Origin of the sequence: Phragmitibacter flavus (assembly GCF_005780165.1) — a bacterium.
In the GTDB taxonomy this organism is placed as follows: domain Bacteria; phylum Verrucomicrobiota; class Verrucomicrobiia; order Verrucomicrobiales; family Verrucomicrobiaceae; genus Phragmitibacter; species Phragmitibacter flavus.
In genome coordinates this window covers 1-46708 of sequence record NZ_VAUV01000029.1, presented here as the reverse complement: position 1 = coordinate 46708, position 46708 = coordinate 1, and the positions used below count along the sequence as shown (strand labels likewise).

Annotated in this window: 25 protein-coding genes; 5 read left to right on the top strand and 20 right to left on the bottom strand. The window is 59.9% G+C overall.

Annotated features, from left to right (window positions below; translation table 11 throughout):
- Together FEM03_RS23690 and FEM03_RS23685 are read right to left on the bottom strand one after the other, a co-directional pair.
- A partial coding sequence (locus FEM03_RS23690; RefSeq protein WP_138088847.1) for a beta strand repeat-containing protein occupies positions 1-5288 on the bottom strand: 5288 nt, incomplete at its 3' end.
- A gap of 84 nt (positions 5289-5372) precedes the next feature.
- Positions 5373-11450 (bottom strand): beta strand repeat-containing protein, encoded by a 6078-nt coding sequence (locus FEM03_RS23685; protein WP_138088845.1) that lies wholly within the window; start codon positions 11448-11450, stop codon positions 5373-5375.
- A 210-nt stretch (positions 11451-11660) separates the two neighbouring features.
- Between FEM03_RS23685 and FEM03_RS23680 the strand changes: the two genes are divergently transcribed.
- From FEM03_RS23680 to FEM03_RS23670, 3 genes are all read left to right on the top strand, one after another.
- Complete coding sequence (locus FEM03_RS23680) at positions 11661-12593, top strand: SGNH/GDSL hydrolase family protein (protein ID WP_138088843.1); 933 nt, start codon at positions 11661-11663, stop codon at positions 12591-12593.
- 59 nt (positions 12594-12652) lie between these two features.
- Complete coding sequence (locus FEM03_RS23675) at positions 12653-16075, top strand: PVC-type heme-binding CxxCH protein (RefSeq protein ID WP_138088841.1); 3423 nt, start codon at positions 12653-12655, stop codon at positions 16073-16075.
- A gap of 200 nt (positions 16076-16275) precedes the next feature.
- Positions 16276-16977, top strand: coding sequence for an outer membrane protein (locus tag FEM03_RS23670; protein ID WP_138088839.1), 702 nt, complete (start codon positions 16276-16278; stop codon positions 16975-16977).
- Between the two features lie 213 nt (positions 16978-17190).
- Here the strand turns inward: FEM03_RS23670 and FEM03_RS23665 are convergent, their stop codons facing one another.
- The 4 genes from FEM03_RS23665 to FEM03_RS23650 form a co-directional block, all read right to left on the bottom strand.
- On the bottom strand, positions 17191-18507 hold the full coding sequence (locus FEM03_RS23665) for a UDP-glucose dehydrogenase family protein (RefSeq protein ID WP_138088837.1): 1317 nt from the start codon (positions 18505-18507) through the stop codon (positions 17191-17193).
- 175 nt (positions 18508-18682) lie between these two features.
- Positions 18683-21157 carry an LptA/OstA family protein gene (locus tag FEM03_RS23660; protein WP_138088835.1) on the bottom strand — a complete coding sequence of 825 codons (2475 nt, stop codon included), beginning with the start codon at positions 21155-21157 and terminating at the stop codon, positions 18683-18685.
- A gap of 149 nt (positions 21158-21306) precedes the next feature.
- Positions 21307-21975, bottom strand: coding sequence for an endonuclease III (nth, locus tag FEM03_RS23655; RefSeq protein ID WP_138088834.1), 669 nt, complete (start codon positions 21973-21975; stop codon positions 21307-21309).
- Positions 21976-21995: 20 nt separating this feature from the next.
- Positions 21996-22478 (bottom strand): 3D domain-containing protein, encoded by a 483-nt coding sequence (locus FEM03_RS23650; protein ID WP_138088832.1) that lies wholly within the window; start codon positions 22476-22478, stop codon positions 21996-21998.
- Between the two features lie 112 nt (positions 22479-22590).
- Between FEM03_RS23650 and FEM03_RS23645 the strand changes: the two genes are divergently transcribed.
- Together FEM03_RS23645 and FEM03_RS23640 are read left to right on the top strand one after the other, a co-directional pair.
- Positions 22591-23475 (top strand): uracil-DNA glycosylase, encoded by an 885-nt coding sequence (locus FEM03_RS23645; protein ID WP_138088831.1) that lies wholly within the window; start codon positions 22591-22593, stop codon positions 23473-23475.
- 136 nt (positions 23476-23611) lie between these two features.
- Positions 23612-25678, top strand: coding sequence for a sodium-translocating pyrophosphatase (locus FEM03_RS23640; RefSeq protein WP_138088829.1), 2067 nt, complete (start codon positions 23612-23614; stop codon positions 25676-25678).
- On the opposite strand, the gene FEM03_RS23635 is transcribed toward FEM03_RS23640, so the two are convergent.
- From FEM03_RS23635 to FEM03_RS23570, 14 genes are all read right to left on the bottom strand, one after another.
- Positions 25675-27066 carry a tetratricopeptide repeat protein gene (locus FEM03_RS23635; RefSeq protein ID WP_240772892.1) on the bottom strand — a complete coding sequence of 464 codons (1392 nt, stop codon included), beginning with the start codon at positions 27064-27066 and terminating at the stop codon, positions 25675-25677. The two genes, FEM03_RS23640 and FEM03_RS23635, sit on opposite strands and share 4 nt — an antisense overlap.
- A gap of 259 nt (positions 27067-27325) precedes the next feature.
- On the bottom strand, positions 27326-28585 hold the full coding sequence (locus FEM03_RS25445; RefSeq protein ID WP_138088826.1) for a polysaccharide pyruvyl transferase family protein: 1260 nt from the start codon (positions 28583-28585) through the stop codon (positions 27326-27328).
- 34 nt (positions 28586-28619) lie between these two features.
- Positions 28620-29525 carry a LamG domain-containing protein gene (locus FEM03_RS23625; RefSeq protein ID WP_138088825.1) on the bottom strand — a complete coding sequence of 302 codons (906 nt, stop codon included), beginning with the start codon at positions 29523-29525 and terminating at the stop codon, positions 28620-28622.
- Positions 29526-29599: 74 nt separating this feature from the next.
- A complete protein-coding gene (locus tag FEM03_RS23620) occupies positions 29600-31600 on the bottom strand; it encodes an FAD-dependent oxidoreductase (protein WP_240772889.1) in 2001 nt (666 codons plus the stop codon).
- A 218-nt stretch (positions 31601-31818) separates the two neighbouring features.
- Positions 31819-32064: an addiction module protein gene (locus tag FEM03_RS23615; protein ID WP_138088824.1), complete on the bottom strand. Its 246-nt coding sequence runs from the start codon at positions 32062-32064 to the stop codon at positions 31819-31821.
- Positions 32065-32259: 195 nt separating this feature from the next.
- On the bottom strand, positions 32260-35955 hold the full coding sequence (locus tag FEM03_RS23610) for a DUF1553 domain-containing protein (RefSeq protein WP_138088823.1): 3696 nt from the start codon (positions 35953-35955) through the stop codon (positions 32260-32262).
- A 50-nt stretch (positions 35956-36005) separates the two neighbouring features.
- Complete coding sequence (locus tag FEM03_RS23605; protein ID WP_138088822.1) at positions 36006-36839, bottom strand: LamG domain-containing protein; 834 nt, start codon at positions 36837-36839, stop codon at positions 36006-36008.
- 96 nt (positions 36840-36935) lie between these two features.
- On the bottom strand, positions 36936-37787 hold the full coding sequence (locus FEM03_RS23600; RefSeq protein ID WP_138088821.1) for a LamG domain-containing protein: 852 nt from the start codon (positions 37785-37787) through the stop codon (positions 36936-36938).
- Positions 37788-37821: 34 nt separating this feature from the next.
- Positions 37822-38508, bottom strand: coding sequence for a PEP-CTERM sorting domain-containing protein (locus FEM03_RS25760; protein WP_138088820.1), 687 nt, complete (start codon positions 38506-38508; stop codon positions 37822-37824).
- A 140-nt stretch (positions 38509-38648) separates the two neighbouring features.
- The gene (locus FEM03_RS23590; RefSeq protein WP_138088819.1) at positions 38649-41264 is read right to left on the bottom strand and encodes a carbohydrate binding domain-containing protein; all 2616 of its coding nucleotides are present in this window, start codon (positions 41262-41264) and stop codon (positions 38649-38651) included.
- An 85-nt stretch (positions 41265-41349) separates the two neighbouring features.
- Positions 41350-41967, bottom strand: coding sequence for a response regulator (locus FEM03_RS23585; RefSeq protein ID WP_138088818.1), 618 nt, complete (start codon positions 41965-41967; stop codon positions 41350-41352).
- A gap of 39 nt (positions 41968-42006) precedes the next feature.
- Complete coding sequence (locus FEM03_RS25755) at positions 42007-44073, bottom strand: sensor histidine kinase (protein WP_138088817.1); 2067 nt, start codon at positions 44071-44073, stop codon at positions 42007-42009.
- A gap of 252 nt (positions 44074-44325) precedes the next feature.
- Entirely contained in the window at positions 44326-45420 is a 1095-nt protein-coding gene (locus FEM03_RS23575) for an NHL domain-containing protein (RefSeq protein WP_138088816.1), read from the bottom strand.
- A gap of 75 nt (positions 45421-45495) precedes the next feature.
- Entirely contained in the window at positions 45496-46578 is a 1083-nt protein-coding gene (locus FEM03_RS23570; RefSeq protein ID WP_138088815.1) for a right-handed parallel beta-helix repeat-containing protein, read from the bottom strand.
- Positions 46579-46708: the final 130 nt, after the last annotated feature.

Sequence of the window (46708 nt, the reverse complement as noted above, 5' to 3'; positions counted from 1 at the left end):
TCCATGAAGCTGGCGAAGTCGGTGTCGATGTTGTCGACCCAGGCGGCGATGTTGGCGTAGTTGCCGAGGGAGGAAGAGGCGTTGCGGTTGCTGCTGGCGAGTTGCAGGACGGCTCGTTCCAGAGGAAGGGCGTCGCCTTCGAGGACGAGGTTGCCTTGGATGGTAAGGGAACCGGTGAGGTCGCCGACAGTGGTGGCACTGGCGAGACTGTGGTTGGTGCTGGAAGCGCCGGGACGGAGGGAGCCGACGGTATTGATGGTGCCGATGTTGCTGCCAACGGTGAAGGTTCCGTCGGTGGCGTCGATGATGCCGGTGCCGGAGATGACGGCGTCGCTGGCGTAGGAGGAAGTGGTGCGGTCGGCGACTTTGAGGGTGGCGTCGGTGGCGATGTTGAACCAGGCGGCGTCGTTCATGGAGCCGCTTTCTTCGAGGGATAGGGTGCCCTGGGCAATGTGGACGTTGCCGGTGTTGATGTTGGTGCCGAGAAGGTTGAGGTCGCCTTCGCCATTTTTGGTGAAGGAGCCTGCGCCGGCAAATTCGGCATCGGCCTGGAAGGTGGCGGTCTGGTTTTCGTCGACGGTGAAGGTGCGCAGTGATGGATCGGTGGCGGAACCGGCACCGTTGAGGGTGACGGTGACGTTTTGATTGGTTTGATCAGCCCCGGCGAGGTTTTGAATGGTGCCGCCCTGCCAGTTATAGTTGGCGGTGCCTCGGCCCTGGCTGAGGTTCATGAATCGGAGGGTGGCGTCGTCCCATTGATTGATGGTGCCCTGGGTTTCGATGTCGTTGGTGGTAACGCCGGTGGAGTAATTGGGGGTGGCGAGGAGGATGGTGGTGGCGTTGATGCTTCCGGTGTCGAAGGTAAGGGTGCCCTGACCGGAGCCGCCGGCGGTGGTGCCGGCGAGGCGTCCGATGATGAGTTGGTTGATGATGGCGTCGACGTTGCTGGCGTTGGTGAGGTCGAGCAGTCCGATGGTGTCGACGCCGGTGCCGGTGGCGTCGTTGTCGCCAATGAAGAGGTTGGCGCCGGTGTCGCCGCCCTGTCTGCCGCGCAGGGTGAAGCTGCCGCCGGAGCGGATGGTGACGGTGCCTCTGGAACGGGCACCACCGAGCACCATGGTGTCGGTGTTGATGATGTTGGAGGAGGAACCGAGGGTGATGGTGGAGGTGCCAGCGACGTTGCTGATGCTGGAAGGCGCATGGCCGACAATGATGCTGCCGGTGGTGATCTGGTTGGCGCCATTGGAAAGTTGCAGAACGCCGATGCTGCTCAGGTTGACCGTGCCCACGCCACCCCGATAACCGCCGAGTTCGAGCTGGGCGGTGTTGAGGGTGACGGAACTGGCATTGGTGAAGTTGGCGGTGCTGGTGGTGGTAACGGTATTGCCAGTGCCGGAGGAACTGTCGCGATAGCCGATAAGGACAAAACCGCCGGAATCATTGATGTTCACGGCACCGCTGCTGACGGTGAGGTTGCCGGTGGTGGAGCCGGCATCGGCTCCATAGGCTCCGCCGACGACAAGTGATTTGACGTTGAGGCCGTTGGCGACGGTGGCGGAGACGGTGCCGGTTCCGGTGGCGGTGCGGATGAGGTAGAGGGCATCGCTGGTGTCGGGGGCGATGGTTTGAAAGTTGATGGTGCCTTCCATGATGGTGGTGGCTCCGGTGTAGGTGGGGGCGGCGGAGAGGGTGAGGATGCCGGTGCCGGTTTTGGTGAGGCCGCCGTAACCGTTGTTGCCGATGGCGTTGGCGAGGGTGACGTTGTTGGCGCCGGTGTCGAAAGTGCTGCCGGGGTTGAGGACATTGCCGCCTGCGCTGGGGGTGAGATAGACGCTGGAGCCGAGGAATTGAACGGTGCGGTTGCCAGCGGTGATGTCGGTGGTATTGCCGGTTGCCCAACGAAGGGTGCCGCCTGCGAGTCGGAGAAGGCCGCTGCCGAGGTTGCCGGTGCCGGTGTTGCCGAATTCAACCACGCCCTGGTTGATGGTGGTTTCGCCGGTGTAGGTGTTGTTGCCGGTGAGGACCAAGGTGCCGCCGCCGGATTTGGTGAGGGAGACGGGCTGGCCGTTGTCGATGATGGCGGTGTTGAGGGTGAGGGTGGTGTTGCTGGGGATGCTGTTGGAGGAAGTGACGAAGACGTTGAGTTCGGCGACGGTGGTTCCGCTGGTAAGGGAGGAGAAGCCGCTGATGGAGGCATCGTTGTCGGTGGCTCCGGCGGTCATGAGGAGGGCTCCGCTGGTGAGGATAAGATCGCCACTGCCGGTAAGCGCCACGGGGTTGGTTCCGCTGTTATTGACGATGCGGAGGGAGTTGAGGGTGCCTCCGGCGAGGCTGCCGGTGGTGGCATTGAGGCTGACGTTGGTATCGGTAATGAAGCTGGCGGCGTATTCAGCGTCGGTGAGGGTGCGGAGGCCGGTGCCGCCTGCGCCGTAGGTGAGGAAGGAGTTGCCGACGGCGGCGAGCGTGGCGGTGCTGGTCGAGTTGCTTTCGCCAATGCCGTAGGGGAGGATGCGCAGCATGGTGGATAGGGCCGTGCTGGAACTGCCGATGAGGGCGGCGTCGATGGCGGTGGTGTTGGTGAAGGTGACACGTGAAGCGGGGGTGCCAGCGACGGGGGTGGTGAGGCCGAGGTTGCGACCGCGCACCAGAAGGGTGGATTTGTTGCTGCGGGTGAGGGAGTTGGCCTGGCCGAAGGTCATGACGGCGGCGGTGGCTCCGGTCGGACTGGCGATGGTGTTGTCGACGGTGAGGGTGTTGGAGCTGCTGTCGAGGTTGAGGACGCCGAAGACTTCGGTCTGGGTGAGGGTGTTGCGGCTGCTGGTGACCATCAATCCGTTGCCGGTGGTTCCTTGCATGGTGATGGTGGCGGCGTCGCGGATGTGATTGATGCCGGTGTTGTCCTGGTTTTGGGAGGAACTGACCGAGCCGCCGCGAATGAGAAGGGAACTGATGGCGCTGAGGGTATTGGCGCTTCCAGTGAGGTTGACGGTGCCACCGAAGGCCTGGACTTGTCCATTGAAGGTGGAGGTGGTGGACTGGAGGGTGAGGGCAGCAGCCCCTTTCTTGATGAGGGTGCCGGAGCCGGAAAAGAGGCCACTGTAGGTGCCGTCGGCAGTCTGGTTGATGGTGAGATTGCCGTTGGTGCCGAGCGCCACTTCGCCGTTGCCAAGTTCCTGAAAGTTGTGGTCGCCGCTGACGCCTCCCGAGAGACGCCCGATGACGGCGGTGCCACCGTTGATAGCGAGGCGGGCTCCGTTGGTGGTCATGTCGCCGCCGCCGCCGATGACGACGGCACTGTAGGAACCAAAGGCGTTGGAGGAGGAGAGCTGGACGTTGCCGTGGATGGTGAAAGAGGCGGCGGGGGTGGTGGAACTGGCACCGGTGAGGTTGATCAATCCGGGTCCCGCGAGGGTGACGTTTTGGACGGCGGTGAGGAAAGTGTTGCTGGTGCCTAGGTTGGTGCCGAGGTTGAAGGTGGCGGCGGAGAGGTTGGTGATGATGAGTTCATTGGAGGCGTTGAAGGCGGCGTTTTTGGTCATCAACTGGCCACCTGAGAGGGTGACGTCGGAAGTGGTGTTGGAGGAAACGAGCAGCGAGGATTGGCTGAGGGTGAGGGCGGACGCGTGATTGTCTAGGGCGACGATGCCACCTGCGGGGTTGTCGAGGATGAGGGAGGCGATTTCCGGGGTGTTGAGGCTGCCGGTGGTGGGGGTGTTGACGATGATGTTGTCGGTGTTGGTCCAGAGGGATTTGTCGTTTTGAAGGGTGCCGGCGAGGGCGACGATTTCGTTGCCTTGTCGTGTAGCCCAACGGTTGCCGTTGTAGGTGAACCACCCGCCGAGGAAGCCGGAGGTATTGTTCACTGTGCCAGCCCCGGTGACGTTGAGGTGGGCGAGGGCGGGGGTGGCGGTGACCAGGTTGACGACGCCGGTGTTGGCGGCGCGGGTGAGGTTGCCGGTGACGTTGAGGTCGAGGGTTTGGCCGTTGACACTGACAAGGTTGAGGGTGCTGGCACCGGGGCCGATACCCATGGAGCCAACGGTTTCCGAAGTGGCGTTGGTGTTGTGACTGCGGAGTTCCAAAGTGCCGCCGCGCAGGTTGGTGGCGGTGGAGTTGCTGAGTTTGTTGTCGTCGTTGTTCAACTGATAGTCGAGGATGAGCTTGCCGCGGTCGACGCTGGTCACTCCGGTGTAGGTGTTGACACCTTCGAGGAGCAGGGTGCCGGTGGAGCGTTTGTTGATGCCGGATGCGGCGGTGCCGTTGGCAATGCCGACACTGACGCGCAGGTCCACGTCGGGCGCGGCGTCGCGGATCATGAAGGTGCGTGTGGCGTTCAAGGAAACGAAGGGGGTGGCGGCACCACCGCCGTCACTGTTGATGAGGCCGCCGTCGCTGGTGAGGTGGACGAAAACGGTGTTGCCGAGTTTGAATTCGACGGCGCTGTTGTTGTCGAGGGTGAGGGTGCCGGGGCCATCGGTGCCGATGGTGCTGGCATTGGCGCCGAAGATGAGCTGAAGTCCGCCGATGTTGGATTGAGTGGCGTAAACGGTGCCGTCGCGGATGCGCAGGTTACCGGTATTGGTGTTGGCATTGTTGAAGAACAGGGTGCCGGCACCGTTTTTTTCGATGGCACCGGAGCCTGAGAGGACGCCGTTGGCATCAAGGCTGGAGTCGGTGCCGACGTTGAAGGTGAAGGTGCCGGTGTTGATGAAGCTGCCGATGCTGACATCGCCGGTATTGCTAACAGTGAGGGTGCGATTGCCTGAAGTGGTGATGGGGCCGGTGATGGAGATGGGACCGGTGCCGCTGAGGGTGAGGTTGTTGTTGAGGGCGACGTTGCCGGCGATGGTGAGGGCGTCGAGGCTTTGGTTGTTCCAAGATTGAACTGCTCCGACGATGATGTTGGAGTTGATCGCGACGGCGGCGGCGCCAGTCTGTTGGGTGATGCCAGCGGAACCGAGGGTGAGGGTGAAGTCGTTTAGGGTGCCGAGGGTAATGGCGGAGGTGGAGGCACCGTTGAACAACATGCCTTGGAGGGAGGTGTTGGCTCCGAGGGTGCTGATGACGTTGTCGGGTGCGCCAAAGAGAGAGGTATTGAAAATGGCGAGGTCGGCGGCTCCCGGGATGGCGGCAGCGGCGCTGGTTTCATTGGCATCCTGCCACCAGTTCGCGAGATCCTGCAATGAGCCACTGGCATTGCCGCCCCAATAACGATCAGCGGAGTGAAGCGGGTGGAGGGTGCCGCAGAGGATGAGGGCGGTGCTGATGCAGAGGGTGAATTTTGGCATGAGAGGCAAGGGGGAGGTCGTGTGTGGAAAGTAGAATGCTCGTCTCGAGCCTTGAGGAAGTAGGAAAGGCCCGGGACGGACCTTCTACTTTTGTTTGCGGCGGCGTTGGAGGAGAAGGAAGGCAAACGCGGCGGTCAGCAGGGTGGTCCGGGTGGGTTCAGGGACGACGACAAGGACGCCGTGAGTGGCGAAGAGGCTGGTGTCCCATTGATAGGAGGCGGCGAGGGTGGGGAGGACGAGATCGAGTCCGGTCTCGGTGCCGAGACGGTAGCGTTCGCCCATGGTAAAGCCGTTGTTGTTGAGGTCGACCCAGTCGAGGAGGTTGAAGACATCGCCAAAGACGCCGGTGTAGCCGTTGAGGGTTTCCACCGTGATGCCTCCGTTGAGATTGAGGGTGAGGTCGCCGTTGATGTCGATGAAGTCGTGATTGCCGCCGCTGCCTTCCATGAAGCTGGCGAAGTCGGTGTCGATGTTGTCGACCCAGGCGGCGATGTTGGCGTAGTTGCCGAGGGAGGAAGAGGCGTTGCGGTTGCTGCTGGCGAGTTGCAGGACGGCTCGTTCCAGAGGAAGGGCGTCGCCTTCGAGGACGAGGTTGCCTTGGATGGTAAGGGAACCGGTGAGGTCGCCGACGGTGGTGGCACTGGCGAGACTGTGGTTGGTGCTGGAAGCGCCGGGACGGAGGGAGCCGACGGTATTGATGGTGCCGATGTTGCTGCCAACGGTGAAGGTTCCGTCGGTGGCGTCGATGGTGCCGGTGCCGGAGATGACGGCGTCGCTGGCGTAGGAGGAAGTGGTGCGGTCGGCGACTTTGAGGGTGGCGTCGGTGGCGATGTTGAACCAGGCGGCGTCGTTCATGGAGCCGCTTTCTTCGAGGGATAGGGTGCCCTGGGCAATGTGGACGTTGCCGGTGTTGATGTTGGTGCCGAGAAGGTTGAGGTCGCCTTCGCCATTTTTGGTGAAGGAGCCTGCGCCGGCAAATTCGGCATCGGCCTGGAAGGTGGCGGTCTGGTTTTCGTCGACGGTGAAGGTGCGCAGGGTGGGGTCGGTGGCGGAACCGGTTCCGTTGAAGGTGATGGTGACGTTTTGATTGGTGAGGTTGTCGTTGGCGAGGTTTTGGATGGTGCCGCCCTGCCAGTTGTAGACGGCGTCGCCGTTGCCTTTGCTGAGGGTCTGGAATTGCATAGTAGCGGTGCCGCCGTGGTTGATGGTGGCATCAGTGCTGCCGTCGGAAGTTGAGCTGCCGCGGAAGTCGGTGATGGCCATCTCGATGGTGGTGGCTTTGATGATGCCAAGGTTGTAGCTGAGAGTGGCGTTGGCACCGCCTGCACCTGAGTGATGGCGGGCGAGGTTGAGGGTATTGATGATGGCGTTCACCTGCATGCCGTTGAGGTTGAGGACGCCATTGGCGATGGTGCCGGTGGAGACATCGTTGTCGGCGAGGTAGACGTTGGCACCGCCATGGCCGTCCTGGGAGCGGAGGGTGAAGGTGCCGGTATCGCCGGTGATTTCGCCGCGTGCTTTGCGTCCGCCGATGAGGATCATGTCGGCGTGAATGGTGTTGTCGGCGTCACCGAGGATGATGCTGGAGGTGTCGCCTGTGGCGTTGTTGCCGGGACCGGGGGAGTCGGCGAGGTGAATGCGGGAGGCGGTGAGGTGGTTGGGGCCGCTGGTGGAGAGCAGAAGGTTGCCGTCGGTGCCGGAAGCGCTGCCGGAGGTGGCGTTGCTGCCGAGGATGATGCGGTCGACGTTGACGGTGACAGAATCGGCGGCGGAGAAGTTGGCGGTGGCTTTGATGTTGAAGCCCCCGCTGGCGGAGTTGTCTTTGTAAGCGATGAGGAGGAGGCCATCCTGGCCGCTGCCGATGTTGACGTCGCCGCCCTGGACCGTGAGGTTGCCGGAGAGGTTGCCGGATTGGGCACCGAAGACGCCGCCGACGATGACGGAGCCGGTGTGGAGTCCGTCGGCAATGGTGGAACTGAGGGTTCCGGTGGTGCCGATCTGGTGAAGGGCGGAGGTGGTGTTGGCGGCAATGGTGGAGAAGTTGAGGGTGCCTTGTTGAAGGATGGTGCTGCCGGTGTAGGTAATGCCGCCGTTGAGGTTGAGGGTGCCGGTGCCGGTTTTGACGAGGCCGCCGTTGCCATTTTGTCCGATGGACTGGGTGAGGGTGACGGTGTTGCCGGTGGTATCAAAGGTGTTGCCGGTGATGACGGCGATGCCGCTGGTGCCGTGGAAGGGAATGACGAATGAGCTGGGTCCGAGGAGTTGGACGCCGCGGGTGGAGATGTCGGTGGTGTTGGCTCCGGTCCAGGCGAGGGTGCCGCCAGCCATGCGAATGGGGCCGCCGGTGCCGAGGTTGGCGTCGGTGGTGAATTCGACGCGTCCCTGGTTGATGGTGGTGGTGCCGGTGTAGCTGTTGGTGCCGCCGAGGACGAGGGTGCCGTTGCCGGTTTTGGTGAGGCTGGTGGGAGCGGCTCCGTTGTTGGCGATGGAGGAGTTGATGGTGGTGACGGCAGCGGTGGGGGCGGCGTTGCTGGTGGTGGTGAAGATGATGAGTTCATCAGGGACGGCGTCGGGGGTCCCACCAGCGAGGATTTGATCGAAACCGCTGATGGTGCTGCCATTGGCGGTGGCTCCGCCGCTGACGAGGAGGGCACCGCTGGTGAGGGTGAGGGTGGAGCCGGGGGCGCCCGTGAGATCGACGATGCCGGTGGTCGTATCGAGGCGAAGGGCGTTGAAGGTGGCGGTGGCGAGAGCGGTGGCGGTGGTGTTGAGGCTGAGGTTATCGGTGCTGGCGGCGGTGGCGTAATTGTTGGCGTATTCGGTGTCCAGCAGGATGCGGAGGCCATTGTTGCCGATGGTAAGGAAGCTGGTGCCGGGGTTGTTGACGTCGGAAATGCCACCGATGGCGAAAGGAAGGATGGCGGTGTCGGTGATGGTGAGCGGGTCGATGGCGCCATTGCCGATGAGCTGGTCGGCGATGCCGGAGGCAAAGGTGACGCGGGTGGCCAGCGAAGTGGAGGGGCCGCCGAGGTCGGAGATGGAGGTGCGGACGAGAAGGGTGGCGTTGTTGGAGCGTTCGAAGGCGTCGGTGGCGTCACTGAAGGTCAGGGTGGTGACGGCGGCGGTGGGGCTGGTGGCGGTGTTGGCGAGGGTGATGGTGTTGGCTCCGGCGCTGAGTTCGAGTTTGCCGGCGGTTTCGGTGCGACCGCCATTTTGGTTGCTGGCGATGCGCAGTCCGTTGGCGGTGGTGCCTTCGAGGATGATGGTGGCAGTGTTGGCGATTTTGTCGCGGCTGGCGCTGCCGTTTTGAGCGATGAGGGCGGTGCCGCCGCGCAGGAGGAGGCTGGAGATGGCGGAGAAGCCGCTGGTGTCCATGTTGAGTTCGAGGTTGCCGCCAAGCACTTCGACGTTGCCGGTGAATCCCGAGAGGTTGCTGGAGGACAGGCTGAGCCGGTTGTTGCCAGCTTTGGTGATGGTGCCGCCGCCGGTGAAGGTGCCGTTATAAGTGGCGTCGTTGCGTTGGTTGATGGTGAGGTGCCCGCTGGTGCCGAGGTCGATGCTGGCGGTTTGGGTCGTTGGGCTGGAGAGGGTGCCGATGGTTTCGCTGGAGTTGTTGAGGGAGAGGCTGCTGGAGGCGCTGCCGAGGGTGAGGGTGGAGTAGTCGGCGAGGGCATTGCCACCGCTGACCTGAACGTTGCCGTGGATGGTGGTGGTGCCGAGGTTGAAGTTGGTGCCGGTGAGGTGGATGAGGCCGGGGCCGCCGTAGACAACGCTGAGAGAGTTGCCAACCAGGGAAGTGGCGGATCCGAGGGTGGCATTGAGGGTGAAGACGCCGGGGGATTGGTTGGTGATGATCATTTCGGTCACGCCGCTGGGGATCAGATGACCAATGATCTGGCTGCCATTAAGAGTGGTGTCGTTGGCACCAGCGGTGGAGCCGACGAGGAGGGCGTTGTTGGTGAGGGTGAGGCTGCGGGCGTTGTTGTCGAGGTCGAGGGTGGTGCTGGCGTTATTGTCGAGGATGAGGGTGGAGACGGCAGGGGCGGAAAGGATGCCGGTGGGGGGGCTGGTGACGACGATGTCGTCATTGGCGGCCCAGGTGGTTTTGTCGTTTTTGGTGATGCCGGTGTAGGCAACGATCTGGTTGTCGACGTTTTTGGTGGCCCAGCGATTGCCGTTGTGGGTGGCCCAGCCGCCGAGGAATCCGTTGGCGTTGTTGGCGGTTCCGGCGGCTGCGGTGATGGTGGTGAGGGTGGGGTCACTGAGCTGGAAGTTGACGACGCCCGTGGCGATGCCGGTGGTAGTAGAAAGGGCGGTTCGGGTGAGGCTGGCGAGGTAGAGGTCGACGGCATGGCCGTCGTCGACGAGGGCGATGGTGTTGCTGCCGCTGTTGATGGTGGTGGTGCCGGTGGTTTCGATGGTGGGGCCGGTGTCGTTGCCCTGAAGTTCAAGTCTTCCTCCCTGCATGGCGAGGGCGGCGCTGTCGTGGAGCCGGGAATCGGTGTTGTTGAAGCTGTAGTCGAGGATGAGGGTGCCGTTAAAAAGGCTGGTCGATCCGCTGTAGCTGTTGGCTCCCTGCATGGAGAGGGTGCCGGCGCCGGTTTTGGTGATGTTGCGGGCGGTCGCGTCGCCGTCGGTGATGGAGGTGGAGATCAGCAGATCGATGGGGGCTGAGGCGGCGTCGCCGATGGAAAACGTGCGGTTGCTGAAGAGGCCGAGGGTGCCGTTGCCGTTGATGATGCCACCGTTGCCGGTGGAGGATTGAGAGAGGGTGCCGCCGAGGCGGTAGGTAACGCCGTTGTTGATGGTAAGGACGGGAGTGACGTCGGCGATGCCGCCCATGGTGAGAGCGCCTGAGGCAGTCTGGCTGGCATTCTGGATGACGGTGCCGTTGCGCACCGAAAAGGTGCCGGTGAAGGTGTTGACGCCGTCGAACTGGACGGTGCCGGTGCCGTCTTTGGTGAGGGCGCGTCCGGTGGTGCCGCCGTTGACGATGCCGACGCCGATGAGGAGGTCGGGGCCGGTGGAAGTGGTTTTGCCGATGTTGAGGGTGCGATTGGCGGTGTCCAGCGAGAGGGTGGCTCCGGCTCCGCCGCTGATGATGCCGCCGGCGGAGTTGGCTTGTTGGGTGACGGTGCCGATGCGGTAGTTGGTGCCGGCGGCGAGGTTGAGGGTGGCGGTCTGGCCGACGCCGTTGGTGTTGGTGGCACCGAGGTTGATGGAGGTGTTGGCGAGGTTGGAGGCGTTCACGTTGAGCTGGCCCTGGACGATGATGAGGGTGCCGGTGAAGGAGTTGGCGGCGTTGAAGTCGATGGTGCCGGTGGCACCGGAAAGGTTGTTGAGGGTGACGGAGGTGGAGCCGGTGCCGTTGGAGATGACGCCGTTGACTTCAGGAGCTGCAGTGTCGAAGGCGTTGATGCTAACGGTGGCGGTGGCGGAGTTGGTGATGTTGCCGAGGCTGACGCCACCGGTGTTTTCGACATTGATAACTCGGCTGGCACCGAGGGTGGTGGTGCCGCTGAGGTTAATGTCGCCGGTGCCATTGAGGCTTAGAGTATTGCCGAGGGTGATGGGGCCGCTGAGGAGGAGGGTGCCCGAGCCGGTATTGTTGAGAGTGGTGACTCCGTTGACGTTGGTCGCGCCGCTGACGGTGAAGCCATTGGTGCCGGTAAGATTGAGGGTGTTGGTGCCGGTGGTGAAGTTGCCGGCAATGGTGAAAGGCGCGGGATCGGCGCTGACGTTGTTCCAAGTTTGGGTGGCAGTGAGAGTGAGAGCGGAGTTGATGGTGTGGGCACCTGCTCCGGACAAGACGTCGATGCCCGAGGAGCCGAGGGAGAGGATGAAGTCGTTGAGGGTGCCGATGGTGATGGGCGTGGCGGAGTTGCTGTTGAAGGATATTCCCTGAAGGGCGCGGTTGGCACCGAGGGAGGTGAAGGCGTTGACGAGGCCATCGGCGTTGAAATGGGCGATGTCGGTGCCGGTGGGGACGGCACCTGCGGTGGCACCGGTGATTTCGGTCCGCCAGTTTTCAACGGTGGTGAAATTGGAGTCGGTGGTGCCTTGCCAGAAATAGTCAATCGCGGGCAGTGATGGTGAAGCCGCCAATCCGAAAATGACGAGCAAAGCGAGGAAGCGATGCCGGGAGGTGCGAGGATTATTCATGGTGCGACCAGTAGCGTGTCAAAAAGGAGAGCTTTTGACCAGCTAATTTTTTCCCATGCGAAGCAATGCAATGGGTAATTAATTCGCTACGGGTTTCTTTTGTTTTTGCGATGGTTGTTGGCTTGCAAATGCTTGAGGTGCTGGTCAAAATGCCGGTCCCCAGAAAGTTTCCCGGCTTTCAGGGTGTTTAGTCCTCCCTTTTTTCCTCCGATGAACTTTTCCCGTATTGTTTTTTTTGTGTCATTGAGCCTGCTTGGCTCTTGGTGTGGTGGTGCGGCGGCGTTTGAGTTTAAGAACAATGACCGCATTGTTTTATTGGGCGGCACCTTGGTGGAGCGGGAGCAGAAGTATGGATTTTTAGAGACAGAGCTGCAGCTGGCCACACCGGGGAAGACGTTGTCGGTGCGCAATCTGGGATGGAGCGGAGACACGGTGTTTGGGCATGCGCGGTCGTATTTTGGTCCGCCTGCGGAGGGATTGCAGCGGTTGGGAAATCATTTGGAGCAACTGAAACCGACGGTGCTGGTGGCCTGCTATGGGGCGGACATGCCGTTTGAGGGGTTGATCAAACTGCCCGCTTTCATCACGGGCTACCGCAATTTGCTGGATCTGGCTCGGTCGAAGTCGCCGAACTTGCGGGTGATCATTGTGTCGCCTCCTCCGTTTGAGAACATGGGGACACCGATGCCGGACCTGACGGAGGCAAATGTGGAGCTTGGCAGTGTGCGGGATGCATTGAAGGAGTTTGCGGCGAAGCAGGATGCGACCTTTGTGGACGTTTATGAATTGATGGGGGCGGGGAAAAAAGCGGGGGCGACGCCGAAGTTGACGGACAATGGGGTGCACTTTAACGAGGCGGGCTATCGAGTGTTTGTGCAGGAGTTGCTTGGGGCGTTGCAACTGCCCAAGGTTGATGTGGAGCAGCCATTGGCGAAGCAGATTCGGGCGACGGTGGTGCACAAGGATTTCCTGTTTTTTAATCGCTGGCGGCCGGCGAACGAGACGTATCTGCATGGGTTTCGCAAGCATGAGCAGGGTCAGAATGCGAAGGAAATGGAGCAGTTTGATCCTCTGGTGGCGGCTCAGGAAAAGAGGATCGCGGAGTTGAAGGCGCAGGCGGTTCCGGCGGAGAAGCTGCCTTGAGGCTAATTAGGTTGGGTGTTGGATTTTCGTTTTGCTTACTCATTTAAATTTTTGTCGTGATGTCTCATTTTTCTTTTCTTCGTAGTGCTTCGGTTTTGATGCTGTCGGGCGCGTGTTTTGCGTCGCAACCGAAGTCGACGGCGGATGTTCCTGATCCATCGGTGGAGGCGGAACAAAAGGCGTTCATTGTGCCGGAGGGGTTTGAGATCAATCTGTGGGCGGCGGAGCCGATGTTGCGCAAGCCGGTGCAAATGAACTGGGATGCGCAGGGGCGGCTTTGGGTGGTGTGCAGCACGACTTATCCGCAGATCAAGCCGGGGGATGAGGCCATTGACCAGGTGGTGGTGCTGGAGGATACCGATGGCGATGGCAAGGCGGACAAGTCGACGTTGTTTGCGGATGATCTGCACATTCCCACGGCGGTGATTCCTGCGGATGGCGGGGCTTATGTAGCGAACTCGACGGAGATCCTTTTTCTGAAGGACACGGATGGCGATGGCAAGGCAGATTTGCGTCAGGTGGTGTTGAGCGGATTTGGAACGGAGGACACGCATCACCTGGTGCACACGTTTCGTTTCTCGCCGGAAGGGCTCCTAAATTTTAACCAGAGCATTTATATCCACAGTCATCTGGAGACGCCGCACGGGGTGAAGCGGTTGATGGGCGGAGGAATCTGGCAGTATCGCAAGGAGACGGGGCGCACCGATGTGTTTGCGAAGGGGTTGGTAAATCCTTGGGGTTTGGAATATGACAGGTATGGTCAGAGTTTTGCGACGGATGGCGCGGGCAGTCAGGGGATCAATTATCTGTTCCCTGGAGCGGTGTTTCTGACGAGTCCGGGAGCAAAGCGGACCATCCAGGGGTTGAATCCGGGGCAGCCAAAGCATTGTGGATTGGAGATCATCTCGGACCCGCATCTGCCGGATGACTGGCAGGGGACGTTGGTGACGTGCGATTTCCGCGGGAACCGGGTCAACCGTTTTCAACTCACGGAGAATGGCAGCGGTTATTTGAGCAAACAAATGCCGGATGTGCTGGCGAGCACGCATCGCGGGTTTCGTCCGATCGACGTCCGCACGGGACCGGATGGAGCAATCTACATCGCGGACTGGTTTAACCCGATCATTCAGCATGGCGAGGTGGACTTTCGTGATCCGCGTCGCGACCGCACGAATGGCCGTATCTGGCGTTTGACGGCGAAGGGTCGGCCTTTGACGAAGAGTCCGGATTTTGCGAAGTTGAGCACGCAGGAATTGGTGGACCAACAGGTGTCGAGCGAACGTCGCTGGAACCGTCAGTTTGCATCGCAGACGTTGCGCAGTCGGGACAAGGCTGAGGTGGTGGCGGCGCTTGAGAAGAGCATGACGAGTGACGCTGGCATTGGCGAGAAGATGTTGCAGGCGGTGTGGGCGTTGGAGACGATCAACCATCATGATCCCAAGCTGGTGGCGAAACTGCTTGAGTCGAAGGATCATCACATTCGGGCAGCGGGGTTGCGGATTTTGTCGCAACGGTTGGCGCAGAACAAGGAAGCTTTGAAGCTGCTGGAGGTGGCGGTGAAGGATGAACATCCGCAGGTGCGTTTGTGGGCTTTGGGCTGCTTGTATTTTTACAGTCAGGCGGAGGCGGTGCCGGTGGCGTTGCGGGCGTTGGACCAGCCGATGGACGACAATCTTGATTTTCTTTTGGAGTTGATCTGCCGGGAGCAGTCGGAGATCTGGCTGCCGGCGTTCTTGAAGGGCAAGCTCAAGATGGATGACAATCCGAAGCACCTGGTTTATGCGCTGAAGGCGACTGGCAAGGCGGAAGCATTGCAGCCTTTGTTGGATGGTTTTGCAGCGAACAAACTGGGAGCGGATGACAGCGCGGCGCTGTTGGATATGGCGGGCACATTGGCGACGCCGAAGCAGTTGGGTCAGTTGCTGGCTTTGGTTTTGAAGCCGGAACTTGCCGCGCGTCGGGTAGGGATTTTGGATGCGCTGTTGAAGGCGGGTCAGCGCGGGGCGAGGCCGACCACGGCAAGTGAAGCGGTGTTGCTGCCGTTGCTGGACTCCGGTGATGTGGATCGCGCCACTCGTGCGGCGGAGTTGGCAGGAGCGTGGAAGATCGAGGCGTTGCGCGGTCGGCTTACCGAGTTGGTGAGCAACAAGGAAAGCAGCGCGGTGGTGAGGGCGGCGTCGGTCCGGGGGTTGACCTCACTGGGCGGTGCTGGAACGCGGGATTTGTTTGTGAAGTTGAGCAGCGAAGGCGAAGCGGCGGAGACGCGGGTGCTGGCGATTCATGGATTGACGAACATCGCGCCGGATCTGGCGGCGAAACAGGCGGTTGGGTATCTGGCCACGGCGGAGACCGGCGAAGCAGCTCAGCCGGTGTTCGAGGCATTTTTGAAAAACAAAACGCTTCCCGGCTTGCTGGTGAAGGCGCTGGATGGGAAGAAAATCCCCGAACCGGCCGCCATTGAAGGGATTCGACTGGCGAACACGCGTGGACTTGGTGCCGCGCTGGAGGAGCCGCTGCGCAATGCGGGTGGCGTGCGCAAGATGGATCGTCCATTGTCTGCCGAGGAGATGGGGGCGATGGTCAAGAAAGTGGCGCAGAGCGGGGATCCGGTTCGTGGCGAATTGGTCTACCGGAAGCAGGAGTTGTTGTGCATCAGCTGTCATGCGATCGGCGGGAGCGGCGGCATGATTGGTCCGGACATGGTTTCGCTGGGGGCGAGTGCGCCGGTGGACTACATCATTGAGTCATTGTTGAATCCGACGGCGAAGATCAAGGAAGGTTACCACATGACAATGGTGACGACCAAGAGCGGACAGGTTTATGCGGGAGCGATTGCGCAGGACAGCGGCGATGAGTTGCAGATTCGCGATGCGGGCAACAACCTGCACAAAGTGGCGAAGTCGGAGATTGCGCAGAATACCATCAGTCCGGTGTCGATGATGCCTCCGGGACTGACGGCCAATTTGCGCGAAGATGAGTTCATTGATCTGGTGCGGTTCCTGGCCGAACTGGGCAAGGAGGGGAATTACAAAACGCCGCCGAACCGTTTTATCCGCACCTGGCGGACAATGGGGGCGATGTCGCCAGCCGACATCGATCATGTGCGTCACGTGGGATTGTTTACTTTGTCGGATCGCAGTCGTGGATATCCGTGGGATTTGCGGCTTGGCATGGTGAACGGCGATGTGCCGTTGCAGGAGATCTCAGAGGTGAAGATGCACCCCTGGTATCCGAGCGCGATTTTGCAATGCGATCTGGAGATGGCTGCGGCCGGCAAGGTGACTTTGAAGCTGACGCACAGCAAAGGGGTGACGATGACTTATGGCGACAAGGTTCTGCCAGAAGTGGGTGAGACGGTGACGTTGGATCTGCCTGCGGGCAAAACGGCGGTGAGCATCCTCATTGGACGGGCAGCTGGCGTGGTGAAGGGGTTCAAGGTGGAGATTGTCGAAGGGGCGGCGCAGGTGGTAACGACGCTGTGAGCGAGTTTAAGACCAGTTTGTCGGGAAGGTAAGGAAACGCAAAGGCTGGTAATTGGTTCGGCGGCAGCCGCGTCGGGCTTTTGGGTGCGCGATGAATGAGGTCCCGTTGCCGGGATGACCAGCGGGCAGGGCGGCCCGGATGAATCGAGAGAATTTGGCTGAGGTTTCAATCAACCGCCTCGCCGCATGATTTCTCCTTAATGCTCGGGTTTTTACAACCTGATGGATGGTCGTTTTCGATTACCTCCGCAATCAAGCCTCCAAACACCCACACACAAAAACAACCTATGAAAAAAACATTGCTCGCATTCTCATTGCTTGCCGCCACTGCCTCCGCAGGGTTCGCTGGTGAATCCACTTATCAACAGGTGCAAACGATTGCTGAGACCCAACCTTCGCTCTACCGCGCGGGTGAGCTCCAGATTGATGCCTTTGGTGCTTACGGCATCACCAGTTCAGGCAACACAGAGTTGCTCGATGATGATACCGCTGGTGGCGGGATTGGATTCAACTACTTCTTCTCTCGTTGGTTCGGGATTGGTGCTGAAGGTTCTCTCTTCGACACGGATGGAGACATCCTTGGCACGGCTTCGGTGAACCTGTTCCTGCGTGCTCCGATCGGCGAATCGGGCTTTGCTTTTTATGGTTTCGGTGGAGCCGGAGTGACGTTCAATGCGGATGACCTCGACTCCGACGACTTCTCTGACGCTCGCGACCGTTTGGAAGATGACGATGACGCGCGCGATTCGGACGATGTGCTTTTCATCGCGCACGCCGGTGTCGGCATGGAGTATCGCTTCAGCCCCAACTTCGGGATCTTTAGCGATGCCCGCTACACCTTTGTGGAGCGTGGCGACAGCGACTTCGGTCTGGTTCGTGCAGGTTTGCGTTTTGTCTTTTGATCGCAGGTAGTCGTCAGAAGATAACCTTTCAAAAGCCGTCCGCGTCAATCATTTGGCGCGAGCGGTTTTTTGTTTTGCTGCCAAGGCGGCGGAAGGGCGGGAGCTGCGAGGGGCTAATCTGCTTAGGCGGAAGAGACGGTCTTGGAGTCGGCAAAACCGCTTGAAGCGAAAGCGAAAGCGAAGTGAAACTTCGCGGTCCCTTTTCCTTTTTGTTTACACCAGACCGGGCAGGGTGCCGCGACCGATGCCACGGTATTGGAAGCCATGGCTGGCGGCGGCCTCAGGATCGAGGAGGTTGCGTCCGTCGAAAATCAAGGGGGTGCGCATGACATCACGGAGCTCGGCGAGGTCGACGGTGGCGAATTCGGGCCATTCGGTGGCCACGATGAGGGCTTCGGCGTCGCGGGCTGCTTCGAGGGCGCTTTCGGTAAGAGTGACTTTCCCAGCCAATGGCAGCTCCTTAAACTTCTCCATGCCTTTTGGATCAAAGGCGGTGACTTTGGCACCTTCTGCGACCAGGGCTTCGATAAGATTGACGGCGACACTGCTGCGAACGTCATCGGTGTTGGGTTTGAAGCTGATGCCCCAGACGGCGAGCTTTTTGTCTTTGAGGACCCAGAGGGCTTCGCGGATGCCCTGCAGGAAGCGGTTCAGCTGATGGGCGTTGATCTTTTCCACTTCCTTCAGGAGATTCAAGGGCGCGCCAAGTTGTTCGGCGATGGCGATGAAGGCGGAGATGTCTTTGGGAAAACAGGAACCGCCGTAACCGAGGCCAGCGTTGAGGAAGCTGCGACCAATGCGTTTGTCCATGCCGATGCCTTCGGCGACCTTTTCGACATCGGCACCGCTGATCTCGCAGATTTCGGAGAGGGCGTTGATGTAGGAAATTTTGAGGGCGAGGAAGCTGTTGGCGGCGTGTTTGATGAGCTCGGCGCTGTTGATGTCGGTGACAAGAACGGGGGCGACGAAGGGCTCGTAAACCTTTTGCATGACGGCGAGAGCTCGGTCGCTGTTGCCTCCGATGACGATGCGATCGGGGTGCATGAGGTCGTCCACGGCGCTGCCTTCACGGAGGAATTCGGGGTTGGAGACGACATCGAATTCGACACCGGCTTTGGCATAGCGGCGGATGGTCTGGCTGACGCGTTCACCGGTTTTGACGGGAACGGTGCTTTTGTCGACGATCACGCGATAGCTGTCGAGGCAGACAGCGATTTCGCGGGCGACTTTTTCGATGTAGCTGAGGTCGACGCTGCCGTCGGGTTGGGGAGGGGTGGGGACGGCGATAAAAATGACTTCGCCGTAGTTGACGCCGTCTTCGGTGCTGGTGGTGAACTGGAGGCGTTTGGAGACAACGTTTTTCTTTACGAGAGTGGCGAGGCCGGGCTCGTAGATGGGAATGTTGCCGTCGAGCAGGGTCTGGATTTTGCGGGGATCGTTGTCAACGCACATGACATGGTGGCCCGCTTCGGCAAAGCAGGCGCCGGTGGTGAGTCCTACATATCCAGAACCAATGATGGTAAGTTTCATGAGAGAATGTCGAAGAAGAAGATAAAATGAGGGTGCGGCAGGCTAGGTTGGGCTGGCCGGGGTCTCAAGTGGTTTGATGGGGGAAGTGAGGTGTGGGGGATGGAAAAACAAAACCGGCATCCTGATGGGGATTGCCGGTTTTGAAAACAAGGGAGGTTTGTATGTTTGAAAGATACTATTCTCTGCCGCCGCGACCGGTGGGGTTCGGATCGAGGTCGAGGGGAATGCTGAGCTGCGGGAACTCTTTCAGCGTGAAGGAGACGATGACGCCCACTTCAGGATCGCCGGTGCGGCTTTCGCGGATGAGGCCCCCAACGGCCATTTTCCAGGCGGCAAGGTCGCGGTGGATGCTGTAGCTCTGGTATTCCAGCGTGCTGTCATCCATCTCGTAGATGTGGTTCATGGAGAAACCCCAGTTGTCGGTGAGGCGCGCATAGACGCGGGAGGTGATCAGGCTGCTGTCGATGAACAAGGGGTTGTCGGTGAGCAGTTGATGACCGATGGACCAAGAGAAGTTGCGGGTGGGCAACCAGGTGACGTAGGAGTTCAGTTCGGTGAAGTTGAATTCGCTGTCACCAATCGGCAACTGGCTGTTGATGTTGAAGGAAAGCCAAGGAAGAGGATTCCAGAACAGGTCGTTGTAGAGGTTGGAGATGTCGCGGTCAAACTCAGGGTCTTCCATGAACAGGTCAACGTAGGTGTTGAGTCCGGCATAGTTGAAGGTGCCATAGTTGCCGGGAGAGTTTTCGCGACGGGTCTGAAGGAGGTTGCGAACGCCGACCCGTGCGATGTTCCAGGAACGGATGTCATCAATGGCAGTGAACTGGGGGAGGTCGAGCGGACGCGGGCGGGTGCTTGGGGTGAGGCGGTCGATGGAGCGCAGGTTTTCAATCTCGTCGGCTTCCACGAACGAGTAATTGAGGTAGGGCTGGACGATGTGACGCAGGCCGTCGATGCCGAGGGTGCGGTTTTTGTAGTCATCCCAGACCTTGCTGAACTTCAGGGAGAAATCGAAGCCGACATGGAAGATCGGTTTGGTGTCGCTGCCACCATCGGCGTATCCGCCCTGGATGTCGTTGTAGTAGGTGGCTCCGCCGCCGAGGCGGGGAACGAAGTTGATCCAGTTGCCTTCGCCAAAGCTCATCGGGTAGAGGAACTCATGATAGCTGTGGGCGCGGAAGTATTCGGATTCGTTCAGCTCGGCGCGCAGGATGTCGAGCTCGGCCTCGATGGCATCGCGAGAAATGGTGGTGGTGGCACTGGAGGCCTCTTCGGCGGCGGCGTTGACGGCATCGCGGGAGATTTCGTTGGCGTTGAAGGTGCGGCGCATTCTGGGCCGGGTGGGGATGCCTTCACCGGTGAGCAGGGTGCCGTCGGAATCAAAGGCTTGTTTGATGTAGGCTTCCTGGGCATCAATGTTGCCGCGGATGGCGTCACGAGTCAGATCGCCAAGGCGATCGGCATACATGCCAAGGGAAGTTTCGCCCTGGTAGAAGACCGAAGTATTGAAAAGGCGGCTGCGGGTGAAATCGACGGCGAGTTCAGGCAGACGCTCGTCGGAACGGTAGAAGTCGTTGAGCTGAAAGCGGCCCAGCAACGTGGCGGTGTAGGTGTCGCTGCGATTGACGAGCTTGATGTTGTTGTCAGGCTGGGGGTCGGTGCGGGAGTCGTTGAGGAAGAAGTCTTCCAGCATGAACTCATCGCTGAGCTTGGTGAGGTCAAAGTCGAGATACCAGGTGCTTTCTTCCGGGCCTGGGATGTAGATGCGGTGTTGGAAGGCGACGCGGTAGCGATTTTCATCAACACGATCCAGGGAACGCACGGAGTCATTGATGCCCTGGTCGGGGTTGAGGTCGTAGCCGTAGTAGAGCTTGAGTTGGCCGATGTTCGGATTGTCGCGCCATTTTTCGGAGTAGAGATCAACTCCGAGGGCGACGCCGCGTTCGCTGCGCAGGTCGACCTGATATTTCGCGAGGGTGTGGTCGCCATGCATGACGCCGTATTGATTGAGAAGGAAAGCGCCCCACTGGGAGGTGTAACCGGGTTGGAAGAAATAGCCGAGTTCGTCGTCAAGCGGCTGGCTGAAGATGGGCAGCCAAAGGACGGGGACATCGCCGGCGTAGACTTTGACGTTGCGCATGACCACCTTGTCTTCGGGGTAGATGGTGATGCTTTTGGCTTTCACCTTGAACATCGGGGTGGCCGAGTCGTGGGTGGTGAAAAAGGAGCTGGTGCCGTCAATGCGGGTGAGTTCGCCGGTGTTGGTTTCGAAACTTTCGGTATCGTAGAAGATGGGCTCGATGTAGCTGCGGATGTTGTTGGCAGAGAGTTCTTCGGTTTTGATGTTGTAGGTGATGTTTTGACCGCGGAACACTTCGCCTTTTTTGACGAGGGTGACGTTTTCCTTGGCCATGATGTCGCCCGTGGTGGCGTTGTAGTCAGCACGACCGGCACGGATTTCAAGGTCTTCGTAAACGATGTGGACGTCGCCAGTGGCGGTGGCAATGCCGGTGGCGGGATCGAATTTGGTTTCGAGGCCTTCGATGTTGATGTTGCTGGTCAGGCTGTCGAGCAAAGCATCAGGTTGTTGGGCCTGAAGGGAGGTGGCAAGAAGGGCGCAGCCCATGATGAGCGGTAGGATCGGCTTCATAGCGCGGGTGGTCGTTGCAGGTCTCATGCGGGAAAGGGCGGGAGTGCTTGGTTGATGGTCCAGGTTGAATTAGGCGAGGCAGGGCGTGGCAGCAACAAAAAGGAATAGAAAAATGAAGACCAGCTAATGCGGTCGTTTCGAAGGGCAAATCAGGTGACAGAGGGGGCGGAAGCGGCGGAGCGGGAAGAAGTTGGACTGACACGGGCGACCTCCTGACAGAGGGGGCAGCGGGTGCCGTCGCAACCGCGTGCGGTGCAGTATTCGCGTCCGTAAAAGATGATCTGGAGATGAAGTTGGTTCCAGGCTTCTCTGGGAAAAAGACGTTTCAAGTCGCGCTCGGTTTGGATGACGGATTTGCCATTGCTGAGTCGCCAGCGTTTGGCCAGCCGATGGATATGGGTATCGACCGGAAAACTCGGGACGCCAAATGCCTGGGCCATGACGACTTGAGCAGTTTTGTGTCCGACACCGGGGAGTTTTTCCAGTTCTTCGAGGTCGGCGGGAACGTTTCCCTGGTGTTGCTCGACCAGCATGCGGGAGAGTTCGCGAATGGCGCGGGCTTTTTGTGGACCGAGGCCGCAGGGCCGCACGATGGCTTCGATTTGCGCCACTTCGAGTTTGCTCATGTCGAGGGGATTGTCGGCAGCGGCAAAGAGCTTCGGGGTGATCAGGTTGACGCGGATGTCGGTGCACTGGGCGGAGAGCAGAACCGCCACGAGCAGGGTGTAGGGATCTTTGTGATCGAGCGGAACCGGGGTCTCGGGATAAAGCAGGGCGAGCCGCTGTTGCAAATGCCGGGCGCGTTGCGATTTGGTCACTGGTGTCGCGATTGAATCACTCAGGAGTCGCGCTCGATACGGCTGACCATTTGCCGGACGTGGGGGTGTTTGGTGCGCGGCTTCATGATGGCTAGGCTGCGTTGGTAGGAGCCCCAGCGCATGACCTTGATGTTGACGTGTTTGACGCCGTGCTGGTTCATGGCGGTTTTGGTCGGCTTGTAAAGGTCAACCGTGTTGGTGCCGACAAGGGCCGAGCCGTAGTCGTCGACTTCGTAAAGGTAGGGTTCGCCTTCGACCTTGAAGACGGTGCCGACGGGGTAGACGGACCAGTCGGCGGCGGCGCTGCGCAGGTTGCCATATTTGAGGGTGCCACCGTCGGCGGTTTTGATGCCGTATTGAATGTGGTCGCTTTCGGTGTGGGTGTAAGCGGTGGTGCGGACGTTGTCGATCTTCTTGATGGGTTTGGTCATGGCCGTCTTGCTGGCGCAGGAGACGGAGCTGAGGGCGAGGCAGGCAAGGCCGAATAGAAGAAGGTTCCGCATGGTGAAATTATTTAATCTCTCCGAATAAAACAGGGATTTTGGCGGACATCGGGGGCGGCGTCAACTTTAATCTGACGGGCGGGGAATGGCGAGGCATCGGCACTTGCGAAGCATGGGGATCGAGGTTATGGCGCGGGGAATGGATGCGGCACGGGAGCTTTTGCAAACTTATCTGGAACAGCAGCGTGCCAGAGGGGTGACGCATGTGAAGATTTCCGGGGAAGCTTTGCAGGGGTTGAAAGGGGGGCCGAAGAAGGTGGTGGCGGTTGCAAAGGTGGCTGAGCCGGCGGTGACTTTGCACACGGCTCCCAGGGCCGGAAAGGTGGAGACTGGGGCGGAATCAAAGCGTGCAGGGCTGGATCGACTGGCGGAGCGGGCGGCACAGGAGGGGGCGAATGGTCGTGTGCACGAGTTGGGAACCTTGCGTGAGGTGATGGTGTTTGCGACGGGGAGCGAGGATGCGGAGATCATGTTCATCGGGGAGGCACCGGGGGCTGAGGAGGAGAAGCAAAGTGAGCCGTTTGTGGGTCCGGCGGGTCAATTGTTGACGAAAATCATTCAGGCGATGGGGCTGAGGCGTGGTGAAGTTTACATTTCGAACATCTGCAAGTATCGACCGAAGATCGATGACGGAAGGATGCAGGGGAGCAAAAATCGCGCTCCGACGGCGGCGGAGATGGAAGCTTGTCTGCCGTTTGTGGTGGAGGAGATTGCAATCGTTCAGCCAAAAATCATCGTGGCGCTGGGCGCAACGGCGGCGACGGGACTTGGGATCGAAGGCAAGGTGGGCAGTTTGCGGAGTTCAATGCAGGAGTTTCGGGGCATTCCGGTGCTGGTGACCTATCATCCGTCCTATTTGTTGCGTCGAGAGCAGGAAGATGGCGGCGGGATGCGCGAAAAGCGCCTCGTCTGGGAGGACATGATGAAGGTGATGGAACATGTGGGGCTGCCCATTTCGGCCAAACAAAAGGGCTATTTCTCCAAAGCAGGGAAGTGAAGGAAGGGAGATTGAATCTTCTTTCGAAAAAATTCCTCATTGCCCATTGCGGGAAGCTCGCTAAACTCGCGCCTCTTTTTCCCGGTTCATCGATCGCGGTAAAAGGCCAGTGTTTCGCAACGTTCCCCTCATTCGCATGTTATTCCTCAACAACTACGGTATTGTCATTTCCATCGTGCTAGGCGTCATCGGGCTGCTTTATGCCGTGGTGCTCATCAAAAAAATCATGGCGTCGTCGCCGGGCAATGAGCTGATGAGGAAAGTGGCCGGGGCGATTCAGGAAGGCGCGAAGGCGTATTTGAGCCGACAGGTGCGCACGGTGAGTGTGATTGCAGTCATCATCACCATTTTGCTGTATGTGTGGAAGCAGTCGCTGGCGGTGCCGGTGGGATTTGTCATTGGTGCGGTTTGTTCGATGATTGCCGGTTACATCGGCATGCGCGTCGCGGTGGTGGCGAACGTGCGCACAACCCAGGCGGCGACGATTGGAGCCTTGCCCGCGTTGCGTGTGGCATTTAATGGCGGTGCGGTGACGGGTTTGCTGGTGGTGGGTTTGGCCTTGGTTTCGGTGGCGGTGTTTTATTTGGTGATGTCGGCAGGTGGACATGTGGGGGCAGCGATTGATGCGCTGGTGGGCCTGGCGCTTGGGGCTTCGTTGATCAGTGTGTTTGCCCGTCTCGGCGGTGGCATTTATACCAAAGCAGCCGATGTGGGTGCTGACTTGGTGGGCAAGAATGAGATTGGTCTGGACGAAGATGACCCACGCAACCCGGCGACCATTGCTGACAACGTGGGCGACAACGTGGGTGACTGCGCGGGTATGGCGGCAGATGTTTTTGAGACGTATGCGGTGACTTTGATTGGGGCCTTGTTGATTGCCCATTTGAGCCTGCCTACCTTTGCGGGTGCCTTGGTGTATCCGTTCCTGATTGGCGGCATTTCCATCGTGGGTGCGGTGCTGGGGATTTTGTGGGTGAACCTCCGCAATGGCGGTGCGACCGCGTTGTTGATGCAAGGTGTGGGAATTTCGGCGGTGGTGACGGCGGTGCTGGCATGGCCGGTGACGCAGGCGTTGTTCAGCAATGTGGAAGGTTTGCCATTCACACCGACGGCTTTGTATGGCACCGCGATCATTGGTTTGGTGCTGACCTGGGCCGTGGTGTTGATCACCAACTACTACACCGCGACGGAATATGGTCCGGTGCGCAAAATCGCCAAAGCTTCAGAAACGGGTCATGCGACCAACATCATTGCGGGGATTGCGATTGGTAACTACGCGACGGCATTGCCGGTGATTCTGATCTGCGCGTCGATTGCTGGAGGTTACATGCTGGCCGGACTTTATGGCATTGCCATTGCGGTGATGAGCATGCTTTCCATGGCGGGGATCATTGTAAGTCTGGATGCGTTTGGTCCGATCACGGACAACGCAGGTGGTATTGCGGTGATGAGTGAACTGCCGAAAGAAGTGCGTGAAGTAACTGATGGTTTGGATGCAGTGGGCAACACCATGAAAGCGGTGACCAAAGGTTATGCGATCGCTTCAGCCGGAGTGGCAGCGTTGGTGTTGTTTGGCAGTTATTATCTGGAACTGGACAAACATTTGCATGCGACCGGAGTTCTGGCAGCTACGGCAACGGTCGACTTTTCTTTGAAGGATCCGTATGTGATCATTGGTCTGTTCTTGGGTGGACTGATTCCCTTCCTGTTTGCCGCGATGAGCATGAATGCCGTGGGCAACACCGCCGGTGCGGTGGTTCAGGAAGTGCGTCGTCAGATCAGTTTAAAGCCTGGCATCTTGAAGGGCACGGACACCCCGGAGTATGCGACTTGCGTGGATATCGTGACGAAAGCTGCGTTGCGTGAAATGATTCTTCCAGCGTTGCTGCCAGTGGCGATTGTATTAATCGTCGGACTCATTCCTTTCCTGGGCTACAAAGCTTTGGGTGGCGTTTTGATGGGAACAATTGTTACCGGTCTTTTCCTCGGACTTAGCATGACCAGTGCCGGTGGCGCATGGGACAACGCGAAGAAGTATATTGAAGAAGGCAACCACGGCGGCAAAGGCAGCGAGGCCCACAAGGCAGCGGTGACCGGAGATACGGTGGGCGATCCTTACAAGGATACCAGCGGTCCTGCGATCAACCCGATGATCAAGGTGGTGAACATCGTCGCGATTTTGATCATTCCGTTGTTGTTCTAGGCCGCGAGATCGATTCTATTTGAGTCCCCATCAAGAGCGATCTTGGTGGGGATTTTTGTTGGGAGACGGTTAGCGAGACGTGGCTTGCTGCTTTTCTTGTTCAGCGGCTTTGCGGGTGATTTCCTGCTCGAAGGCTTGTGATGCAGGGGTGACAGGGGATTGAGTTTTTGGTATTCCTTGATCCATTTTTGGGCGGTGATGTAATCGCCGTTGGCGGCGTAGGCGGCGGCGAGGGTGTCGAGGCAAACGTATTCCTTCCATTCGGAGAGTTCACACGCTTTGGTGGCGAATTCGAGAGCTTGGGTGGGTGCGTCTTCGCCGGGCTGAGGGTGAACGAGGTGACTTAGCGCCAAGAGGCGGTAGCCGTGTGGAAACGTGGGGTCTAGAGAAATTGATTTTAGGGCGTCTTCTCGGGCGTTTTTCCAGTTGCCTGCGTGATGATGCACGGAGCCGCGGCTAGCCCATCCCTCAGGGCGGGAGGTGTCCATGCTGATCAGCTGGTTGAAGTCGACCAACGCTTTTTCGTATTGGCCAGTGCAGGTGTAACATTCGCCTCTTCTGGCAAGGGTAGGCTTACTTTTTGGTGTTAGCTTGTAAAGGTCTTCATAGTCGCTAAGCGCCTCTTGAAATCGGCCGAGTTTCATCAACAACTGGCCGCGTTGATCAAGGTATACGGGCAATTTTGGTGGAATGGTCAGGGCTGCGGCGAAACTTTCGAGTGCTTTGTCGTATTGTCCGAGCAAGGCCAAGCACTCGCCTTGCAGGCCGAGAGCCATGGCTCGGAACGGATGTTTTTCGGGTGCCAGGAGGATTACTTCCGCTGCGTCAGCGATGGCCTTCTCGTGCTCCTCCATTTGAGCGTAGACTTTTGCCCGGGTGAGCCTGGCGATGTAGAAGTTCGGATGTTTATCGAGCACACTATCCGCATCACTCAGGGCGGCAGCGAAGTTCTTGTTGGCGCAAAATGATTCGGCACGCAAACTGAGGGCTTCGTGATCGCTTGGATTGGATTTAATGACTACCGTGAAGTCGCTGATGGCTTTGTCAAATCGATGAAGGTCGTAGTAAGCTTTGCCGCGGTTGTAGTAGCTGCCCATCTCTGAGGGTTCCAGGTTAATTGCGATGGAAAAGTCCTTGGCGGCTTTCGAGGGATTTCCTAATTGATAATGAATTTTGGCGCGCTGACGGTAGCTTTCACCAATGTTGGGATCCAAGCGTATCGCCTGGTCAAACGCCTTTTCTGCCTGAGCGAGCTGTCCCTTTGTGACAAGAATGATCCCGCGGAAAAGGTAGGGATGAACGGCATTGGGATTCAATCGAATGGCGCTGGCGATGTCCCGCTCTGCAGCTTCAAATTCCAGGCAAACAATGTGGGCGGAGGCCCGCATGGCATAAAATCGATATTCGTCTGGAGCTAGGCGAATGGCGCGGGTGGCGAGGGTAATGATTTTTGGATAGTCTCCAGCCCGTTCCGCCGCACTCAGTTGTTGGAACAGTCTTTCCGATTCGGTCCGTTGGGCGGGAAGGCTGGAGTTTGCCAAAATCAGCCAGGTAAAAACAAAAAAGGGCGTTGTCCAAAAACGGAAGGTTGGTTCAAAGATCGATGTAGTAGCTTGAGACATAAATCTTCGAACGAAGGAATTGAACTTACTTGAGGGCGAGGGTGGTGAGAGATTTTTTGAGATTGTCGAACTGCTCTTTTTGCTTCTCCAGGACGATGTCGCGGGCTTTGAGTGCTTTGGCTTTGGCGGCGGCGGGATCTTTGGCGATGGCAAGGATGGTCTCGGGGATTTTGGCGACACGGGCTTCATCGTCCATGGTGAAGAGCCATTCATCGAGGCCGATGTCACGCCACATAAACCCTTTGTTGGTTTGTTCGTCCCAGCGACCGACGGTGGCGGGGATGCCGTTGGCGATGCACATGATGGGGCTGTGCATTTCATTGCCGAAGAGACCGGCGCTGCGGACGTAGACGCTGAGGGCTTCGTCGGTGAGCCAGTAGTTATCGCGCCAGACGACTTTCTTTTTCACGTCGTCGGGAAGGGGGTCGTAGATCATTTCCTTGCCGAGGGGGATTTGGGTTTGGTCCTCGCAAGTGATGAGAACTTTCATGTCGGTCTGGCGGGTGACCTGGATGATGGCTTCGCGATAGGGGGCGTGGTCGGCTTCTTTCTTTTCGTCGTTGCGGTCTTGTTTGAATTGTTCGAAGGGGCGGCCTTTTTTGACGAGCCAGAACGGGGTCCAGCGGTAGCGGGGGATGCAGCAGAGGAATTTGCCTTCTTCGAGGTTGTTTTCCTTCATGAAGGCGAGGGCTTTTTCGTCGTCGCGAAGTTTGACGACACCGAAGGCGGTGTCGGGTCCCCAGCCCATATGGGGTGGGGATGGGACGCCGAGGTCGAGGGCTTTTTGGGCGGACACGCCGTCGCGGAAATAAACGAAATCGGCCTGTTTAAGGGTGTTGATGACGTCGTCGTTGATGGTGGTGAGTGAGATGCCGATGATGCCAAACGGTTTGCCGGTTTCTTTGTGCCAGCGCATGGTGTCTTTATAAGCGACGAAGCCGGAGCCGGAGCCGTGAAGGAGGAAGTCGCATTCTTCGAAAGCGGTGGCGATTTTTTCCTTGTCGTTGAGGAAGAAGGGGACTTCGGGAAATTCTTTTTGGAAGAGGGTGTCGGCACCGTTCTCCATGTTGCTGGACCAGAAGCGGACGTCGGCGTCGATGCCGTGGGCTTTGATGAGCTCCATCATGCCGAGGTAATGGGCGATGTCGCCGATGTTGATGCTTTGCCAGCCGTTGCGCAGGAGGATGCGGGGTTTGCGTTTGCCTTGCGCGACGGCGGGGATGGCGGCGAGGGAACTGGCCAGGCTGGCGATGGCGGTGGTGTGGATGAATTGGCGGCGATTCATGGCGAAGGGATGAAGGGTAAAAGCTTGCGAGGCTTTAACGACGACGGATGGACAACCATCCCATGGCGGCAACCAGGATCAGCAGGACGCGGCTGGGTTCTGGAATGACGTCGAGGGGGGTGATGGTGCGGTTGTGCAGGGCGGCGACTTCGGTGCTGTTGAGGACGAGATCGTAAACCGCGAATTCATCGATGCCTCCGGTGAGGGCGCGGTCGGCACTGCCACTGTTGGAGGCATAGCCGATGCCGCCGATTTGCAGGGTTTGGGCAACACCCCCGTCACCACTGCCGCCGGTGCTGAGGTTGAAGTTGCTGCTGGACCCCACGGCGTTGCCGTTGAGATAGAGGGCAAGGGTGCCGGTTCCGTCATTGAGTCCGGAGGCGGTGAAGGTGATGGCATAGCTGTGCCAGGTGTTCAGGGCGAGGCTGGACTGGAGGCTTCCGAGCCCATTGCCGGGGAAATGTTCGAGCCGGACGTTGTTGTTGCCTGACTGGCCGTAGAGGTAGAGCTCGTTTTCGCTGCCGAAGGTGTCGCCGCTGCCGAAGTGGAGGATGACGTCGCTGGAGTTGGTGTTGGCCGGACGGTTGAAGAAGCCACTGACGGACCAGTTGTTGTTGCGAAAATTCGGCAGCAGGTTGGCAGGCGCGGTGACCCAGCCACCATTCAAGGTGGTGCTGCTGAGGTTGAGAAAAGCGTCGCCGGCACCTGAAGGGCCGCCGGTGGCGACAGTGGTGACGGAACCTGTGCCGGCGGTGGTGATGGTGCCGTTGCCCGCAGCTCCGAGAGTTCCGAGATTGGTCACGGAATTGCCGCTGGTCGCGCTGTTGTAGTAGATGAGGGTGGCTGCGGGAAGGGATGGGCAGAATACGCCGACGAAAAGCATTTGCACTGCGATTCGAAGTGGCTGCGGTAAAGTCTTCATGCTGAGAGAGTAGAGCATGTGGAAGATGGTGTCAGCATCTTTTGGCTCGGCAAATGGGGAGGGGGTTTCTGGTGAAGGTTGTGAATGGGGCTTCACTGCACCGGGACGAAGCGGATGGCATCGGCGACGACGTGGCCATTGGTGTCTTTGGTGGTGATGGTGAGGGTGGTTTGTTTGCCGGCTTTGAAGGTGCCGTTGGTGATTTTAATCCAGCCGCCCTGGGTGCGTTGGTTGATGGTGAGGGATCTGCTGTCGTTGGGGTATTGGAGTTCGATGGGGACGTTGGTGGCGCGGTTGCCGTGTTTGAGCCAGCGGAGGTAGATGTCGTAGTTGCCGTCGGCGGGCAGGTCGGGGGTGAAGGTGATGGTTTTGGTGCCTTTGGCTTCGTCGTTGTCGTGGAGGTAGTTGCCCGAGGCGGATTCGATCCAGTCGCCGGTTTTGCTGGCCTGGGTGTAGTTGACTTCGATGCCTTTGGGGATGGTGTCGGCGATGACGGTGCGGGTGGGGCCGCCTTCCCAAGTGAGGATTTGGCTGTCGGCGAGAAGGCGTTTTTTAAGTTGGGGATAGGCGACTTTTTGGACGGAAGTATTTTCGTCAATGGCCATGCTGGCGGCAGTGGCGGCGGACTGGCCGAGGATCATGAAGACGGGCTCCATGCGGATGGAGCCGTAGGCGATGTGGCTGGAGGAGAGGCAAACGCTGACGAGGAGGTTGGAGCATTCGGCTTCTTTGGGGATGATGCTGCGGTAGCTGATGGAGTAGGGTTGGGGGACGCGGACCTGGACGTCGCCTTCGTTGCGGATTTTGCCGTCGATGACAACCCGCTGGCAGTTGTGGGAGTCCATGGTGTAGGCGGCGAGGCCGATGGGGTCTTCGGGGATTTTCTGGCTGGTGCACTCGTGTTCGGTCATGACGTAGTCGGAGATCATGCGTCGGCCTTCGCGGACATAAAGTTCGTGGGGCCAGCCGTTGGTTTCGGGGAATTCACCGTTGAGGAGTCCGTATTGGTTGACGAGGGCGCGGATGTTGTCGGGGACTTCAGGGTCGTGGGCGGCGAACCAGGCGAGGCCTTGCTGGTAGTTGACGTGGTCCTGGAAGATTTTTTCGCGGGTGGTGTAGTCGCCTTCTGGCCAGGCGTAGTTGGCGCCGATGTGGTCGGTGGAGAAGCCGCCGGTGTTGTTGCAGTCGCCGTTGTGGAGTTGGAAGGGGATGATGGGTTTGGTGGTGCTGGCCTGCGCGTAGCGGAGGTAGACGAGGTAGCGGTTGCGATCGTAGCCTTCGGGTTTGGGGAAGGGGATGCGGGTTCCGGCGTTGGAGAGGTTGAAGCGGAAATTGTAGGCCTGAATTTTTGTGTCGCCTTCGCCGGGTTTGCCGGGGTCGGCGGAGGAGATGGTGGGAAGGAGTCCGCTGTTGGGGGCGCCGGGGGTGTGGTAGGGGTCGACGGGAATATTGAAGTTGTGGGCGTTGCGGAACTGGATGCCGTTGATGGTTTCGTTGTAGGTGGCGTTGGCTTCGCGACCAACGTGGAAGGAGACGCCGGCTTTGGCGAAGAGGTCGCCTTCATAAGTGGCGTCGACGAACATTTTGGCTTTGGCGCTGTTGCCATTTTCGAAGGTGAGGGTGGTGATGCGGTTGCCCTCTTTGATGACGTCTTTGAGGCGGTGTTCGTAGTAGACGGTGACGCCGGCTTGTTGGAGGAAGTGGATGAAGGCATCTTCGGCCTGGGAGGGTTTGAAGCCGGAGGTTTTGCCTATGTGGGCGTAGACTTCGTTGGCGAATCCGCCGATGGCTTTGCGGTTGCCGATGTCGGTGGCGGTGAGTCCGCCGGAGGTCATGCCGCCGACGTGGCGGCGGAAGACGATGAGGACTGCCTTTTTGCCCATGCGGGCGGATTGGACGGCGGCGGCGACTCCGCCTGGGGTTCCGCCGTAGACGCAGATATCGGCTTCGATGGTGAGCGCGGGATCAGCAGCAGGGACGGGATAGTAGTATTTGAGGCCGGGGTTGGGGGTGGCGGGGGCGGCACTGAGGAGGAGGGGGAGGAGAGGCAGGCAAAGGGCTGCGGGGAGGAAGCGGAAGAGTTTCTTCATCATGGCAAACATCGTTAAGGTGTAACAGAAGGCTACGATGGATGTCGAGATGGTCTTTCGCAGGGGGGGTGATGTTGGAGTTTGAGATGCGACGGGTGCATGAGGCGTCCTGACAGGACGCGGGGTTGTGCGATCGGATACCCGGCACACTGTGCCGGGCTGCTATGAGATGTCCCTACAGGACATGACATGGCTTGATTTTATCTATCGTGGGGTGGAGTTCAGGATGCTGCTCCAAGTCTTTCATGCAGCTCTTTCTCCAAACGATCCAAGGCAACAAAAGCGTCTTCGCACTTCACGGTGCCATTTTCGATTTCTTCCCAGCGACGATCGAGGGTGGTTTTGAGTTCGTCGCTGAGCGGTGGGTCGGGATGGAGGCTTTCCCAGAGCTGGTCGGCCAGGAGGGCGCGTTCATCATAGGACAGGGTGAGGGCCTGTTGAAGGAGGGTTTCAACGGTCGCGGTCATGGGGGAGTTTCGGGGGCGGGATGGGGGTTGTCAAATGGGGGATCGGGGCGGACGGGGAACGGGAGATCGCAGGGAAGGACGCCTGCTGGGAGGGACAAGATGGAGGCCTGAGTGAAGGCTCCGCGCTGAAGCTCCCGACCCGGGCAGGCAAAATGCCTGCCACACCTACAGGCTGCAAGCCTGTGTCACGGTCGGCTATGAGCTGAAGAGCCACTCGGGGCGGTTGAGGAGGCTCCAGAGGAGGTCTTCGAGGCGCTGACGCCATTCGGCGTTGAGTTTTTCGGTAGGAGGATCGCCTTGGCGGGCGCGTTCTTCGGCTTCGACACCAAGGGTGTTGGCGATGCCGTCGAGATGGTTGGACCAGGTGAAGTAGTAGGGGCGTTTACGTTCGCCGGTGCTGGTCACGGTTTCTTTGGTTTTGGCGACTGGAACCATGCTGCGTTTGTCGTAGCCGGGCTGGAGGAGGTCGCGGGTGGAGGCGAGTTCCTGGGCGGTGGGTTCGCGGGTGAGAAGACGGAGGTAGAGACGGTTGATGAATTTGTCGAGAGGCTGGTCTTCCAGGGCGAGCTGGGTGATGCCGTGGTCGTCGCTGAGGGTGGTGAGCCAGTAACCCATGGTGCCGTTGGAAAGGATGGCGGGTTGCAGGGTGTTGGGGGCGCTGTCGCGGATGCTGATGGGGTCCTGCCTTGCGCCGCGCCAGCCGAAGGCTTCGAGGACGGTGGCGACGGCCTGGAGTCGTGGAAGGGTGAGGCTGGGGCGGTCGCGTTCGTTGGAGGTGCTGGCAAGCATCCAGGAACGGTTGGGCTTTCCTAATGTGATGGAGTTTTTGTCGGAGCGGTTGCCGTCGAGGTCGAGGCTGACTTCTTCCACGTTGAAGGGTTTGCCGGTGGCGGCGAAGAGGGAGTCGACGATTTGTTCGGCGTTGAGCCGGCGGGGCGCGGGGGCGATGTGGAGGGGGCTGGGGGTGTTGAGGGTGGGGTCGGTGGCGCGCTGGTAGGCGTGGGTGTTGAGGATGAGTCGGGCGGTGGACTTGAGGTCGTAGCCGTTGCGGACGAAGTCGCGGGCGAGCCAGGTGAGCAGTTCGGGATGGGTGGGGCCGCCTTTTTCCCAGTCGGCGACGTTGTCGACGAGGCCGCGTCCCATCAGGCGCTGCCAGAGTCGGTTGACGATGACTTGGGCAAAACGTTCGTTTTGAGGAGCGGTGACGAGGGCGGCGAGGCGGTCGCGGGTGTTGTCGGGTTCGGCAACGAGTTGGTCGGCGATTTTGGGGTCGGCGTAGCGGGTGAATGGCCAGTCGGGTTCGACAATGGAGCCGGGGGCGAGGGTGACTTTGATGAGCGGTTTGCGGCCGCCTTCATGCAATTTGTCCATGGGGACGCTGCTGGTGGTGGGGACTTTGACGCTTTCCTGGCTGAGCATGGCGGCGAGCTGGAAGAGGTCTTTTTGGAGGGAAATGTGGGCGGGGGCGTCGTGGCAGCGGGCGCATTTCATTTCGACACCGAGGAAGGCGGAGGCGACGATGGCACCTTTTTCGGCCATGGGGGCGTCGTTTTGGGTGGCGGTGCCGAAGCCGTTGGGGCCGCCGTAACGGTTGGAGCCTTCGAGGCGGATCAACTCGGTGGCGAAGAGGTCGATGGGTTTGTTGTCGAGAAGGGATTCGTAGATCCACCAGCGGAAGGGACCGGTGTTGTTGAGGGTGGGGTTGATGATGTTGGGGTTCTCGGCGAGGACGTCCTGCCAGTAGCTGACCCAGTGGTCGGCCCAGCGCGGGTCGGCGAGGAGGCGGTCGATGACCTTGGCGCGTTTGTCTTTGGAGGTGTCGGCGAGGAAGGCGTTGACTTCGGCTTCGCTGGGGACGACGCCGGTGGTGTCGAGGGTGACGCGGCGGAGGAAGTGAAGGTCGGTGCTGAGGTCGGTGGGTTTGAGGTTGGCGACTTTGAATTCGGGCCAGGAGGCACCTTGGGCGATCCATTTTTCGAGGATGGCGACTTCATCGGCGGTGAGGCGGTCGCCTTTGGGAGGCATGATGAGGTTGTCGTCGTCGGTGGTGATGCGGTGGATGAGGGGGCTGTCGGCGGGTTTGCCTTTGATGATGGCGGGTCCTTCTTCGTCGCCGCCAGTGAGGAGGCCTTTGAGGCTGTCGAGCCAGAGTCCGCCTTTGACTTTTCCGCCTTGATGGCAGGAGAAACATTTGGTTTCGAGGATGGGCTGAACTTCGCGATGGAAGTCGACGCCACCGCTGGGGATGGCCTGGTAGGCAAGGGCGACGTCGGCGATGCGGGCGGCGATGAAGTGGTCGATGGGGTTGTTGGCGGTGTAGCCGGAAGGCAGGGCGGGAACGGCGGGTTGCTGATCTTTGGTGGAGGCGAGCCAGGCAGCGGCGGCGGCGCGGCGTTTTTCCCAGTAGGGATTTTGTTGGGCACGGACGCGGTTGCGTTCGGCGGTGTTCATGGCTTCGATGCGCGGGCGGCGTTCGGCTTCATAAGCGGCCCAACCGGCGTCGGTATAGGGGACGCGGCGGTCGCCGGGGCTGAGGAGGTGCCAGTGTTGGGAGCCTTCGGGGGAGATGGCGATGACGGTTTCGCCGAGTTCGGGGCGTTGTCCGGAGGAGCCGATGATGGTTTCGAGGAGGACGAGGTGCTGGCCGCCTTTGGATTCGAAGGTGATGGTGGATTCGCGGTTGCCGGGAGGGGCGAAGCGGAAGTCGGGTCCGAGGTTGAGGTAGGTGTCTTGGTCGGCTACGACGCCGTGGCCACCGGTGTCGCCTTTGGGAAACGGGGTGGTGAGGGTTTGCTGGCCGTCGATGTAGAGTCGGGCACCGCCTCGGGCGCGGAGGAGGAGGCGATGTTTGCCAGCGGGGAGGTCGACCTTGGCGGTGGCGCGGACGAGGGCGGGGGAGCGGTCGGCGCGGATGCCGGTGGAGATGTATTTGTGGGGGATTTCGAAAAAGCCGAAGACGTCTTCGGTGTAGGTGGTGGCGACGGTGGGGTTGTCTTCGGGCCAGGCACGGGAGGCGGGGACATTTTCTTCGGCGATCTGGACAAGGACTTTGCCGGGGATGAGGTCGGTGTCGACAACCGGGGGCGGGGCGGGGGTGAAGGCGTAACGGGCTTGGATGTCGGCGGGAGGGATGATGGCGCGTTGGATGGCGACGGCGTCGAGGTCGCCGTTGTAGGAGTTGCCGGGTTTGCCTTCGAGGGCGGTGCCGATTTTGAGGTCGTCGGTGTCGGTGACGGGGGCGCGGTCGGTGGGACCGGCAAAGGTCCAGGTGCCGGTGGTGAGTTTGCCGTCGATGTAACCTTTGAGGCTGTCGGCGACGCCGAAGGTGTAGGTGATGGCGATGTGGTGCCAGGCGGAGGAGGCTTCGTAAGCTTTGTCGTCGCTCCACCAGACGTGCCACTGGGGATTTTTGTTGTTGCCGTCGTGGCTGGAGAAGATGAAGCCGATGCGGACGCCTTTGTCGCCGTTTTTGACGCGCAGGCCGTAGTTTTGGTTCATGGAGTGGAAGCCTTTTTGGGAGTGGCGCCCTTTGGCGATGATGTAGGCTTCGCCGTTGAGTTGGGGGCTGGGTTTGATCCAGGCTTCGAGGGTGATGGGGTCGCCTTTTTTGAACTGGAGGCTCTGGGGGCCGTCGGGGCCGTTGTCTTTGATGATGAGGGAGGTGTCGGTGCCTTTGCCGGGGAAGGTGAGGGCGGTGTTTTTCTCGGGGAAGTTGGCGTAGCGGGGGGAGCGGGGACCGGTGGTGGTGGCGGCGGGCTTTTTGGGGTTAAGCCAGGTGCCGGGGGTGTCTTTGCTGGTGTCGTCGAAATTCCAAGAGGCGACGGGTGCGGGTTCGCTGGCAGAAAGAAGCGGGGCCGCGAGGGTTAGGAAGAGGACGGTGAGGAGACGCATGGCAGAGATAAGAACGTGGATATTCTCATGTTTTGCGCGAGGCGACCATCTCACTTTAGTGAGTTGCGGCGGCGATGGGTGAAGACGAGGCCGAGGCCCAGGCAGAGGAAGAGGGAGCGGGAGGGTTCGGGGGCGATGAGGAGTTGATTGGCGGTGAGAGTGCTGTTGGAGAAGCGGACTTCGTCGATGAGGCCGTTGAAGGGGGAACTGGGATTGCCGGTGCTGCCGATGGAGAAGTCGGCGGTGGTGTTGTTGACGGAGGTGACGTTGGCTGATCGGACGCTTTGCTGGAGGGTTCCGCCGTTGGTCAGATCTTGAAGATAGAAGGTGAGGCGCTGGGATTCCGGGGCGGTCAGATCGACGGCAAGAGCCACGAAATAGTCGGTTCCAGCGCTGAGATTCAAGGTCGAGGAGAAGGTGTTGTTGTTGATGATGACGCTCAGATTGTTGCTGCTATTGACATGAAAGAGCAGGGCGCGGGTGAGGGGGTCGGAGGCACCTGAAAAGTGGCCGGCGATGGATTGAAGGGCGCCGACCGCGTTCAGATTGATTTGGGCCTCAATGGTGAAGGTCGGGGTGGTCCAAGCGGGACTGTCTGGTGCACGGAGCAGGCCGGTGCCGCCGCCGATGAAGCTGAGGGCTCTGAGGTTGGGGGTGCCGGTTTGAGGAATGGGATCGGAAAATGCAGAGCCTGCACCACTGGTGGGGAGGACGTAAGAAGTTCCGTTGCCGCCGTTGGTGAGGTGATTGCCATTGCCGCTGGAGTCCAGAAGCCAAGTGCTGCTGTCACCTTCGAAACGCCAGTGGGCCACCGTGGCGGCTTGGGCGGAACTGAGGAGAATCAGGCTAATTAGAGCCGCAGGCAGAAGGTGGACCGGGTTCATCACCAGTCATTGACGCAGGTTCGCGACGGTTTGACGAGGCTCGTGGGGCTCACTTTCGTGGGGGGCTTTAAAAGGATAAAGGATAAAGGATAAAGGCTAAGGACTGAGATTGCGGCGGCGATTGGTGATGAAAAGGGCGGCACCCAGGCTGAGGAGGAGGGCGCGGGAGGGTTCGGGGACGAGGAGCTGGCTGGCGGAGAGCGTGGTGTTGGAGAAGCGGACTTCGTCGATGAGGCCGGTGAATCGCGAGGAGGCGTGGCCCGTGGAGCCAATGGCGAGGCCGTCGGTTGATCCTTCGAGGGAGGTGAAGAGGGAAGTGAAGAGGGTGGAAATGAGGGGGCCGTCGTCGGTGAGGTTCTGAATGTAGAAGGTGAGGCGTTCAGAGGCGTTGACGGCATTGAGATTGACGGCGACGGCGACGTAGTAGTCCTTGTCGAGGGCGAGGGTGAAGTTGGGGGATGAGGGGGTGTGATAGGTTTCCGTGGCGCTGGCACCATCGCCGAGCAGGATGGAGAGCTGGTTGTTTTGGATCCCGAGCAACCAGCTGCGTCCGAGGGTTTGGGAGAGGTGGCCGACGATGGTTTTCAGGCCAGTGGTGTTGCTGATGTTGACCATGGCCTCAATGGTGAAGGTGTTTGAGGTCCAGGAGGAACTGCCGGCGGTGGCCATGATGCCCGATCCGGAACCGGTGAAAGAAGTGGCGGACAGGTTGGGAAGTCCGGACTGGGGGATGGGATTGGCGAAGGAGGAGCCATCGCCCGTGGCGGGCAGGAGAAGCTGGGTGGAGGTGCTGTTGGTATTTGAAAGGTGATGCGCGTTGCTGCTGGAGTCTTGAAGCCAGGTGGTGGTGTCGCCTTCAAATCGCCAGTGGGCGACCGTGGCGGCCTGGGTGCTGCTGAGCAGGACCAGGGTGATCAGGGCCGCAGGAAGGAGGTGGAGCGGGTTCATCGATGGGTGGTTGAGGCAGGTTTGCGAGTTCGTGTTACTGCCTGGGTCGGTGGCGATGGCGGCGGAAGCTGAGAAGCAGGCCGGTGGTGAGGAGCAGCGCGCGGGAGGGTTCGGGGACGGAGGTGAGCTCAATGACGTTGAGGATGTAGTTGCCGGTGGAGGTGGTGAGGGTGAGGGCAATTTGGTTGGAGGCGTTGGGGACGAGGCCGGTGAAGGTGACGAAGCCGCCGTCGAGGTTGCCGGTGGAGGTGTTGGAGGGTTCGTAGGATTGGATGACGCCGTTGATGTTGACGTTGGTAAGTCGGGAATCGGAGCGATTCGCGTATCCGTAAACGGTGATGTTGTAGGTGAGAAGGGGGTCGAGTCCGGAGAAGGTGAGGGTTCGGGCGGGGTTGTTGAAGAAGGCGTCGCCTGCTGCGATGTTGGGATAGGGGGCACCGATGGGGTTGGCGGCTTCGTTGAGAACGTTGAAGCTGCCGCTGGTGGAGAGAATAATGGCGGTGCTGAGATTGGAGGTGTCGACGAGAGCAAGGTTGGTGGCACCGGAGGTGTCGGTGTAGTTGTTCCAGGTTTGCGCGAGTCCGGTGGTGGGGCCTTTTCCGGTGGTGTCGCTGAGGGAGCCAAGGCCGAAGTCAATGAGCATGGTGGCGGCGTTGAGGGACCCGGCCAGCAGGATCTGGCAGGCGATGAGCGGGAGGAGGTAGGATGCTTTGCTCAACATGGCGTGATGAAGTTCATTGAACTACAAACCGCTGGGTTCGCCCAGACTAAAATGATGCGCACTTTCGTGGGGGGAAGGTAGAAGGCTCGTCCCGAGCCTTGGCTTGGAGTTGAAAGGCTCGGGACGAGCCTTCTACTTTTTTAGCGTTCGAGGAGCCACCAGACGGTTTTGTGGGAGGGGGAGATGGGCCAGGTGTCGGTGTTTTGGGCGATGGGGGCTTGGGCGGTGCCAGTGGGGTCGAGGGGGCGGATGGTCCAGTTGGATTCGTTGCCGGGGAGCGTGACCTTGGCTTCGTAACCGAGGACGAGGGAGGGGCCGTAGCCCCATTGGTTGGAGACGGTTTTGCGGTCGGTGCGCCATTGCATGTTTTGGTTTTCGGAGCGGCTGAGGGCGAGGCCGAGGAGTTTTTTTGAGGTGGCGATGGGTTGGCCGTCGAGGGGGATGAGGCCGAAGATGGCGAAGGGGGGAATATTGGGTTCAGGCTCGGATGGCATTGGGGCGACGTTGAGCTGGATGGGGCCGAGGGTGTGGGTTTTGCCAGGGAGGTTGCCGGTGGCGAAGAGGACGTGGTCGTTGATGACGGTGGCGACTTTGGACTCGTTGTTGCCCCAGGTGATGGGGGTGGTGGAATACGATTGGGGAGAGGGGGTGATGAAACGGCGGAGCAGGTCGGGCGATGTGAAGGGAATTTCACTAAAGGCAAGTGCTGTCGGAGATTTCAAGGCGAGTGAACCATCAAGCCCCATCCTCTCGTAGAAGCGGCGCCAATTGGACCAGATGCTGCCGTTGTGTTTGACAATATCGAGAATGAGAGCGGTGGTGGGTATTTGAATTGTGGTGCGGCCATGTCCAAAATCGACTGATCCATTGCGAAAGAGCAAAGCAGCGAAAGGGATGCCGGCGCGTTTGGCGGGGTGGCCCTGGTAGTTGAAGAAGCTGTGGTAGTGCTGGGCTTGGAGGTCTTCGCGGCTGTGGGCGAAGGTGTAGAGGGTGAGTCCGCTCCAGCCTTGGAAGTTGGCGAAGGCGGCAAGGAGGGGGAGTCCTTCGGCGAGGGTGTCGATGGGGGCGGGAATGTCCCATTCGGTGATGGCGAAGGGTTTTCCTACCGGGCGTTGAACGGCGAGTTCGGAAAGGATGCCGCCGGTGGGGTCTTGGGAAAGGGTTTCCTGATTGATTTCCCAGTCTTTGTCGCTCCAGTCGCCTTTGGGGAAATTGGGGTGATGCCAGTAAGCGTTGGCGTGGACGACGTCGCTAACGAGGGCTTCGCGTCTGACTCCGAAAAGGGCACCGAAGAAGATGTGGGAGTGGGTGACGAGGCATTTGATATTGAGATCTTCCTTGAGGAAGCGGTGCATTTCCTTGGCGTAGTTGAGTTCGGTTTCGGCGAGGAACTGGTAGTAGTCGTAGCGGACGTGTTCGTTGGCGTTTTCGGTGGGGAGGGGGATGCCGGTTTCGAAGGTGGTGGTGGGGGGGAGGTAGGCGTCGTTGTGTTCGGCGAGGTGGATGTCGGAGAGTTCGATCCAGCCGGTGTGGCCGTTGGGGCCGAAGATGAGGTTGGTTTTGTCGGGGATGACGTCTTTGGCGGTGAAGAGGAGTTCGAAGGTTTGCCAGTCGGGAGTGAGGGCGAGTTCTTTCCAGAGTCCGGTCATGGCGAAGGGGGCGGCGGATTGCTGGGTGTTGGTGTAGATTTTTTTGGGGATGTCGGAGCGGGCGCGAAAGGTGAGGCGGTACGTTTTGCCGGATTGGATGGGGACGCTGCGGATGAGCTGGTTGTGCCACTCTTCGCTGCCGGGTTTGGTGACGGTGAGGCGGATGGCGTCGGCTTCGGAGGAGGGGCTGAGGGTGGAGACGGCGCCGCCTTGCTGGTCGAGATACCAGCCGCTGGCGTTGTGTTGGAAGGTGCCGTTTTCGACGAGGTTGGGGGCGGGGGTGGCGGGTTGGACGCCCCATTTTTCGCGGAGCAGGCTGAGGTCGTTTTTGTGGGCTTTGTGGAGCCAGTCGGTCCATTGTTGGGCGATGTTGTCGTGGATGGGGCCGGTGATTTTGGCGGGCCACCAGGTGTTCATCATGAGGGTGTTTTCGTTGTTCACCTCGACGATGGCGATGGCGGGGTCGTCTTGATAGGCGAGGCCGGTGTGGGGGTTGACGTGGGTGAGAAGGTCGCGGGCGTATTGTTTGAGGGCTTCGACGTAGGGTGGGTAGATGTTGTCGATGCCTTTGGATTTGTCGGGGGCACCTGGAGGCTGGTCGGGGTATTGGCGTCCGACGTGGAGGTTGAAGTTGGAGTAGATGCCGCGTTTTTTGAGTTCGGCGAAGAAGAAGTCGAGTCGGGCGAGGGGTTCGGGTTGGAGGCCGGGTTGGTTGTCTTGATGGATGAGTTGGGTGCCGCTCCAGTTTTCGTCCATGAAGTGAAAGCGGACGAGGTTGATGCCGATTTTGGCGAGGTGGGCGGCGAATTGGGTGGCTTCTTCGTTGGAGGGGAAGCAGGCGTCGGCGGTGAGGTTGGTGCCGAAATAGCGCCAGGGTTTGCCGGTGTTGTCGGTGAGGGTTTCGCCGTTGGGTTTGATGAAGCCGTGTTTGCCGGCAGGGGTGTGGTTGAGGTGGGAGAGGTCGAGGTCGGCGGGGGTTTTGTCGTCGAAGGCGGAGATGGTGAAGGGGAACCAACCTTGGTCGGTGAGGGAGGGGGATGGGGATGGGGATTGGGCGGGGAGGGAGGAGGTGGCCGCGAAAATGAGGAAGAGAGTGAGGAGGCGCATTTTGGTGGGTGCGGAGGTGTGGGTTTTTGTGGGGCGTGGGGCGGATGGTTAGAGCCTCCTCACGTCGGCTGCTTGCTACGAATGATTAGTCGAGTTTGACGATGCCGCGGCGGATGGCTTCGGCGGTGGCTTGGGCGCGGTCTTTGACACCGAGTTTTTGGAGGATGCGGCTGACGTGTTGTTTGACGGTGTCTTCAGAGATGCCGAGTTGGGCTCCGATTTCTTTGTTGGCGGAGCCTTGGGCGACGAGGGCGATGATTTCGCGTTCGCGGGGGGTGATGGTGGGTCCGGTTTGTAGATGGGTGAGGCGCTGGGCGAGGTCGGAGGGGAGGTAGCGATTGCCGCTGGCGACGAGGCGCAGGGCGGTGATGAGTTCTTCGCGGGTGGCGGTTTTTTGCAGGTAGCCGGAGGCACCGGAGTCGAGGGCGGCGACGATTTCTTCGTCGCGGGCGAAGGTGGAGAAGATGAGGATGCGGGCGTCGGGATCGAGATCGCGGATGAGGGCGGTGGCTTCGGCGCCGTTGATGCCGGGGAGTTGCATGTCCATGAGGACAACGGTGGGGCGGTGCTGCTGGTAGAGGGTGGCGGCGTTTTCGCCGGTATCGCTGGTGGCGATGACTTTGAGGTCGGGCTCGATTTCGAGGGAGGTGGCGAGGCCGTTGCGAACGACGAAGTGGTCGTCGACGAGCATGATGGAGATCATAAGAAAGGATAAAGGATAAGGGATAAAGGCTAAGATTTTTTAGCTGCGAGGGAGTTTGAGTTCGAGGGTGGTGCCTTTGGTGGGCTGGCTGTGCCATTCGACGGTGGCGTTGAGTTTGCGGGCGCGTTCGCGGATGCCCATGCAGCCGTAGTGGCCGGGTTTTTCCCAGGTTTCTGAGGGGTCGAAACCTTTTCCGTTGTCGCGGATGGTGAGGAGGAGGTGGTCGGGCTCGGACTGATTGGTGAGGTGGATTTGAATGAGGGTGGCGTTGGCGTGGCGCAGGGCGTTTGCCAATGATTCCTGGGCGATCATGCGCAGGTGATGGAGGGTGCGGGGAGGAAGGGTGGGGAGGTTTTCGTCGGTGTGGACTTCGATGGTGGGGCCGTTTTCGGTGGTGCGGGATTCGGCGAGGTTTTGGAGGATGGTGGCGAGAGGGAGGGCTTGGTCCGGCGGAGTGCGGAGGTCGGTGAGGAGGTTGCGGGTTTCGGTCTGGATGCGGGTGACGAGGTGGCGGGCCGTCGCTAGGAGGGTGGGGGTGCGGTCGGTGGGGACGCTGGCGGCGGCGCCGAGCTGGAGGGAGAGGCCGGTGAGGTCTTGTTCGAGGGTGTCGTGGAATTCGCGGGCGATGCGGTGGCGTTCTTCAAGCATGGCCTGGTGCTCGATGCGGTCGCGCAGGGCGGCGGTTTGGTTTTCGACCTGACGACGCAGGAGGAGGATCCACAGGGCGGCGAGGAGGGTGGCAATGGCAAAGGCGATCAGGGCGATGGTGAGGCGGGGTTGGGGCCACCCCGAGGGGGTTTGGAGGATGAGGATGTCGGCGGCGTTGCGGGGGTGGAGGCTGAGGGTTTGGGGTTGGGACTGATAGGCGATGGGTTTGCTGCTTTCGACGAGGCAGATGCCGGTGATCTGGATGCGGCTGTGTGGCGCGGGAATGGGGTGGTTGGGGGGAAGCTGGGCGCGCAGGGAGCGTTCGTTGGTGTGAAGAATGAGGATGGGGCCGTTTTCGCTTTGATAAGTTTCGGTGACTTCGGCGGTGAGGGTGATGAGGTCGTTGTCGTAGGTGCCGCGCATGAGTTCGCGGATGGTGGTGGGAATGGGCTGGGGTGGGGGACCGGGGGTGCGGGTGATGAGTTGGGCGTCGGCGAGGGCGGCGCTGAAGCGTTCCATTTCGGGGAAGCCGAGGATTTCGATGTTTTCGCCGGGATGGAGAGGGTCGGTGGTGGTAGTGGTGGCGAGGTTGACGGCGAAGGAGGCGGTGTCGTCGCGGAGGAAGAGGCGTCCGTCGGGAAAGGCGGCGAGGATGGTGCCGGACATGCGGACGCGGTGGCCGGTGCTGCGACCGGTGGGGCGGAAAGTGAGGAGGTCGGTGGCAGGAAGGGTGGGGAGCTGGGTGGGATCGGGTGCGGGTTCGAGAATTTTGATGGCGTTGCTGTCGTGGGGCCAAAGGTAGGGTTGGAGAAGCTGGCGGCGGTCGTTGATGGCACCGGAGGCGAGGCCGGTGATGTGCACGGTGCTGTCGATGAGTTCGTCGGAATTGGGAGGGGGGTCGTTGAGGCGGATTTCGACAATGCGGGAGCCCATGGCGACGCGCATGGTGGTGCGTTGTTTGGCGGCGTTGGCGGTGGCGTTGGAGGGAAGCGTGGTGGGGTTGATGTCGGTCGTGACGGCGGTGTGGATGGAGCGGACGATCCCTTGAATGCTGACCCATTGGTAGTGGTAGCGGCCGGAGAGGAGGTCTTCGTAAGTGGCTTCGATGGGGGCGGGCATTTCGCCGCGATTGAGGATGCGGTAGGTGGTTTCTTCGATGCCGGGGACGTAGAGGCCGTAGCGGGTGGTGCCGCGAACTTCGACGACGTCGCCGGGGGCGGGGGCGGGCTGGTTTTTTTCGAGCCAGAAGAGGGTGCCGGCGGTTTCGTCCTGGAGAAAAACGGCGTTGTTGGCATCGGAGAAGATGACGGTGCCGCGTAACTGGACCTCGCGGTTTTGGTCGGCTTCAGTGGGGGTCATCGAGCGGATGTCGATGGCTTTGACGAAGGGGGGCTCGGCGGCTTGGAGGGGAGAGAGGAGGAGGAGGAAGAAAAACCACGAATGGACACGAATGGACACGAATTTTTTTAACCCCGGCCGAGCGTATTGGGCTGCACTGTAGGGGTGAGCGTAGCGAGAGAAATGGACAGGAAGCGGTGTGATTTTTTTTGACCACCGCCGAGCGTAGTGAGACAGCCAGCCGCAGGCTGCCCCGTAGGGGTGAGCGTAGCGAAGCAAATGGACACAGATGAACACAGATGAGCTCAGATTTGGCGATGGCTTTGATCTGTGTTTATCTGTGTCCATCTGTGGTTTGATGAATCTTGTTTCCTATTTGTAGTCGGTTCGAAGGATGCGGTGGTTGTAGCTGTCGACGATGTAGAGGGTTTGGCCGTCGCGGGTGAGGCGGAGGCCGTGGGGGCGGTTGAGCTGGACTTTGTCTTTCTCAAGGAGGGTGCCTTTTTGGTTGGGGGTGCCGGCGAGGAGTTCGATGTTGCCGGTTTTGGGGTCGTAACGGCGAATGGTGTGGTTTTCGGCGTCGGCAATGATGACGCGGCCTTGGTGGTCGACGATGGCGTGTTTGGGACCGTTGAGGGTGGCGTCGATGGCGGGTCCGTTGTCGCCGCTGGCGCCTTTTTTGCCGGAGGCGTTGACGACGGTGGTGATGATGCCGTCGGGGGTGACGCGGAGGAGGGAGTGGTTGTCGCGGTCGACGATGTAGACGGTGCCGTTGTTGGGATCGACGGCGACGGCGCGAGGGTTCATGAGGGGTTGGTCGACGGCTTTGGTGCCATCCTGGGGCTGGCCTTTTTTGCCGGTGCCGGCGAAGGCGTGGATGATGTTGGTGGTGAGGTCGAGGTAGCGGACGCGGAGGCTGCTGATGTCGACGAGATAGAGTTTGGTTTCGTCGGGGCTGAGGGCGCAGGCGAAGAGCTGGTTGATGTCGGCTTGGGTGGCAGGACCGTTGTCGCCGCTGTTGCCTTTTTTGCCGGTGCCGGCGGCGGTGGTGACGATGCCGGTGGTGGGGTTGTAGTGACGGAGTCGGCCAACCCAACTGTCGGCGAGGTAGACCTGGCCGGCCTTGGTGACGGCGAGGTCGTGCATGCCGCTGAAGAGCGCGTCGGCGATGGGTCCGCCGTCGCCTTTGCCGTTGTCGTCTTTGGGGGCGATGATGCCTTTTTGGCCGCCGAGGAAGGTGAGGGTGTTGCCGCTGGGGTCGAGTTTGAAGACGCGGTGGCCGTTTTCAAACTCCACGCCGTAGAGGTTGCCTGCGGCGTCGAAGTCGATGCAGAAGGGGGTGACGACGGGTTCGGTTTTTGGGGTGCCGATGACGAGTTCGAAGGCGTGGGCGTGGGGTTGGGTGAGGGGAGCTAGGCCGACGAGGAGGGTGAGAGTGACGGCGAAGAATGAGGATGTTTTTTTCATGGGGAGTGCGGCGGGCGGGTGGCGGGTTGTGAGTAGCAGGACAGAAGTGGATGGGATTGACAAGGATTTTGGGAGTTACTTTCGTGGGGTTTTTCGTGGGTCGATCCCGTAGGTGGCGTTTTTTTCTTGGGTGGGAAGTTTGGGTTGAGAAGCTTGGGGCTGGTCTTCGGCGATCCAGGTGTTGCCATCGAACTGGAAGGTTTCGGGTTGGGTGCCGCTGCCGATGTTGATATCGCTGCGGAGGCTGGCGCGGTGGTAGACGAAGTGGTTGTTTTTGATGATGACGTTGCGGCAGGGGGCAAAGTTGGGTTCGGTGGTTTCCTGGAGGATGCGGAACAGCCACTGGGTGGGGAAGAGGATGGTGTTGTGGTGGAATTGGGCACCGTCGACACCGACGAAGGCGATGGCGCAGGGGCTGCCCTGGATGGTGTTGTGGCGGATGATGAGGCTTTTGGCTTCGTATTTGGCACCTTGGGGCCGGAAGTAGGCGAGGCCAGTGGAGCCGCCGGCGTTGATGGGGCGCTGGCCGCCGTTGATGAATTGGTTGTGTTCGATGGTGATGTCGGAGGTGCCGCCTTTGAGCTGGATGCCGGTGTGGGCGCTGTAGCCGTCTTTGCCTTCAAAGTGGCAGTGGGTGATGAGCGAGTCATGGCAGCCGACGAAGTCGATGGCGGAGCCGCCCCATCCGTTGAAGTGGCAGTGGCGGATGGTGAGTTTGGTTAGGCCGGAGCATTTGATGGCGTCGCGGTTGCCTTGTGGGCCGATGTTGCTGATTTTAAGGTGTTCGAGGGTGATGCCGGAGACGGGTTTGTCGAGATGGCCGCCGTCGTCGAGATTGATGCCGTTGAGTTTTTGTCCGGAGATGTGCAGGTGGCGAAGGGTGAGGTTTTCGCAGCGGGAGAATTGCCAGGCGGTGTTGCCGTCCTTGAAGAGGGGTGGGTTTTGGGGATCGAGGGCTTCGATGGTGAGGTTTTGGAGGTTTTTGAGATGATGGCCGCCGGGGTATTCGCCGGGGGCGATTTTGAGGTGGGTGCCGGGTTTGAGGGTGGTGAGTGCGGTGCGCAGTTCGGTGGGGTTGTGGACGGTGATTTGGGCGGCGGTGGCGGGTAGGGGGAGGGGGAGCAGGAGGAGGATTATGAAGCGGAGGAGGGGGTTCATGGAGTTCTTGGTTCTTGGTTCTTGGTTCTTGGTTCTTGGTTCTTGGTTCTTGGTTCTTGGTTCTTGGTTCTTGGTTCTTGGTTCTTGGTTCTTGGTTCTTGGTTCTTGGTTCTTGGTTCTTGGTTCTTGG

Excerpts from the sequence above, each read along its gene's own strand:
- FEM03_RS23575 (WP_138088816.1), bottom strand. The coding sequence starts at position 45,420 with ATGAAAAAAACATCCTCATTCTTCGCCGTCACTCTCACCCTCCTCGTC.
- FEM03_RS23610 (WP_138088823.1), bottom strand. The coding sequence starts at position 35,955 with ATGCGTCTCCTCACCGTCCTCTTCCTAACCCTCGCGGCCCCGCTTCTT.
- FEM03_RS23650 (WP_138088832.1), bottom strand. The coding sequence starts at position 22,478 with ATGCGGAACCTTCTTCTATTCGGCCTTGCCTGCCTCGCCCTCAGCTCC.
- FEM03_RS23620 (WP_240772889.1), bottom strand. The coding sequence starts at position 31,600 with ATGATGAAGAAACTCTTCCGCTTCCTCCCCGCAGCCCTTTGCCTGCCT.
- FEM03_RS23585 (WP_138088818.1), bottom strand. The coding sequence starts at position 41,967 with ATGATCTCCATCATGCTCGTCGACGACCACTTCGTCGTTCGCAACGGC.
- FEM03_RS23615 (WP_138088824.1), bottom strand. The coding sequence starts at position 32,064 with ATGACCGCGACCGTTGAAACCCTCCTTCAACAGGCCCTCACCCTGTCC.
- FEM03_RS23605 (WP_138088822.1), bottom strand. The coding sequence starts at position 36,839 with ATGAACCCGGTCCACCTTCTGCCTGCGGCTCTAATTAGCCTGATTCTC.
- FEM03_RS23660 (WP_138088835.1), bottom strand. The coding sequence starts at position 21,157 with ATGAAGCCGATCCTACCGCTCATCATGGGCTGCGCCCTTCTTGCCACC.
- FEM03_RS23635 (WP_240772892.1), bottom strand. The coding sequence starts at position 27,066 with ATGCGGGCCTCCGCCCACATTGTTTGCCTGGAATTTGAAGCTGCAGAG.
- FEM03_RS23675 (WP_138088841.1), top strand. The coding sequence starts at position 12,653 with ATGTCTCATTTTTCTTTTCTTCGTAGTGCTTCGGTTTTGATGCTGTCG.
- FEM03_RS25445 (WP_138088826.1), bottom strand. The coding sequence starts at position 28,585 with ATGAATCGCCGCCAATTCATCCACACCACCGCCATCGCCAGCCTGGCC.
- FEM03_RS23625 (WP_138088825.1), bottom strand. The coding sequence starts at position 29,525 with ATGCTCTACTCTCTCAGCATGAAGACTTTACCGCAGCCACTTCGAATC.
- FEM03_RS23590 (WP_138088819.1), bottom strand. The coding sequence starts at position 41,264 with ATGCGCCTCCTCACTCTCTTCCTCATTTTCGCGGCCACCTCCTCCCTC.
- FEM03_RS23600 (WP_138088821.1), bottom strand. The coding sequence starts at position 37,787 with ATGAACCCGCTCCACCTCCTTCCTGCGGCCCTGATCACCCTGGTCCTG.
- FEM03_RS23680 (WP_138088843.1), top strand. The coding sequence starts at position 11,661 with ATGAACTTTTCCCGTATTGTTTTTTTTGTGTCATTGAGCCTGCTTGGC.
- FEM03_RS23570 (WP_138088815.1), bottom strand. The coding sequence starts at position 46,578 with ATGAACCCCCTCCTCCGCTTCATAATCCTCCTCCTGCTCCCCCTCCCC.
- FEM03_RS25760 (WP_138088820.1), bottom strand. The coding sequence starts at position 38,508 with ATGTTGAGCAAAGCATCCTACCTCCTCCCGCTCATCGCCTGCCAGATC.
- FEM03_RS23670 (WP_138088839.1), top strand. The coding sequence starts at position 16,276 with ATGCTCGGGTTTTTACAACCTGATGGATGGTCGTTTTCGATTACCTCC.
- FEM03_RS23645 (WP_138088831.1), top strand. The coding sequence starts at position 22,591 with ATGGGGATCGAGGTTATGGCGCGGGGAATGGATGCGGCACGGGAGCTT.
- FEM03_RS23665 (WP_138088837.1), bottom strand. The coding sequence starts at position 18,507 with ATGAAACTTACCATCATTGGTTCTGGATATGTAGGACTCACCACCGGC.
- FEM03_RS23640 (WP_138088829.1), top strand. The coding sequence starts at position 23,612 with ATGTTATTCCTCAACAACTACGGTATTGTCATTTCCATCGTGCTAGGC.
- FEM03_RS23685 (WP_138088845.1), bottom strand. The coding sequence starts at position 11,450 with ATGAATAATCCTCGCACCTCCCGGCATCGCTTCCTCGCTTTGCTCGTC.